35 protein-coding genes and 4 pseudogenes (1 of these 39 cut by a window edge) are annotated in these 40,653 nt (G+C 64.1%); 14 read left to right on the forward strand and 25 right to left on the reverse strand.

The features are described from left to right. Positions 1 to 662, forward strand: partial view of a PrpF domain-containing protein gene (locus tag BN9444_RS10695; protein ID WP_068801897.1) — the 3' portion only. 451 nt of this gene lie to the left of the window's left edge; 662 of the gene's 1,113 nt are visible here — the last part of the coding sequence; its start codon lies off the left edge, out of view; its stop codon occupies positions 660 to 662. 68 nt (positions 663 to 730) lie between these two features. Here the strand turns inward: BN9444_RS10695 and pyk are convergent, their stop codons facing one another. The 14 genes and pseudogenes from pyk to hisD form a co-directional block, all read right to left on the reverse strand. Beyond that, the gene (gene pyk, locus BN9444_RS10700) at positions 731 to 2,152 is read right to left on the reverse strand and encodes a pyruvate kinase (protein ID WP_181734561.1); all 1,422 of its coding nucleotides are present in this window, start codon (positions 2,150 to 2,152) and stop codon (positions 731 to 733) included. A 160-nt stretch (positions 2,153 to 2,312) separates the two neighbouring features. Beyond that, positions 2,313 to 3,260: a prolipoprotein diacylglyceryl transferase gene (lgt, locus tag BN9444_RS10705; RefSeq protein WP_066487070.1), complete on the reverse strand. Its 948-nt coding sequence runs from the start codon at positions 3,258 to 3,260 to the stop codon at positions 2,313 to 2,315. 37 nt (positions 3,261 to 3,297) lie between these two features. Beyond that, the gene (locus tag BN9444_RS10710) at positions 3,298 to 4,143 is read right to left on the reverse strand and encodes an indole-3-glycerol phosphate synthase TrpC (RefSeq protein WP_231725015.1); all 846 of its coding nucleotides are present in this window, start codon (positions 4,141 to 4,143) and stop codon (positions 3,298 to 3,300) included. Positions 4,144 to 4,358: 215 nt separating this feature from the next. Then, positions 4,359 to 4,994 (reverse strand): TIGR02234 family membrane protein, encoded by a 636-nt coding sequence (locus BN9444_RS10715; protein WP_196131196.1) that lies wholly within the window; start codon positions 4,992 to 4,994, stop codon positions 4,359 to 4,361. A gap of 42 nt (positions 4,995 to 5,036) precedes the next feature. Beyond that, positions 5,037 to 5,423, reverse strand: a complete 387-nt coding sequence (gene hisI, locus BN9444_RS10720) for a phosphoribosyl-AMP cyclohydrolase (protein ID WP_066487079.1) — start codon at positions 5,421 to 5,423, stop codon at positions 5,037 to 5,039. Then, complete coding sequence (gene hisF, locus BN9444_RS10725) at positions 5,420 to 6,208, reverse strand: imidazole glycerol phosphate synthase subunit HisF (RefSeq protein ID WP_066487084.1); 789 nt, start codon at positions 6,206 to 6,208, stop codon at positions 5,420 to 5,422. The genes hisI and hisF overlap by 4 nt, the downstream gene beginning before the upstream one ends. A 5-nt stretch (positions 6,209 to 6,213) precedes the next feature. Beyond that, on the reverse strand, positions 6,214 to 7,116 hold the full coding sequence (locus BN9444_RS10730) for an inositol monophosphatase family protein (protein ID WP_068801899.1): 903 nt from the start codon (positions 7,114 to 7,116) through the stop codon (positions 6,214 to 6,216). A gap of 30 nt (positions 7,117 to 7,146) precedes the next feature. Further along, the gene (gene priA, locus BN9444_RS10735; protein ID WP_066487087.1) at positions 7,147 to 7,911 is read right to left on the reverse strand and encodes a bifunctional 1-(5-phosphoribosyl)-5-((5-phosphoribosylamino)methylideneamino)imidazole-4-carboxamide isomerase/phosphoribosylanthranilate isomerase PriA; all 765 of its coding nucleotides are present in this window, start codon (positions 7,909 to 7,911) and stop codon (positions 7,147 to 7,149) included. 93 nt (positions 7,912 to 8,004) lie between these two features. Next, positions 8,005 to 8,643, reverse strand: coding sequence for an imidazole glycerol phosphate synthase subunit HisH (gene hisH / locus BN9444_RS10740; RefSeq protein ID WP_066510222.1), 639 nt, complete (start codon positions 8,641 to 8,643; stop codon positions 8,005 to 8,007). A 3-nt stretch (positions 8,644 to 8,646) separates the two neighbouring features. Continuing rightward, a pseudogene (locus BN9444_RS10745) lies at positions 8,647 to 9,859 on the reverse strand (MFS transporter). A 318-nt stretch (positions 9,860 to 10,177) separates the two neighbouring features. Then, positions 10,178 to 10,336, reverse strand: a complete 159-nt coding sequence (locus BN9444_RS14840) for a hypothetical protein (protein ID WP_168162236.1) — start codon at positions 10,334 to 10,336, stop codon at positions 10,178 to 10,180. 13 nt (positions 10,337 to 10,349) lie between these two features. Next, positions 10,350 to 10,961 (reverse strand): imidazoleglycerol-phosphate dehydratase HisB, encoded by a 612-nt coding sequence (gene hisB, locus BN9444_RS10750; protein WP_066487250.1) that lies wholly within the window; start codon positions 10,959 to 10,961, stop codon positions 10,350 to 10,352. 144 nt (positions 10,962 to 11,105) lie between these two features. Continuing rightward, positions 11,106 to 12,245: a histidinol-phosphate transaminase gene (locus BN9444_RS10755; RefSeq protein ID WP_068801900.1), complete on the reverse strand. Its 1,140-nt coding sequence runs from the start codon at positions 12,243 to 12,245 to the stop codon at positions 11,106 to 11,108. A gap of 105 nt (positions 12,246 to 12,350) precedes the next feature. Beyond that, the gene (hisD, locus tag BN9444_RS10760; protein ID WP_068801901.1) at positions 12,351 to 13,670 is read right to left on the reverse strand and encodes a histidinol dehydrogenase; all 1,320 of its coding nucleotides are present in this window, start codon (positions 13,668 to 13,670) and stop codon (positions 12,351 to 12,353) included. Between the two features lie 249 nt (positions 13,671 to 13,919). Here hisD and BN9444_RS10765 point away from each other — a divergent pair, with 249 nt between their 5' ends. From BN9444_RS10765 to BN9444_RS15595, 3 genes and pseudogenes are all read left to right on the forward strand, one after another. Further along, entirely contained in the window at positions 13,920 to 14,864 is a 945-nt protein-coding gene (locus tag BN9444_RS10765) for a YbjN domain-containing protein (protein WP_066487102.1), read from the forward strand. 179 nt (positions 14,865 to 15,043) lie between these two features. Continuing rightward, positions 15,044 to 16,252: a YbjN domain-containing protein gene (locus BN9444_RS10770; protein ID WP_068801902.1), complete on the forward strand. Its 1,209-nt coding sequence runs from the start codon at positions 15,044 to 15,046 to the stop codon at positions 16,250 to 16,252. Positions 16,253 to 16,536: 284 nt separating this feature from the next. Beyond that, a pseudogene (locus BN9444_RS15595) lies at positions 16,537 to 16,710 on the forward strand (winged helix-turn-helix transcriptional regulator); the annotation flags it as partial. Here the strand turns inward: BN9444_RS15595 and BN9444_RS10775 are convergent. Together BN9444_RS10775 and BN9444_RS10780 are read right to left on the reverse strand one after the other, a co-directional pair. Continuing rightward, positions 16,634 to 17,107, reverse strand: a complete 474-nt coding sequence (locus BN9444_RS10775) for a hypothetical protein (RefSeq protein ID WP_068802199.1) — start codon at positions 17,105 to 17,107, stop codon at positions 16,634 to 16,636. The pseudogene BN9444_RS15595 and the gene BN9444_RS10775 sit on opposite strands and share 77 nt — an antisense overlap. Before the next feature lie 137 nt (positions 17,108 to 17,244). Continuing rightward, positions 17,245 to 17,970, reverse strand: coding sequence for a hypothetical protein (locus BN9444_RS10780; protein ID WP_068801903.1), 726 nt, complete (start codon positions 17,968 to 17,970; stop codon positions 17,245 to 17,247). Positions 17,971 to 18,324: 354 nt separating this feature from the next. Here BN9444_RS10780 and BN9444_RS10785 point away from each other — a divergent pair, with 354 nt between their 5' ends. The 5 genes and pseudogenes from BN9444_RS10785 to BN9444_RS10805 all read left to right on the forward strand — a co-directional run bounded on the left by BN9444_RS10785 (position 18,325) and on the right by BN9444_RS10805 (position 24,448). Further along, on the forward strand, positions 18,325 to 18,906 hold the full coding sequence (locus BN9444_RS10785; RefSeq protein WP_066487118.1) for a TetR family transcriptional regulator: 582 nt from the start codon (positions 18,325 to 18,327) through the stop codon (positions 18,904 to 18,906). A 19-nt stretch (positions 18,907 to 18,925) separates the two neighbouring features. Continuing rightward, positions 18,926 to 21,088 carry a glycogen debranching protein GlgX gene (gene glgX, locus BN9444_RS10790; RefSeq protein WP_066510177.1) on the forward strand — a complete coding sequence of 721 codons (2,163 nt, stop codon included), beginning with the start codon at positions 18,926 to 18,928 and terminating at the stop codon, positions 21,086 to 21,088. A gap of 21 nt (positions 21,089 to 21,109) precedes the next feature. Then, the gene (locus BN9444_RS10795) at positions 21,110 to 22,579 is read left to right on the forward strand and encodes an exonuclease domain-containing protein (protein WP_233423580.1); all 1,470 of its coding nucleotides are present in this window, start codon (positions 21,110 to 21,112) and stop codon (positions 22,577 to 22,579) included. Positions 22,580 to 22,714: 135 nt separating this feature from the next. Next, complete coding sequence (locus BN9444_RS10800) at positions 22,715 to 23,440, forward strand: hypothetical protein (RefSeq protein ID WP_066487124.1); 726 nt, start codon at positions 22,715 to 22,717, stop codon at positions 23,438 to 23,440. Positions 23,441 to 23,478: 38 nt separating this feature from the next. Beyond that, positions 23,479 to 24,448, forward strand: a pseudogene (locus BN9444_RS10805) (GTP pyrophosphokinase). 8 nt (positions 24,449 to 24,456) lie between these two features. On the opposite strand, the gene BN9444_RS10810 reads toward BN9444_RS10805, so the two are convergent. From BN9444_RS10810 to ilvA, 4 genes are all read right to left on the reverse strand, one after another. Continuing rightward, the gene (locus BN9444_RS10810; protein WP_066487127.1) at positions 24,457 to 24,840 is read right to left on the reverse strand and encodes an RNA-binding S4 domain-containing protein; all 384 of its coding nucleotides are present in this window, start codon (positions 24,838 to 24,840) and stop codon (positions 24,457 to 24,459) included. Positions 24,841 to 24,854: 14 nt separating this feature from the next. Then, positions 24,855 to 25,091: a hypothetical protein gene (locus BN9444_RS10815; protein WP_066487265.1), complete on the reverse strand. Its 237-nt coding sequence runs from the start codon at positions 25,089 to 25,091 to the stop codon at positions 24,855 to 24,857. Positions 25,092 to 25,152: 61 nt separating this feature from the next. After that, the gene (locus tag BN9444_RS10820; protein ID WP_068801904.1) at positions 25,153 to 25,797 is read right to left on the reverse strand and encodes a YigZ family protein; all 645 of its coding nucleotides are present in this window, start codon (positions 25,795 to 25,797) and stop codon (positions 25,153 to 25,155) included. A gap of 25 nt (positions 25,798 to 25,822) precedes the next feature. Next, the gene (gene ilvA / locus BN9444_RS10825; RefSeq protein WP_066487129.1) at positions 25,823 to 27,109 is read right to left on the reverse strand and encodes a threonine ammonia-lyase IlvA; all 1,287 of its coding nucleotides are present in this window, start codon (positions 27,107 to 27,109) and stop codon (positions 25,823 to 25,825) included. Between the two features lie 165 nt (positions 27,110 to 27,274). Between ilvA and BN9444_RS10830 the strand changes: the two genes are divergently transcribed. Next, positions 27,275 to 29,191: a choice-of-anchor I family protein gene (locus BN9444_RS10830; RefSeq protein ID WP_068801905.1), complete on the forward strand. Its 1,917-nt coding sequence runs from the start codon at positions 27,275 to 27,277 to the stop codon at positions 29,189 to 29,191. Positions 29,192 to 29,294: 103 nt separating this feature from the next. Next, on the forward strand, positions 29,295 to 29,963 hold the full coding sequence (locus tag BN9444_RS10835; protein WP_068801906.1) for a hypothetical protein: 669 nt from the start codon (positions 29,295 to 29,297) through the stop codon (positions 29,961 to 29,963). Positions 29,964 to 30,020: 57 nt separating this feature from the next. Here the strand turns inward: BN9444_RS10835 and BN9444_RS10840 are convergent, their stop codons facing one another. The 3 genes from BN9444_RS10840 to dnaE form a co-directional block, all read right to left on the reverse strand. Then, positions 30,021 to 31,232, reverse strand: coding sequence for a cobalamin-independent methionine synthase II family protein (locus tag BN9444_RS10840; protein WP_066487142.1), 1,212 nt, complete (start codon positions 31,230 to 31,232; stop codon positions 30,021 to 30,023). Positions 31,233 to 31,451: 219 nt separating this feature from the next. Further along, a complete protein-coding gene (locus BN9444_RS10845) occupies positions 31,452 to 32,654 on the reverse strand; it encodes a cobalamin-independent methionine synthase II family protein (RefSeq protein ID WP_066487145.1) in 1,203 nt (400 codons plus the stop codon). 90 nt (positions 32,655 to 32,744) lie between these two features. Beyond that, positions 32,745 to 36,311, reverse strand: a complete 3,567-nt coding sequence (gene dnaE / locus BN9444_RS10850; protein ID WP_066487147.1) for a DNA polymerase III subunit alpha — start codon at positions 36,309 to 36,311, stop codon at positions 32,745 to 32,747. A gap of 95 nt (positions 36,312 to 36,406) precedes the next feature. Here dnaE and rarD point away from each other — a divergent pair, with 95 nt between their 5' ends. Both rarD and BN9444_RS10860 read left to right on the forward strand, forming a co-directional pair. Beyond that, positions 36,407 to 37,282 (forward strand): EamA family transporter RarD, encoded by an 876-nt coding sequence (gene rarD / locus BN9444_RS10855; protein WP_066487149.1) that lies wholly within the window; start codon positions 36,407 to 36,409, stop codon positions 37,280 to 37,282. Positions 37,283 to 37,436: 154 nt separating this feature from the next. Next, positions 37,437 to 38,417, forward strand: coding sequence for an HNH endonuclease signature motif containing protein (locus BN9444_RS10860; RefSeq protein WP_068801907.1), 981 nt, complete (start codon positions 37,437 to 37,439; stop codon positions 38,415 to 38,417). 50 nt (positions 38,418 to 38,467) lie between these two features. On the opposite strand, the gene BN9444_RS10865 is transcribed toward BN9444_RS10860, so the two are convergent. Beyond that, positions 38,468 to 38,725 carry a hypothetical protein gene (locus BN9444_RS10865; protein WP_066492178.1) on the reverse strand — a complete coding sequence of 86 codons (258 nt, stop codon included), beginning with the start codon at positions 38,723 to 38,725 and terminating at the stop codon, positions 38,468 to 38,470. Positions 38,726 to 38,788: 63 nt separating this feature from the next. Here BN9444_RS10865 and BN9444_RS10870 point away from each other — a divergent pair. Continuing rightward, positions 38,789 to 39,625, forward strand: a pseudogene (locus tag BN9444_RS10870) (excinuclease ABC subunit A); the annotation flags it as partial. 82 nt (positions 39,626 to 39,707) lie between these two features. Here the strand turns inward: BN9444_RS10870 and BN9444_RS10875 are convergent. Beyond that, positions 39,708 to 40,653 (reverse strand): DNA polymerase IV (locus BN9444_RS10875; protein WP_141681589.1); only part of this gene is annotated, 946 nt, incomplete at its 5' end.

The raw sequence follows: 40,653 nt of genomic DNA on the forward strand, positions 1-40,653 counted from the left end.
GCGCCCAGGTACATGGAGACTTCGCGCTGCCGGGCGTTGCGGGCACTGGCTCTCCCATTACCTTGGAATACCCCGATCCGGCGGGCAGCCGCACCAGCGGCTTGCTACCTACGGGAAATGCCACGGATATTGTGCACGATGAGGGCGGCGACATTGAGGTCTCGCTCGTTGACGCATGCCTGCCCATGGTCTTCGTGCGTGCTTCGGACGTAAACGCAGACCCAACGCAGTTGTCCTTCGATGGCACCGAGGTTATGGCTCGACTCGAACGGATCCGTGCCGCCGGCGCGAAGCTCATGGGGATGGAGCCCGCGCAGGCCGCGCCGAAGATTGCTGTCGTGGCGCCTCCGAATGCGGCACCGCTGCTGGATGGGACGCAGCTCGAGGCAGAGGGCCACGACGTCCTCGTGCGCACTCTGAGCATGCAGAAGACGCACAAGGCAGTGCCCGGCACGGGTGCGATGTGCATCGCCGCAGCCGCCTCCATCAAGGGCGGCATCATCGCCGAAGCGATTGGCTCGTCCGAGCTGCGTTCAGTACGCATCGGCACGCCGTCTGGTGCGGTGACCGCTGGCGCGCGCTATGACGGCAACGCGCTCGCGGCGACCCAGCTGGTGCGCAGCGCCCGGATCCTCATGCGCGGCGAAGTTGCAGCGCCCTAGAGACTTACCGCACGCGAAAGCCCTCCGTGTTCAAGCCGTGAACGCGGAGGGCTTCGTTGGTGAAAGGATTACTTCATCTTCGTAGTTTCACCCAGGGTGTGAACCTGAACCATGTTGGTGTTGCCAGCGATTCCCGGAGGCGTACCAGCGATGACGACAACCATGTCGCCCTCGTTGTAGCGATCCATCGCGAGGAGGGCCTCGTCAATGGCAGCCATCATGTCATCAGTGGACTCGACGGACGGTGTGAGGAAGGTCTCCGCGCCCCAGGTCAGAGCCAGCTGTGAGCGCACCTCAGGGTAGGGCGTGAACGCGAGGAGCGGCAGGTGCGAGTGTAGGCGAGCCACACGCTTGGCGGTATCACCCGACGTGGTGAAGGCGACGATGGCCTTGGCGTTGAGACGCTCTGCGATATCGCGTGCCGAGTAAGACACAATGCCGCGCTTGGTGCGCGGGACGTGAGACAGCGGCGGCACGGTGCCGTCGGTCTCCGCGGAGGAGACGATGCGGCCCATGGTGCGCACGACGTTCTGCGGGTCGATACCCACGGAGGTCTCGCCAGAGAGCATGACAGCATCAGCGCCGTCGAGGACGGCGTTGGCGACGTCAGAGGCCTCAGCACGCGTCGGGCGCAGGTTGTTGATCATGGAGTCGAGCATCTGCGTTGCAACGATGACCGGCTTAGCGTTCTCACGCGCGATCTGGATGGCGCGCTTCTGGAACAGCGGCACCTGCTCGAGCGGAACCTCGACTCCGAGGTCGCCGCGGGCAATCATGATGGCGTCGAAGGCAAGGACGATGGACTCGAGGGCGTCCACGGCCTCCGGCTTCTCGAGCTTGGCGATGACCGGCACGCGGCGGCCTTCCTCGTCCATGATCTGGTGGACGAGGTCGACGTCAGCCGGGGAACGCACGAAGGACAGGGCGACGAGGTCGACGCCGAGGTTCAGTGCGAAGCGCAGGTCGCGAATGTCCTTCTCGGACAGGGCCGGCACGGAGATGTCCATGCCCGGCAGGGAGACGCCCTTGTTGTTGGAGACTGGGCCGCCCTCGACGACCTCACAGACAACGTCATTGCCGTCGACTTCCTTGCAGACCACGGCCACCTTGCCGTCGTCAATGAGGAGGCGGTCGCCCGGCTTGGCGTCCTGGGCGAGATTCTTGTAAGTGGTGGACACGCGGTCGTGCGTGCCTTCGACGTCGTCGACGGTGATGCGAACGATCTCACCGTTGTTCCACATTTCCTCGGTGTTCTTAAAGCGACCAAGGCGAATCTTTGGTCCCTGAAGGTCGGCGAGAATACCGACGGCGCGGCCGGTCTCATCCGTAGCTTCACGAACCCATTTGTAGTTCTTCTCGTGATCCTCAGGATCACCGTGCGACATGTTGAGACGGGCAACGTCCATGCCGTCTTGGACTAGGCGGAGGATACCGTCCTTACTCGCGACGGCAGGGCCGAGCGTACAGACAATCTTGGTTCTTCTGTCCAGCATTCTTTTCTAAACCTTCTCGGTTGGGAACTGTAACGAGTCCCAACGTACCCGCGTCTGACGTTTCCGGCCACTGAAAAATGCCACAGAAACTGTCTAATCGGACACAAAACCACGAAAGCCCAGTTCCAAACGGGCGGAACCGGGCTTAAATAAAGAACTACCTTTCGGGTTTCGAGGGGCTCGATGCGGGCGACGCGGAAGGCTCCTGGGACGTGCCCGAGGGGGCATCGGCAAGCTCTGCTTGATAGTGCGGATCGACCTCCGCCGAGGTCTCTTGACCCCGGCGCAGGCGGAAGAAGATGACCAGCGCCACGACAAAGCACACGACGGAGACAATGACGTTGATGCGCAGACCAAAGACGTGCGTGGCCTCGTCCGAGCGCATGTTCTCGACGACGAAGCGCCCCAGCGTATAGCCGGCGACGTAGAGGGCAAAGACGCGACCGTGGCCAAGTTTCCACTTCTTTTGCGCCCAGATGAGGAAGAGACACACGGCGACATTCCATAACGCCTCGTAGAGGAAAGTGGGATGGACGCTGGCAATGACCTCACCTGTGGAATGACCCGTGACCGGGGCGTACTTGCCGGCCTCGTCGACGCGGTAGTAAATGTCGAGCGCCCACGGCACGGTGGTTTCGCGGCCGTAGAGCTCTTGGTTAAACCAGTTGCCGAAGCGGCCAATAGCTTGGGCGAGGATGAGTCCGGGGGCCACGGCGTCGGCGAAGGGCGCGAAGGGCACCTTCTTCACCTTGAACATGACCCAGAGCGCGACCGCGCCCAAGGCTACCGCGCCCCAAATGCCCAGGCCACCGTTGGTCACCTTGAACACGTCCATGGGGTTGCGGCCCTCGCCAAAGTACTTATCGTGGTCCGTAATGACGTGGTACAGGCGCCCGCCAATGATGCCGGCGGGGATGATGACGATGGCCGCGTCCCACACGGTGTCCGGGTTGCCGCCGCGCGCGGTGTAGCGACGCAGCGTAAGCCACAGCGCGACGAGGATGCCGAGGATAATGCACAGCGCGTAGGCACGGACAGGAATGGGACCGAGGTGCCATACGCCCTGCGACGGGGACGGGATATTAGCCAGGATCATTTCTTGCACACCGATAGTGTGCCAAATCGTCGCCTACTGCGTGCGCTTACCCCTTGCGGGAGGGGCAGGCCGGGTGCTGGCCGGTGGCGACGAGGCGGCGCGCGAGTCCCAACGGATCGGTGGCCGCCATAATGGACTCCCCCACGAGCACCGCGTCCGCGCCATGCGACGCGTAGTCAAAAAGGTTGCGGGAGTTCTCCACGCCGCCCACGGCGACGCGGACGACGGACTCGGGAAGCCCCGGAACGATGGTGGCAAACGCCTCGCGGTAAAGCTCATCCGAGGCGAGCGTCCACGCGTTGATGCCGATGAGTGAGGCACCGGCCTCAAGCGCTCTGTCAGCTTCTTCAGGACTGCGGACCTCGGCGAGGGCACACATGCCTAGCGACTCGATGCGGTCGAGCAAGGATTCCAGGTGGGGCTGCTCGAGAAGCTCGACTTGGAGAGGCACGACGTCCGCGCCATAGCAGCGCGCCTCATGAATCTGATACGGGTCGATAATGATGTCGCGGCAGATCATGGGCACCGTCGTGGCATCGCGCACGTGGCACATATCGGCGAGCGATCCGTGGAAACGGTGGCGCTCCGTCTGCACGGCGAGGAGGCGCACCCCCACTGACTCCAGATTGTGCGCGAGATGAGCCATGGCTTCTGGGGTCTCGAGGTGCATGATTTCGCCGCGATAGGGCACGGCGCGCTTGAGCTCCGTGATGATGGAACAGCCGGGGGCGAGGAAGGCGGCCTTCGCGTCGCGCGGGGTATCCATGGCGCGGGAACGGGCCTTGATGTCGCGGAAGCTCACCTGTGCCTCGCGGGCGTCAACGTCCTTGCGCACGGCAGCGACGAGCTGATCTACGACCAGGGACCGGGGCGCGTGAAGTGGGGCACTCACCGTTACCTCCCGTCACCTGTCTAAGCAGGACATCGCTACCACCTGCCGCGGGGTCCACGGTCAGGCCTGGAACTGCAAGGAATGAGTTTCAGCGTAGCGGGCAGGAGCGCGCACAGAGAAATCACGACCCAGCGCACTGCCCCCGTTTCGGAAACTCCGGGTAAACTAGCATGCCTGTTCAGGGACTCCCCAGCGAGAGTGCAACGACAATGAATTTAACGGTGGCCCGTCGGGTCCGTGGGATCGATATCCTCGTCAAGGGCGTCCCACATGACGCGCCCGGAGTCGGGCGCGGTCTCGAGTTCTTCTTCGAGCTTCTCCGCGCGGGCTGCCTTCGTCTCATACTTGGTCGAGCGCACGCCGTCAGCACCGGGACGCATGGCGAGCAGGATGCCGCCCACGAGTCCGAACGCCGCGGCGATGAGCGCCAGCACCGGGCCGAGCGGGGTCACGGTCGCGTCGCGGACGACGGCCCAACTGGAGATAGCGACGGACTCCACCGCGTTGTCATTAGACTGCTGCGCCTGAAGCAGCGTCTGAAGGCGGGCGAGATCCACCTGTGAGGTAAGTGCCACCATGGGACGCCAGGACACGCCGATGGCCGCGAGCGCCACGACGGCACCCACGATGCGGCGGGCGGTGCGACGCAGCGCGAGTCCCGCGACCACGCCGGCGAGGAAGAGCAACGCGATGGCGGTAAGTTCCAGTGACCACGTGCTGCCCTGCACGGCGAGCTCCCCCGTGCCCGCTTTATCGTCCTCCACCGTCGCCGTAATCCACGTCGTCTGCGAAGAAAACCACAGCAAGGTCGCGGCCACAGCCATCAACAACGGTCCGAATTTTCTGCCCACAGGGCACGCCTCCTCGGTACGACGCGTAACGCGTCTTTGGTGTTAGTCGTGCTCGCCGAGCAGCAGATCCGCGTCAAAGCACGTGCGGTCGCCTGTATGGCAGGCGCCGCCGGTCTGCTCGACCACGAGCAAAATAGTGTCGCCGTCGCAGTCTAGTCGCACGGACTTCACCGCCTGCACGTGGCCGGAGGTAAGGCCCTTTACCCAGTACTCCTGGCGCGAGCGCGAGTAGTACGTACCGCGCCGCGTGGCCAGCGTATACGCCAACGCGTGGTCATCCATCCACGCCATCATGAGGACCTCGCCCGAGTCCGCCTGCACGACGGCGGGCACAAGGCCCACGTCATTGCGCTTGAGGCGCGCGGCGACCGCGGGGTCAAGCTCGAACTCGGCTGGGTCGTTAGAAACCTGTGCAGCATCAGTATTCATCGACGCACCTCGAATCCGGCATCCGCGAGAGCGTCCTTGACCTCAGAGAGGGCAACATCGCCGAAGTGGAAAATGGAGGCGGCGAGCACCGCGTCCGCACCGGCGGCAACGGCGGGCGGGAAGTGTTCCGCCTTGCCCGCGCCACCAGAAGCAATCACCGGAATGTGAACGGCCGCGCGCACGAGCTCGAGAAGCTCGATGTCAAAGCCCTCGCGCGTGCCGTCACCGTCCATGGAGTTGAGCAGGATCTCCCCTACCCCGAGCTCCTCGCCGCGGCGCGCCCACGCGATGGCGTCGAGACCCGCCGAGCGGGTGCCGCCATGCGTCGTGACCTCAAACCCCGACGGGAAGTCGCCGGACGCCAGCGCCTCCGGGTCCTTGACGCGGCGGGCATCGACAGACAAAACGATGCACTGGGAGCCAAAAACGTCTGCGAGCTCGCGCAGCAGCTCCGGGCGCGCGATGGCCGAGGAGTTGACCGACACTTTATCCGCGCCGGCGCGCAGGAGCTCACGCACGTCCTGTTCGGAACGCACGCCGCCACCCACGGTAAGCGGAATAAAAACCTGGTCCGCCGTGCGGCGCACGACGTCGAGCATGGTGCCGCGGCCATCCTTCGAGGCGGAAACGTCCAAGAAGGTCAACTCGTCCGCACCGAGTTCGTCATAGCGGGCGGCGAGTTCGACCGGATCGCCTGCGTCGCGCAGGTTTTCAAAGTTCACGCCCTTGACCACGCGTCCGTGATCGACGTCGAGACAAGGGATAACGCGCACTGCGAGTGCCATGAAAACTAGATCCTATTCTTATCGATTGCGTCCATGAGGGTGGCGTGAACCTGCGGGGTACCCACCACGAGGCCACGCGAGAGCGCCGTCCATTCGTTGCCCTCGGGGTCCGTGGCGATGCCGCCAGCGGCCTTGACGAGCAAGGCGCCCGCCGCGTTGTCCCACGGATGGATGGAGAAGTTAAGCGCGCCGTCAAAGACGCCCTGGGCCACGAAGGCGGTGTCGAGGCCCACCGAGCCGGTCATGCGCGGGCGCAGCCCGGTATGGCGCAGATGCCGGTAAATGCCGGTGCTCAGGTGCGAGGAGCAGCCAATATGGCCACGGGAGTCCTCAAAGCCGAGGGCATCCGGTCCCCCACCAAAGCCACCACGCGGGCCACCCACAGAACGCAACGGCGCGCCTTCCGCAGCCGCGACGCGGCGTCCCAGCAGCGGGAAATCAGCGACGGCGGCGACGGGCTTGCCTTCCATGAGCAGCGCGACGAGCACACCACACAGCGGGTTGCCCGCCGCGTAATTCGCCGTTCCGTCGATGGGGTCAACAACCCAGACGGGACCGGAGGTGAGCGCCTTGATTCTCGCCGCGTCCGCGCCTTCCTGTTGCTCCAGGAAGTGCGGGGAGCGCGCTGCGCTTTCCGATGCCGCCGCGTACTCCGCCGCGCCCCGGTCATAGGTCGCCCCTGGTGCCGCGGCACCAGTTTCCTCGCCAAAGACGGGAATGCCGGTGAGCTGCGTGAGCGACTGGCGTAGCTCCGATTCGATGGCAAGGTCCACCTCGGTCGCGAAGTCGCCTTCGCCCTTGAAGCGAGCCGGGCGCGCGCCCAAGCCGTCGATGAAGGCGGGGCTCACGGAATCAACCGTCGCCTCCGCAATGGCCAACATGTCTACCGGTGACAGCGCGTTATCCATCGATGGATCCTTCCCAGCCGTAAGTGCGGCTTAGATTCCCGCTTCTTCGGGGTACGGCTTGACCTCGGCCACGGCGGCGAGCGCCTCGGTGAGTGTGAACTTCTTTTCGTAGAGCGCCTTGCCGATGATCGCCGAGTCGATTCCCTCATTCTCGTACAGGGCCAGCTCGCGCAGGTCGTCGAGGCTCGAGATGCCTCCCGATGCCGTCACCTTGGCGTCCGTTGCCGCCGCGACCTCGCGCAGCAACTCAACGTTGGGTCCGGTGAGCGTGCCGTCCTTGGTCACGTCCGTGACGACGAAGCGCTGGCAGCCTGCGGCGTCGAGGCGCTCGAGGACCTCCCACAGATCGCCGCCGTCGGAGACCCAGCCATTACCGCGCGTGCGCCACTCGCCATCAATCTCGCGCACGGCGAGGTCCACTGCGATCTGGTCGCCGTGGCTGGCGAGCACCTGAGCAATCCACTCCGGGTTCTCGAGCGCGGCCGTACCGATATTGACGCGGCGCGCGCCCGTGGCGAGCGCGCGCTCAAGCGAGGCGTCGTCACGGATGCCACCGGTGAGCTCGACCTCGATGTCGAGCTTCGCCGTAATCTCCGCCATGAGCTCGTGGTTCGAGCCGCGGTTGAACGCGGCGTCGAGGTCCACGAAGTGCAGCCACTGGGCACCCTGCGCCTGCCACTCAAGGGCCGCCTCGAGCGGCGCACCGTAGGACTTCTCGGTACCGGCCTCGCCCTGGTCGAGACGAACAGCCTGGCCATCGACAACGTCGACCGCGGGCAACAACGTAAAGCTCATGGATGATTTTTCCTTCTAGGACGATACGAAAGTGGCAATGACTTTGGATTTTACAACGCGTCCGAATGGCGCGCGGCGGAAAGCGACGCAGCGCTAAAGCGTCTCGAGCCAGTTCTTCAGCAGCTGGCTTCCGGCGTCCCCGGACTTCTCCGGGTGGAACTGGGTGGCCCACAGCGCGCCGTTTTCGACGGCAGCGACGAAGCGGTCTCCGCCGTACTCAGACCACGCCACCTTGGGCGGTTCCGTAATTTCGGTCTCGAGCGTCCATTCGCGCACGCCGTAGGAGTGCACGAAGTAGAAACGCTCGTCCGCGTCAAGCTCCGCAAACATCTGGGAGCCCTGCGGAACCTCGACGGTATTCCAGCCCATGTGTGGCAGCACATCCGCATGAAGACGCTCCACGAGCCCCGGCCACTCCCCGCAGCCTTCCGCATGGATGCCATGCTCATTGCCGGCGTCGAAGAGAATCTGCATGCCAACACAGATGCCCATGACGGGGCGTCCGCCGGCCAGACGCTGTCCAATAACACGAGGGCCCTGGACGGCGCGCAGTCCGTCCATGCATGCCGCAAACGCACCCACGCCGGGCACGAGCAGGCCGTCGGCTTCGACCGCAATCTTGGGGTCTGCCGTGACGGTTACATCGGCTCCCACGCGTTCGAGGGCGCGCTGTGCCGAGCGCAGATTACCCGCGCCGTAGTCGAGAAGGACTACCTTCTTGGTTCCAGTCATGGATTACACCTTACGCAGTCGCTTAAGTCGTGTCTTGATGTTGCCGTACTCGGTCACGCGGTGCGCACCGAGGTAGAGGTCGAGACCCGTGATGGCCACGCCGCCGATGATGATGAACGCGCCCGCACCGTAAGCACCGGCGTAGCCCCACAGTGGAACGAGCGCAGCAAGAACCACGGAGCCCAGCCCGGTGCCCGAATCATAGAAGATATTCCACACCGCGGAGGCCTCCGAGACGTTCTCACGCGGCAGGCGGTTGAACATAGACAGCAGCGCCTCGTTTTGGATGACGCCAAACGCACCACCAAAAGCGACGGCGGCGAGGACGAGCCACCACACCGACCAGCCGAAGGCGACGGTCGCGGCCATGAGCCCCATGCCCGCGAAGCCGAGGATCTGCGCCGGGATGGTGAGCACGCCTGGGCGTCCCGTCCGGTCCGCGAACTCACCCGCCGCATAGCGGAAGACCATGGCGGCGCCACCCACGAGGGAAAGCATGATGCCGCCGAGCACCGCGCCCGTGACGGGATCGATCTCGCGCACGGAGGCTGGCAGGAAAGACGAGACGAGGCCGTAGCTCATAGACAACGTGGTCACGGAGAGCGCCGGCACAAGCACGAGCTTCCACATCGCCACGCGCGGCGGGCCATCGGTGTGCTCGCGCGCCGCGGCACGGTCCGCCTTGGATTCCGGTCGCACGCGTGGCAAGCGGATGCACATGATGGCGGCGAAAAGTCCCATTGCGGCCGCCAGGATGTAGGCGGTCGAGAATCCCCATGCTGACTCGATGGCAAGGCCCGCAGGCAGGAATAACATCTGGGACAGGCCGATGAAGACGCCCATCATGCCGGTCGCCTTGCCCAAGTAGCGCAGCGGAACGAGTTCCGCGATGAGCGCTGACTCGGCCACGGTGAGCGCACCGAAGCCCACGCCGCGCAGTGCGCAGAAGAGGAGCACGAGNNAGCCGGGCCTCCATGCCGGGGAGATCCCCAAGGCCGGGGCCCCCGAGCATAACCGCGGCGCCCGCCATGACGGGACGGTAGCCGAAGGAACGCAGCAGCCGCGGGGTGGCGATCTGGGTGAGCACGGTCGCCGCCATGAAGATACCCGTAGTCGCGCCGGCCAACCCGGCCGAGCCACCGTTGTCGAGCACCGCAAGCGGTAGCAGCGGCAACAGCAGTGACCACGCGCCGAAGGCCGCCGCGATGGCCGCCATCGTTTCCAGATAGCCAGGAACCCGCCACAAGCTAAAAGCCGTGCCCGTAGCGCCCCCCTGTTGTTCGACCTGCGGCGTCTCCTGCGACACCACCTCACCCGCCTTTCTCCGTCTGTCTGTTGTGGCAGCTGCACGCACGCATGCCGCGCCGCGCCCAGCGCAAGCGTCTCAGGCGGAAGTTTTCTCCCGCTGCGGCATGAACAGATACGTGCCGGAGCCTTAATCTGTAGGAACCTTTAGGTATAGACGTTCACCAGCGTAGACGGCAAATGCAGGCCGGGCTACCGAGCCGGCCGCTGAACTTACCGTGCAGTGAAACTATCCGTGCATCTGTGGGATCATCCACGCCACTGACGCGGCAAAGGCGATCGCCGCGAGGAAGCCTGCGATGATGGTCCAGAATTTCGAGTCATTTTGATACGCTGCCCACGCACCGCCGGCGAGCAAGCCAGCGATGAGGAACAGGATCCACACCATAAAGAACACGAGTCTAGAGTGCACCCTTTGTCGAAGGAATGCCACTCACGCGCGGATCCGGCTCGACGGCCTGGCGCAATGCACGGGCTACTGCCTTGTACTCAGCCTCCGTAATGTGGTGCGGGTCGCGGCCGTAGCGGACGTTGACGTGAAGCGTCACATCAGAATGCATGGCGAAGGTCTCGAAGAAGTGGCGGTTGATGACGGTGGCGTAGTGACCACCGATGATCTGCCATTCCATGTTCTCTGGCTCGCCATTCATCACGAAGTAGGGGCGGCCCGAAATATCGACCACGCCCTCGACGAGGGTCTCATCCATGGGCAGCAGCTGGGAGCCGAAGCGACGAATGCCCTTCTTATCCCCCAGTGCCTCGAGGAACGCGCGCCCCAGAACAATGGCGGTGTCTTCGACCGTATGATGCGCGTCGACGTCGAGGTCGCCCTGCGCGTGGACCTTGAGGTCGAAGGAGCCGTGCGTCGCGAATGCGGTGAGCATGTGCGCAAAGAACGGCAGGCCGCAGTCAATATCGGACTTGCCGGTGCCGTCGAGGTTGATCTCCACGGTGATCTGCGACTCGGAAGTGATGCGCTGGGCGGTACCAATGCGCTGCGGACGCGCCTCCATGGTGCCACCGTGGGCGGCGACGCCAGGAGCCTTCTCAATCCGGGAGTCCGTCACGGTGTCTTCCGCGCGCTGCGGTTCGAGGGTGTTGTCGTTCATGGTTGCAAGGATAGCTTTCGTCGAAGTGGAGTGGAGCCGAACAGCGGGCTAGCTGCGCGGCGTGATGTAGCCGGTGAGCTGCTGCGCGGCGGAGAGAAACGCGTCGTTTTCTTCCGGGAGGCCGATGGTTGTGCGCAGGAAGCCGTCCACCCCCACGTCGCGGATGAGCACGTCGCGATTCAAGAACTCCTCCCACACCTCGTGCTGGTCCGCGAAGCGACCGAAGAAGACGAAATTAGACTCGCTGGGCACGACCTCATAGCCGAGCTCCTCAAGACGGGAAACAACGCGGTCACGCTGCACGGCAAGCTTGGCCACCGTGCCCAGCGTGTCCTTGCTGTGGCGCAGCGCCACGCGCGCGGCCGCCTGGGACAGGACGGAGAGGTGGTACGGCAGACGCACCAACATGACGGCCTCGACGAACGCAGGATGCGCAACGAAATAGCCCAGGCGTCCGCCAGCGAAGTCGAAAGCCTTCGACATCGTGCGGGAAACCACGAGCTTCGTCGGGTACTTCGCCAGCAGCGTCGTGGACGACGGCGAGTCCGAGAATTCCATGTAGGCCTCGTCGACGATGACGATGCCCGGCGCAGCATCAATGAGCTTCTCGATGTCCTCGAGCGGAGTGACGTCACCCGTCGGGTTATTCGGCGTCGTAATGAAGACGATATTAGGCTGCTGCTTCGCGATGGCGGCGAGTGCCGCATCCAGATCAATTCGGAAGTTCTCGTCACGCGGGCAGTTGAGGAACTGCGTCTGCGTGCCCGCCGCGAGGATGGGATGCATGGAGTAAGACGGCTGGAAGCCGAGCACCGTGCGGCCCGGGCCACCGAAAGCCTGGAGGAGCTGCTGGAGCACCTCGTTAGAACCGTTAGCGGCCCACACCTGCTCGTAGCTCACCTCGACACCGGTCTGCTCGGAGACGTACGCAGCCAAGTCACGACGCAGCTCGACGGCGTCGCGCTCCGGGTAGCGGTTGAGCGTCGTGGCCAAGCGAGCAACCTCGGCGACGAGATCGTCGACGAGTGCCTGGGACGGCGGGTAGGGGTTCTCGTTCGTGTTGAGCTGGTTGGCGACGGTAAGCTGCGGGGCGCCGTAGGCGAACTTGCCGCGCAGCTCCTCGCGCAGGGGCAGGTCCTCGAGCGTGATACCCGAAGCGGAGGTTTCGTTCGTTGCGTTCGCGGTCATGGTGATGGGGTCCTTCTCTGGGAGTCGGGGTGTGCGACTAAGACGTAACGCGGGGTGCTCGTTGCCGAGTACCCCGCGTCGGTAGATGGTGCGATGCGGGGCGGGTTAATGCGCGAAGCGGGCGCGGATGGCCTCGCCGTGGGCCGGCAGGGCCTCGGCGTTGGCGAAGTGGACGATCTTGTCTGCGATCTCGCCCAGCGCATCCTTGTCGTATTCGATGAGGTTGACCGGGCGCAGGAAAGTGTGCGTGGACAGGCCTGCGCTAAAGCGTGCGGAACCAGAGGTGGGCAGCACGTGGTTAGAGCCTGCCATGTAGTCGCCCAGCGGCACCGGCGAGTAGGAACCCACGAAGATGGCGCCTGCGTGCTTGATGCGCTCGGCGACCGCACGCGAGTCGGCAGTGTGGATTTCAAGGTGCTCCGCGGCATACGCGTCAGCGACCTTGATGCCGGCCTCGAGGTCGTCGACGAGGACGATGCCGGACTGCTGGCCGCGCAGGGCTTCTGCGGCGCGCTCGGAGTTCGCGGTGACCTGATAGCGGGAAGACACCTCGGCCTCGACGGCATCGGCAAGCTCCTGCGAGTCCGTGATGAGGACGCTCGCCGCCATGGGATCATGCTCGGCCTGCGAGATGAGGTCGTAGGCCACGAAGACCGGGTCAGCCGTCTTATCGGCAAGGATAGCGATCTCGGTCGGGCCAGCTTCCGCGTCGGTGCCGACGACGCCGCGCACGAGACGCTTGGCAGCAGTGACAAAGATATTGCCGGGACCCGTAATAATGTCGACGGGCTCAAGGGGTTCCTCCTCCGCCGGGTTATCGTCGCCGTAGGCAAGAAGGGCGACGGCCTGGCCGCCACCGACGGCCCAGACCTCATCGACGCCGAGGATGTAGCAGGTGGCCAGCACCGTGGGGTGCGGCAGACCACCAAAGTCCTTCTGCGGCGGGGAGGCCACGACGAGCGTCGAGGCGCCAGCTTCCTGGGCCGGAATCGTATTCATGATGACGGAAGACGGGTAGACCGCCTTGCCGCCCGGGACGTAGAGACCCACGCGCTCGATGGGCGCGAAGACCTCCGTGACGGTGGCGCCCGGCGCGAGCTCCGTGGTGTGGTTTTCCGGCTTCTGCTCCGCGTGGACCTTGCGCACGCGGGCAATGGATTCCTCAATGGCGGCGCGGACCTCAGGATCCAGCTCTGTGGCAGCCTTGGCGAGTTCTTCCGCAGGCACGCGCACCGTAGCGGGGCGTACGCCGTCGAATTTCTCGCCAAAGTCGAGCGCCGCGGCAGCGCCGCCGTCGCGCACTGCGTCGACCAAAGGCTGGACCTTGTCGAGGACGGCGGCAACATCCGTGCCGCCGCGGGGCAGGGCGCGGCGCACAGCCGCTGTGGTCATGGTGGTTCCGCGCATGTCGGTGACCTGAAGCACGAGACGTCCTCTCATATCCTTCGGCCGCGGGAAGCTCCCGCGACCAGCGAATGTGAATTTATGTAATGTACCTATTTTTATACCCCTACAGATAATCGTCCATTCCACCGGGTAGCCCCATATCGAATGACCGAAACTGCGGACAGCACCCTAGCCTACGGGTTAGACTCGTGGGCAGCTGGGGATTTGCCCGTTTTCTCCTTTCGGCTCCCCTGATTTTGAGCCCCATCACCTCGGGAGGTGACCGCAGTGAATAACTCGAAGGCCGCACGCCCTGTGACCCTCGCACGACTTGCTCGCGCGGCACGGCTCGCCGGACATAGCGCCATTACCCAGAAGCCCACGCTCCTCGTCTTCGACCATGGCTCGATTGCAACCACCACCATTGAGCCGGATGAGGGCGATCCGGAATCCCCGGAATACATCGTGACGACCACGCACCACACTCCGCTGAGCTTCGACGCGTTGCGCGACGCCGCGGAGCTCGTCAACGACTGGAACCACGACTGTCTCACGCCCACGCTCGTGCTCAACTTCGACAGCACGGACGAGGTCGGAATAACGGGAACCACGGTCATCGATGGGCGCCAGGGCATGACGGACGAACAGCTCGTCGCCGCCGCGGATCAGGCCATCGATAACGCCTCGGCCTTTGTGCACAAGCTCGTGGAGCGCTTCCCTACCGTCACGCTCACCCCGCCGGTAACGCTGCGCGATGAGGGACTCGCGTCTGAACCGGACGATGCCTTCGATAACCAGGCCTACGCCGTGGACACTGACCGTATCGCCGCGTCGCTCGCGTCCATCGGCATTGACAAACTCCAACGAACCGACGCTACCGAAGGCAAGGCCATTTACGCCTGGATTAACGAGGTCCTCTTCGCCTTCGTCCTCGACAATGGTCCGTCCCTCGTGGTTAAGGGGCACTGGGACCCGGATCTCCCCGGCTCGGAGTTCCTCCGCGCCTTCCTCGTGTGCAATGACTTCAACCGCATGTCTGACTCACCAGTGGCCTATTGCCACAGCAATGTGGACGGCCTGCAGATTCGTCTCGACCTCGCCGTGACCGTCGCCGCCGGCATGACAGACCGCCAGCTGCGTTCCACGCTGGGCACCGCGCTCAAGACCATGCTCCACGGCGTAGACCACATCTCCAAAGAAGTCTCCGGGCAATCGCCCGTCTCCTGGCCCTAACGCGCATTAGCCCGGCCTGTGCGAGAGTGTTCGACGGTGTTCGAGAACGTTCGACAGTGTTCGAATACTTTCGATATAACCGGGGCTCGTGTCGAGGGGGTCGCTTAGTGTAGCTGCCGTGGGAGAAACCCCTAATTCTCCCCTCCACTACCCCTACGACATTCAAGGAGGCGGTCTCAATGACCCCCGATTCTTCTTCAGTAGCTTTCCCCGCGACCACGGATACGGCTCGCCCGTTAACCTTCGACCGCGTCGTAGACGTCGTCGACGCGCTCATTGACCACTTCAAGAGCGACGCGGACAAGGCGGAGATTACCTTCCGCCTGTCTAAGTTCAACGTCCTCATCGCCCTGGCCGGAAAATGGGGCGAGGTACTCCTCGTCAAAGGCACCCTCAACGCGAGCGTTGATCCGCGTCTGGCTGGATACTTGGCACAAACCATCAACGACATGAACACGCGCCGCATGGTGCCCGTGGCCTACACATCCGTCACGGAGCGCGGCTATCTCCTGACCCATCTGCGTGCGTCGCTCGACGCGGAAGCGTGGGTCACGGACGCGCAGCTGCGCGACTTCCTCGACACCGCCATCAGCACGATGGTGGATGCGGTGCGCGAACTGAGCGAAGCCGTCCCCGAGGTCGTCGGTCCGCCTGACGGCTACGCGGAGGCCATGGGCGAGGCCCCCACCACAACTCCCCTACCCGTCACGGCGGACCGCATTCGCGCGGCGCTCAGCGCGGAAGGCATCGTGCACACGGAGGTCTCCGAGGACGAGATGACCGTACGCTGCCGGATCGAAGGTAGGTGGACCTTCTTCCGCATCATCAACGATGGCCGCTGGCTCACCATCCGCACGTTCTCCCAGGACAAAGGGGAGCTCTCCCAGCTCTTCGCCATCTCGGCGGTGCTCGATGACTATAACGCGGGTGATGCCTGGCTGCTTGCCAGCGCCACCGTCCACGAGGACGAGGTGCAGGTCTCGCTCGCCCGCAACTGGCTCATTGGCAACGGCATGACTGCAGCCCAGCTGCGCTATGCCGTGCACACCGCGGTCCACGGTGCCTACATCTCTTTCGAGTCCCTGGAGCCGCAGCTCGCGCCGTTGCTCGCGCCGCAGCTGCCGGAAATCACCCGCACGGAGGAGGCGGAAGACGCCATCCAGCTCTTCGCTGCGGACTCGGACACTGCAGACGACCCCGCCGAGGATGAGGACTGGGTCGACGAGGACTGGGAGGAGTGGGAAGACGAGGACTACGTCGAGCGTCCCGTCGATCCCAATCAGATGGGTCTCGACTTGGGTCTCACGGATGATAAAGCGGAAAAGGCCGAGGACGCGGCAGAGGAAGACGAACGCGGCGAGGACGGCACAACCCCGCAGGCCGAATAAGCCTCGCAGAGTGGCCTCACTGAGAGCGCGTGCTGTGTAGCGTAAGTCACATGCGAAGCCTCACAGTGCGCGCGATGGAAGGCTGCCCGTTCAAAACGGCGATGATGCTCATCTGCGGCTGTTGGAAGGTCACGCTCATTCAGGCTCTGCTCGACGCGAACAGGCCACTGCGCTACAGCGAGCTGCGGGACGCCGCGGGGGCGAGGTCTCGGACCGTACACACACCCGGCAGCTGCGCGAGCTCACGGACGATGGGCTCGTGATCTGCGAGGTCTACCCCGAGTTCCCCGCCGCGCGTGGAGTACGCGCTTACGCCCACCGCGCGGCGGCTCGAGCCGATTATCGCCGAGCATCAGGCCTGGGGCGGCTTCGGCTCTGAGTTCAGGGCTCGGACGGCTCGGCGCTCACTTCCCCTGGGGTGTCTGGGGCGTCGTCTTCCCAGTCGACGTCCGCGCTGATAAACGCCGCAGACCAGTAGGCAAACATCGCCATAAACGGCGCCGCGGCCCACCCGATGTCGGGCTGCATAGGCGGGGTCCACTGGACCGTCTCCCCGGGCTCGGAGGGCAGGTGCGTTGCTGTGAGGGAGCCAGCGTAATAGAACGCCACCGCGCTCGCGAGGGCAGCGACGCCGACCCACAGCAACATGCCTAACCCGCGCTGGCGTGCGCCGCGCAGATAGGCCCCGAGGGCAAGGAGCACTCCCCCAAGTCCAGTGAGGAGAACGAACCAGACGAAGGAACCGAACTCGATATCGGCGAGGGTCTCGACCGCGTAGCCGCCACCATCCACCTCATGTCCGGTGAGCACCGGCCGGAAGTGCCCCCACACGGCGCCAGCAGCCGAGAATGCCACGAGTGCACATGCAAGCAACCCCGCACCGAAACCGACGGTGCGGGGTATGGACGGGCGTCGAACCCGAGTACCGCGAGTAATCATAGGCCTTGTAGCCTACTCTGCCCGCGCGAAGATAGCGTAAGCCACGTGTGCGATTAGGACGCCGGGTTGCAGAATTTCCAGGCGCCGCCCTCGTTTTCAAAGATCATGGTGTTGGTCTCGGAACCCGCCGGGCTGTTGACGGTCACGTTGGCCGAGGCCGTGTTGCCGTTGACGCGCACGTCCTGGATGTCCGTGGTCGTCTTGGAGAAGTTGTCGCGAATCTGCTGGTTGTACGGCTCCAGGATGGCCTTCTGGTCTGCCGGCAGGTTATCAAACTGAGACAGGTCCAGGTTGGCGAGCGAAAGCTGCTCGCCGTTGGGGCCCACCTGCTGATTCTCGTTGATCACGCGGGCACATGTGTTATCGCGGGTGTACTGCGCCAGCGAGCGCACATCCTGCTGCTTGTAGGTGCCGTTGATGAGGTTGGTGATGGTTTCCTTCGTCGCGTCATCACCAGCATCGCCTTCGACCGGAGCGAAGGTGGTGGCCTTAGCAGCGGCGCCGTCCTCGAACGGGTTGACCAGGGTGGACGGTGCAGCCTCAGCGTTATCTCCCTCCGCCGGCTTGTTGTCCTCCTCCGGCGCAGCGGACTCTTCCTTCGGCTTCTCCGCGGAGGGAGCCTCAGACGACGGGGCGGCGCTCTCAGACGGAGCTTCCTTCGAAGTCACGGTCGTCTTAGCCGTCGTCGAGCCGGTAGCGGCGTTGTCCGCCTCCTCGTCGTTACCGCACGCTGCCAATGTCAGGGGCAGAACAAGGGCGAGGGCAGCAATGGACTTCATGGCGGGGGTTCGAAGGGACAAAATGACTCCAGACGTGTAAAAGAATTGTATTCACTCACAGCGCACTGACACGGGCGCAGGGCCGTAGGGTATCAGTTTCCCTTCCCTAGCTGGGAAGGAGAAACCTGGCTCCACACGCTCGTGAGGGTGACAGTGTTACTGCATGAGAGCGCGCCGCACTCGCGGCGTGACGTGAGTAGTCTATCAATCGGTTCATTGATTAATAGTGGAGACAACCTCAAAGTTCCCTGTGAAACCTGAGGGAAGAGCTTATGGATCGCTGGCTCACCGCACGCACCTGTCCACACTCGGGTTCTCCCCTCGCCGTCGAGCTGCTGTCTAGAATGGGCAAGCGTGCACTTAAACCGCGAAACGATCATCGACACCGCTCTCCAGCTTTTGGATGATTATGGTCTGGCCGACATGACCATGCGCCGTGTCGCCACGACGCTTGGCGTCGCCCCCGGCGCGTTGTATTGGCACATCGCGAACAAGCAGGCGCTCATCGCCGCCATCGCCGAGGCCATCGTCGCACCGATCGACGGAGAGACCCCCACGGCCCTCGCGCTCGACCTACGCCGGTGTCTGCTTGCCCACCGCGATGGCGCCGAGGTCACCTCCGCCGGCTTGTCCCAGCCTGGCAATGCCACGTGGGAACGGCTCGTAGACCGGTTCGTCGCCGCGGTCCGCGCGACGTCGTCCGCACCGGAGGAAGAGTTGCTTACTGGCGCCCACGCCATTATTTACCTGGTGCTCGGCTCAGCCACCATGGAACAGGCACGCACGCAGCTCGCGGAAGCCACGGGGGCATCGGAAGCCGCAGACACTGAGCCCGCGGATGGTATGACTGAGTCGCAGGACGCACGCGTTCCTGAAGGTGCAAACGATCTCTTGCGGGGCGTGGGAATCGTTATCAGTGGGCTAGGCGCGCGCTAGTCCATTATTCTGGTGCATTATGACTGAGACTTTTACTGTGAGACCGGGCCAGCCCTATCCGCTGGGCTCCACGTTTGATGGCACGGGCACCAACTTCGCAATCTTCTCCGAAGCCGCAACGAAAGTCGAGTTGTGCCTCATTGATCCACGCGGCAAAGAAACCCGCGTCGAGCTCAAGGAAGTCCACGCCCACGTGTGGCACGCCTACCTCCCCGAGGTTGGCCCCGGCCAGGCTTATGGTTACCGCGTCCATGGAGAATACGCACCGGAACGCGGCCTGCGCTGCGATCCCTCCAAGCTCCTCGTCGACCCCTACGCCCGCGCGTTCCAGGGCGAGTTCGACGGCGACGCCTCGCTGTATTCTTACGACATCCACGCCGAGCCTGCCGGGACCGGGCGCAATGAGGATGACTCGCTCGGCCACACCATGCTCTCCGTTGTCATCAACCCCTTCTTCGACTGGCAGGGCGACCACCGCCCCAATGTTCCGGATGAGGAAGCGGTCATTTATGAAACGCACGTCAAGGGCATGACTATGACTCATCCGGACATCCCGGAGGCCATGCGCGGCACCTACGCGGGTATGGGCCACCCCGCGATGATCGACTACCTCAAGGACCTAGGCATCACCACGGTCGAGCTCATGCCGGTCCACCAGTTCCTCCAAGATGATCGTCTGCGCGCTATCGGCCTGCGTAACTACTGGGGCTACAACACCTTTGGCTTCTTCGCCCCCCAGGCGGACTACGCCATGGCGAATAAGCCGGGCGAAATCGTCGCCGAGTTTAAGTCCATGGTGCGCAGCCTTCACGCCGCGGGCCTCGAGGTCATCCTCGATGTGGTCTACAACCACACGGCCGAGGGCAACCACCTGGGCCCCACCATCGCTTTCCGCGGTATCGACAACAAGGCGTATTACCGCGTCGTCGAGGGCGACGAGGCGCACTACATGGACTACACCGGCACCGGTAACTCCCTCAACGTCCGTCACCCGCACTCGCTGCAGCTCATCATGGATTCGCTGCGCTATTGGGTCACGGAGATGCACGTCGACGGCTTCCGCTTCGACCTCGCCTCCACGCTCGCGCGCGAATTGGATGACGTTTCCAAGCTCGCGACCTTCTTCGACTTGGTCCAGCAGGACCCGGTGGTCAGCCAGGTCAAGCTCATCGCCGAGCCCTGGGATATCGGCCACAACGGCTACCAGGTGGGCAACTTCCCGCCCATCTGGTGTGAGTGGAACGGCAAGTACCGCGACACGGTCCGCGACTTCTGGCGCGGCGAGCCCGCCACCCTGGGCGAATTCGCCTCGCGTCTTACCGGTTCGTCCGATCTCTACGCCAACAACGGCCGCCGCCCCACGGCGTCCATCAACTTCATCACGGCGCATGACGGCTTCACGCTCAAGGATTTAGTGAGCTACAACGAGAAGCACAACATGGCCAACGGCGAGGACAACCGTGACGGCGAGTCCCATAACCGTTCTTGGAATTGCGGCGTGGAAGGCCCCACGGAGGACCACGATATTCGCAAGCTGCGCCGCCGCCAGCAGCGTAACTTCATTACGACGCTGCTGCTTAGCCAGGGCACGCCGATGATCTGCCATGGCGACGAGTTCGGCCGCACCCAAAACGGCAATAACAACGCGTACTGCCAGGACAATGAGCTCGCATGGATGGACTGGTCCATGCTCAATCTGGATAAGAACTCAGAGTTCTTCGGCTTCGTCAAGCGCGTGCTGGGGATCCGCAGCAAGCACCCAGTCTTCCGCCGCCAGCGCTTCCTCACCGGCGGCCCGCTGGGCTCCGACGTCCGCGACCGCGATATCGCGTGGATGGTGCCGTCCGGCAAGCTCATGACGCAGGACGACTGGGACCATGACTTCGGCCGCGCCATCATGGTCTACTTCAATGGCTCCGCCATTTCGGAGACGGATGAGTTCGGCCAGCCCATCAAGGATGATTCTTTCATTCTCATCTTCAACGCGCACGACGGCGACATCGAGTTCACCCTGCCGGGCCGCGAGTTGGGCGGCAAGTGGAAGCTCATGGTCGATACGGCCGATTCTGGTGGCTACCCCGCTGAGGACACCTTCATTGAGGCGGGCGGTACGCTGACGTGTCAGGACCGCACCACGATGGTGCTCAAACAGGTCGAGCCCCCGCAGTTCGACGAGGATTAGAAAGGCCAAGACCGAAGTTCCGTGACGTCGCCTAGCACTCCCACCATTTATGCCCACGGCGCAACCGTAGAGCTCACGCCCACCTCCGCGGTCATCCTGCGCTCCCAGCTGGCCGCCTCCCTTGGTGCGCCCGCGCGCGAGGTTGTCGCCTTCGAGGACCTCCAGTCAGTGGAGTCCACCGAGCCTGGCCCCGCCGCCTTCGGCGCCCTGCGCCTTGTCACCCCGCAGGAAACCTTCACCGTGCGCTTTGCCCCGCGCACCGGCACCACGACCCCGGCTGCCGATGCCGCCTCGCTCATCGATGCAGTCCGCCACGGCGAGGTGCCTACCGCCGGCGTCGCCGTCGAGGGCCTGGACTTCACCGTCATCGACGTGGAAACCGCCAACGACAACTGGGGTTCCGTGTGCGCCATCGGTGCTGTCCGCTTCCGCGATGGCCTCGAGGTCGAATCCCGCTCGTGGCTGTGCACGCCCCCGCCCGGCATGGAGGACTTTTCCGAGTTCAACATTGGCATCCACGGCATCACGCCGGAGGATGTCAAGGACGCCCCGTCCTTCGCCACGGCGCTGGGTGAGATGCTCGAGTTCCTCGGCGACGACGTCTTCGTGGCGCACAACGTGCAATTCGACTCGACTGCACTGCGCGTCGGCGCGGCCGCTGCGGGCGTAGAGCTGCCCGCCATCACGCTTGCCTGCTCGCTGGCGCTCTCGCGCGACGCTTCGAAGGCGGGTCGCATCGACGTGCCCAACCACAAGCTCCCCACCATGGCCGCCGCCGTGGGCGCACCGCGCTTTCGCCACCACGACGCGACCGAGGACGCCCGCGCCGCTGGCCTCATCATCACCGGTCTGGCCCAAGCCTTCGGCTACGCTGGCGATATCCAGGGCCTCTTCCGCACACGCGAATTCGCCCTGGGCACGCTCACCAACGACGCCGTCATGCCGGTGCTGCGTGCCCGCACCGCGCCCACCTCCCCGGCCGATCTCGGCGCCGGTACCGACTTCCGTGACCAGACGCGCCACCGTGGCGCAACCACGCCCTCCGCTGCCAACGAGGCTGCGCTCTTCGATCTCGATGGCGCGCTCTCCTCTGCTGCTTCCGCTGACTCCCACGCCGCGCGTGAGAAGGCGGAGAAGCGCTCCCGCAACCGCCCGGCTCCGTGGGATGCCGTCGCGACGCCGAATACCGTGCCCGAGCCCAACGAGGACGCGGACCCGAACGGTCCGCTCTTTGGCCAGCATGTCACGCTCACCGGCGACTTTGATCCCTTCGACAAGGGAACACTATGGAATGGCATCGCCGAGCGCGGCGGCCAGGCTGCAAAGTCCGTGACGAAGAAGACGACCATCCTCGTTCTCGGCACGTGGGCCACGAAGACCTCCAAGGAGAAGAAGGCTGAGGAGCTCATCGCCAAGGGCCAGGACATCCAGCTCTGGCCTAAGGACAAGCTGCTCGCCGAGTTGGGGCTCGACGAAGAGCCGCCCTTCTAAGCCGAGGCAGCAGCCTCCGGTAGGCGCAGGATATTTACTGGACTCAGGGAACCTTTCTGGGATGCGGACAGTCCAATATGAGTGACTCTCGTATCTCTCGCAGTCTCTTTCGGCTGCGCACTGAAAGGCTCTCTCATGTCCGTCTCTTTGCTCGAAAGGCACACCTCCGCCCCGCTCCTCGCTCCGGAACTCCTCTTTCCTGCGCTGCGCCCGCACAACGTCTCGACGCGGCCGCGGCTGAGCGAAGACGGTTTCTTCGATTCCGTTGCCACCGTCGGCCTCTGCGCTGGCCATGACATGCAGCTGCGCTGCGGCACGGGGCTCACCGAACTCGGCGAATCCCCCTCCGTGGGAGTGAGCCTGCGCGCCCTCTCCGAATGGGACATGACGGTCAACCACGCCTGGACAACCGCGGCGCACAACGTGCTGCGCGCGGCGCACACCTCGCGAGGCTACCGCTTCCAATCCCGCCCGGCGCGCGACGTCCTCGATACCCGGGCGCACGGAGTCCAAGTACGTTCGCCGGGCGTGCCCATCACGGCGTGGCTCACGCATCCACTCACCTTCAATATCCTGCACGAGCACTTCGCTGCGGAATTGGGTGTCGCTCCCTCTGCCCGGCGCGCCCAGCCGAAACTGGGCTCGGGCTACGCCGGCCGCCACATCCACGGCGGACTGGTCTATCTCGCGCCGGCACCCGACGTACTCTTTATCTTCCGCGGGCTCGCCGCCCACCACGCGGACGGTCTCCATGGTCGCGCCACGGCATTCGCTGGACTCCGGTTGCCGTCCACGGCGCTGGCCCCACTACTATGGTGTCACGGATTCCCTCGCGTGCTTCCCGGCACCTCGCTGGGGTAAAACGGCACGCCAACCAGACCCCGAGAAAGGACAGTACTGTGCCTGAGCATGCTATCTCCCAACTCGGAAACCGCTATCACGAGTGGGTGCGCACCCACCCGAATGCTGCGACGGAATTTTCCGAAGCCATCGAGGACGTCCTCGATGACGCCGGCGTGGTCTACGACCGCGTCGCCACGCGTGTCAAGGGCTGGCCGTCGCTGAAGAAGAAGGCAAAGAAGCGCGACGCGGACGGCGCCCTGGCTTATCCCGATCCGTGGAATGACATTCATGACCTCGTCGGTGCGCGCGTCACCGTGTTCAACTCCACCGTTATCCCGCAAGCCATCGACATCCTGGGGCGTTCTTTCACGGTGCTGCGCAGTGTGGACAAGGCAGCAGAAACCCGCATTTCCGGCGGCTTCGGCTACGGTTCGCACCACCTCGTCCTGCAGGTCAACGACTCCCTGGAAGAGCTCGCCGAGTACGAAGGCTTTACCTTCGAGGTGCAAATCCGCACCGTCCTGCAGCACGCCTGGGCCGAGTTCGAGCATGATATCCGCTACAAGCAGGGCCCCAAGCCGCCCACGGCCCAAGTCGACCGTCTCTTCACACTTGCTGCGGGCCTGATCGAGCTCGCGGATCAACAGTTCGATGACATCGCGGCACTCATGGAGGTCGGCCCCGCCCCGCAAGATTCCGTGGAGATCAACGCCGAAACGCTTCCTGGCGTGCTCGCTGTCCTCCTCGGCGACGCGTTCCCCCGCCCGCGTTCTGAGCACATCCGGTTCCTCGCCGAGCTGCTCGAGGCCAACAATATCGACACCCTCGCTAAGCTCGAGGCCCTCCTTAATGAGCGCGACATCATCCGCGTACGCGAGGCCATGCGCTACCGCTACNGTCCGCCTCACCGACGACCTGCTGCTCCTGCCCTTGGGCAAGGAGCACATCGAGGCCACCGCGGAGCTCGGCGACCGTGGCGACCGCCGCAAGCGCCTCCACCGGCGCCTCAAGCAGCTGCGCGCTTAGCCGTCACGCTAGCGGAACCCGCCGCGGAACTTCTCCATCTGGCGCCGCTCGCGCTTGGTAGGGCGTCCGGCGCCGCGATCGCGTACGGGCAGCGCCGGCATGAACTCCTTGGGCGGGGGCGGCGGTGCATGGTCGATGTAACACGTGCGCGCCACCGGCGCACCCACGCGCTTGCGTACCGTCGCGAGGACTTCCAAGTCGTGTTCGTGGTGGTTGCGCCACACGCGCACGCGGTCGCCTGGCACGACGTGCTGCGCAGGCTTCGTCGCGTTGCCGTTGAGCTTGACGTGTCCCGCCTTCACCGCATTCGCGGCCTCCGAGCGCGTCTTAAACATGCGCACGGCCCATACCCACGCGTCGATGCGGACGGGCTTTCCATCGGGTTGAGTCATAGAGACACCCCGGCTTAGTACTGGTCCTTGTGGTTGACGATCGAGCGCACCTTGGACCAGTTGTACACGCCGCCCACAACGGCGACGATGAGGCCAATCATGAAGAAGAACGTGCCATGTGTAAAGACCCACGCCGCAAGGACGCCGCCGCCCAGGCCCGCCGCGACGGAAATCACGGCGTTGCGGGAGTATTTGCGCACGTCTTGCTTGCGCTTCTCAATCGGATTGTTGGGGCGTCGCTGCATAGTCATGCCGGTCATTCTACCTTCGATAAGCGGCTGCGCCGGGTAGTTCCAGCCATGCCGTGAGCGATCAAGCTCGGTCCAGCTCGACCCAGCGCTCCCCTGCTGCTTTCGATGCCACCGCGCCCTGCGTAAGCGCCGCAAGCTCGGCGTCGAGTGTCTCCTGGCCGCCAGGCTCCAGCGCCAGAGTGAACGTCACTTGCGCGCCATAGGAGGTGTCCACCACCGCATAGCCACGCCCGCGTAGCTCGGCCTCAAGTCGCCCGGCCACACCATGATCAGCGTCGACGGAATAGAGCTCACGCAGCGCCCTAGTCACACGCGGGACCTTCTCGAGCGTCTCACTCACCGCGCCGCCGTAAGCGTGGACGAGCCCGCCCGCGCCAAGTTTCACCCCACCGAAGTAGCGCACGACGACGGCCACAATGTCGAGCATGCCCGAGCCGCGCAGCACGTCGAGCATGGGACGGCCCGCCGTGCCCGAGGGCTCCCCGTCGTCGGAGGAACGCTCCACCGGGTTGGCTGCGTCGACGTGGTAAAGGTACGCCGAGCAATGGTGGCGGGCATCAGGAAAGCGCGCGCGGGCGGCATCGATAAACTCGCGCGCCTCCGCCTCGTCCCGAGCGCGGCCAATCAACGTGATGAACCGCGAACGCTTGATCTCAATCTCGTGCTCGACGGGCGCGCCTTCGACCGGGCGCTCATAAGAATCCATAAGCCCCTACCCTAGCGGGCGCAACTTAGTGCGACGCCACCAAGTAGTCGTACTCCGAGGTGCCCGGCTTCAGGTGCTGGCACGAAATCTTGGAATTCGACATGCGCTCAAGCAAGCCATCCAAGTCAGCCGCGCGGCCCAGCTCCACGCCGACGAGCGCTGCGCCCGTCTCGCGGTTATTGCGCTTCAAGTACTCAAAGAGCGTGATGTCATCGTCCGGGCCCAGGATTTCCGTAAGGAAGTGGCGCAGCTGCCCCGGCTCTTGCGGGAAGTTCACCAGGAAGTAGTGCTTGAGCCCGCGGTGCACGAGCGAGCGTTCCATGACCTCGTTGTAGCGCAGCACGTCATTGTTGCCGCCCGAGATGACGCACACGACCACGGAATCCGGCGTGAGCTTGAGGTCGCGCAGGCCCGTGACGGACAGGGCGCCAGCGGGCTCGGCGATGATGCCCTCGTTCTGGTACAGGCCAAGCATCTCCGTACACACGGCCCCCTCGGAGACGGTGGACCAGTGCAGGCGCCCTTGGTTGGCCTCGAGGACCTGGAAGGGCAGGTCGCCAATGCGCTTGACGGCCGCGCCATCCACGAAGGGATCGACGGACTCCAAGGTCACCGGCTCGTTCGCCGCGAACGCTGCGGTGAGCGAGGCAGCGCCGGCCGGCTCGATGCCGATAATCGCCGTGCGCGGCGCCATGTCCGCAAGGTACGACGTGATGCCGGAGAGCAGCCCGCCGCCACCCACGGGGACGACGATGGCGTCGAGCGACTTGCCCAAGGAGGCCAGCTGGCTCACGACCTCCGCGGCGATGGTGCCCTGGCCGGTGATCGTGTCGCGCGCGTCGAAGGGTTCGATGAAGATGGAGCCGCGCTCGGCGGCATCGGCATGCGCGGCCGCCGCGGCCTCGTCAAAGTTCGCGCCGGTGACGACGAGCTCGACCATGTCGCCGCCGTGGACCACGATGCGGTCGCGCTTCTGCTTGGGCGTCGGCTCCGGCACGTAGATCTTGCCTTGGATGCCCATGGTCCGGCAGGCATACGCCACGCCCTGCGCGTGGTTGCCGGCCGAGGCCGTCACGATACCGTGCGCGCGCTGTTCCGGCGTGAGATTCGTGATGGAAAACAGAGCGCCGCGGATCTTATAGGAACGCACGTCCTGGAGATCCTCGCGCTTCAGGTAAACCTCGCAGCCCGTTTCCTGGGACAGTCGCGGGCAGTACTGCAACGGCGTCGGCGCAATCTCCGAGGAAATTCGTGCCTGGGCCTGGCTGATATCGGAGGCGTGAATGGGCTCGAATACTGCGGAGTTAGTCATGCTGAGTCATTTTAGACCCCATGGTCGCCGCCCGCGCGATTACCTAGCGATCGACCGATTAGTCCGGCATTTCATCTCACTTTTACCTCTGTGTTAACCCTGTGTTACCTGCATGCACTTGGATGTTGCCTCGTCATATTTCTCGTACTCTCAAGGAGCTCATGTATGGCCATCCGCCGCACTCTCGCCCTGTGCACGCTCGCCGCGACCACGCTCACCGTCCCCGCCATTCCGGCCCAAGCCACCATCGTCGCCTCTCCCATCGTCGATTCCGTTGCCGACGCCTCGCTCAAGGTCGAGCCGCTCGGCGCCTACGACTCTGGCGTGCTTGGCGAGTCCGCCGCGGAGATCGTCGCTTTCCACGCCGCGTCGAAGCGCATCCTCGCCGTCAACGCGCACTCCGGCGAAATCGACATCCTCGACGCCTCGGATCCGGCCGCGCCGCACAAGGTCGGCGTCGTCTCCGCCGGCGGCGACCAGGAGATCAACTCCGTCGCCGTGCGCCCCGACGGCCTGGCTGTCGCCGCAGTCCAGCAGGCCGATAAGACGCAGGACGGCGAGGCCCTCTTCTTCAACGCTGCCACCGGCAAGGAGCTCGGCCGCGTCACCATCGGTGCCTTGCCCGATAACGTCCACCTCACCGCGGATGGGAAGTTCGCCCTGCTCGCCAACGAGGGCGAGCCGTCCAACGAGCTCACCGCCGAGGGCACGGACTACGTCGCAGACCCCACCGGCTCCGTGTCCGTCATCGCCTTGCCTTCCGATGCCGCCGCCCCCACCCAGGCAGACGTCCGCACCGCTGGCTTCGAGGCGTACGACGCGAAGTACGCTGCCGGCGAGCTCGACCCCGCCATCCGCGTCTTCGGTCCTTCCGACGCCGACTCGAAGCCGTCGACCGACTTCGAGCCGGAGTACATCTCCTCTGTTGGCGATACCGCCTACGCGTCGCTGCAAGAGGCGGGCGCCATCGCCATCATCGACATCCCGTCGGCGACCGTCACCGACGTCGTCCCGGCTTTTATCGCGGACCACTCAAAGACCCCGATCGACCCGTCCAACAAGGATGACAAGATCGAGCTGCGCACCCTACCGGTCAAGGGTCTGTCCATGCCGGACTCCATCGGCGCGTTTACTGCCGGCGACGAGACCTACTTCGCGACGGCCAACGAGGGCGACGCCCGCGAATGGGGCGACGAGGACGGTTCCGGCGTGTACACCGACGAGGCCGAGATCAAGGACCTCATCGAGGTTGGCAAGGTCTGCGAGGGCGTCGAACTTCCCGAGGGCTTCGACGACACGTCCTTCGCCGGCAATCTCAAGGTCTCCACCGCGTCCGGCTGGAACGAGGAGAAGAGCTGCTTCGACGAGTTCTACGCCTACGGCTCCCGCTCCTTCTCCATCTACGACGCCGCCGGCAACGTCGTCTTCGACTCCGGCTCCGACTTCGAGGAGATCACCGCCCGCCTCCACGAGCAGGGCGTCCTCAACTTCAACGCGGATAACGAGGATCCGGAGGCCGACGACCGCTCCGATAACAAGGGGCCCGAGCCCGAGGCTCTCACCATCGGCAAGGTCGGCGAGCGCACCTACGCCTTCATCGGTGCTGAGCGCGTGGGCGGCATCTTCGTCTACGACGTCACCGACCCGCGCAACGCCCAGTACGTCACCTACGTCAACAACCGCGACTTCTCCGTGGGCTACGACGACAAGAACTACGAGGCCACGAAGGCCGCCGGCGACCTCGGGCCCGAGGGACTTACCTTCGTTGACAAGAAGGACTCCCCCAACGGCGAGTACCTTCTCATCTCCGGCAACGAGGTCTCCGGCACTACGACCGTCTTTAAGGTCACCGACCTCGTGCCCGCCGACGCCGATAACGATGACGACGACCAGGGCGATTCCGGCAGCTCCGCCGCCTCGTCCGACGCCGGTTCCTCGGTCGGCACCGTGTTCGGCGTCGTTGCCGCGGCTCTGGCCGCCGTCCTGGGCATAGTGAGCATAGTTCCGGGCGCACCAGCCACGCTGCTGCGTCTCCTGCCAGCACCGCTGCGCCACGCCCTGAACTCCGCCCTGGGCCACTAAGCCCCTTGGCGGGGGCATTCCCTCCCGCCAGGCACCCCAACCTGCTAGATTCAGGTGCGTTCCATTTCCGTTCGCACTGTCGTCACCCCAAGGAATAATTCTTATGCGCGCACGTCGTCTCTCAGTCGCGCTGGTCGCCGCAACCAGCACCGCCCTCGCCCTCGTCACGCCGGTCGCTGGCGCCGAAAGCTCCGAGTCTCAGGGCGCCTCCAGCGCTCAGTCCCAGGACTCCGGTTCCTCTGAGGACACAGCAAGTGACGGAGTGAAGCCCGGCGGCGAGGGCAAGGAGGGCATCACCGACGGCACCGCTACCGACGGCGAGAAGACCGACGGCACGGAGACCACGAAGACCGCACTGTCCAAGGAGTGCCAGGCCGAGGTCGACGCCGCCAAGGAAGCCCACAAGAAGGCCGTCAAGGATGGCACCGCAGGTTCTTCGTTCATGGGTCCGCAGGAACTCGCTCTGGGCATCGTCAACGGCTACGGTTCCTCCGGCATGCCCGACAAGCCGGACTGCGTCGAGAAAGAAAAGGATGACAAGCCCGTCGAGCTGCCGGACTGGCTCAAGTGGGCTGAGCTCTCCCCCGAAGGCAAGGAAGCCTTCGCCTGGATCAACCTGATCCTGTCCGTCATCGGTGGCCTCATCGGCCTCGCAAGCACCCTCGTCAAGGTCAATCCGGAGTTCGGCAAGGACATCAACGGCGCGCTCACTGGCATGCTCAAGCAGGTCAACGGCGCGATGAGCAACGCCCAGAAGCAGTTCCGCCTCTAGGGCTACGCAATAAAAAAGGGCGGGTGCGCACATGCGCACCCGCCCTTTCATTCGTGTTTAGCCGAAGATCTCCTGCGAGGCGATCTCCGCACCCTTCACCAGGGACTCGAGCTTCGCCCAGGCGATCTGCTCATGAATGCGTCCGCCCAGGCCACAGTCCGTCGAAGCGATGACATTCTCTGGGCCGACGAGCTCCGCGAACGTGTGGATGCGGTCGGCCACCAGACGCGGGTCCTCGATGAGGTTCGTCGAGTGCGAGACGACGCCCGGGATAATGACGGTGCCTTCCGGCAGCTCGCGCTTCTGCCACACGCGCCACTCCGCGCCGTGGCGGACGTTCGCCGCCTCGAAGGTGAGGCCGCCGACCTCGGCGCGCAGGATTTCGTCGACGATCTCCTCGAACGGGATGTCCGTGGAGTGCGGGCCGTGCCAGGAACCCCAGCAGATATGCAGGCGCACCTTCGACTTGTCGATGCCCTTAATCGCCGCGTTGATGGCGTCAATATTCTTCCGCACGTAGCCACGGAAGTCCTCGTAGGACGGCTCCGGGTTGACCTGGTCGAAGGCCTCCGCGAGGTCCGGGGCATCGATCTGGACCGTGTAGCCGGCGTCCGCGATGGCGCGGTATTCGTGCGCCATGACCTCCGCCGTCGCCGCGAGCAACTCGTCGTAGGACGGGTAGTACAGGTTGCGAATGCGCGCCGCCGAGCCCGGCGAGACCGCCGCGATGAATCCCTCAACGTCCTTTCCCGTCGACGCAATGGCCGCGCCCAGGTGCTTAACGTCCGCAGCGAGCGCCTCCTGCCCCACGTAGCTCAGCGGCCCGTCAATCGTGGGCAGCAGGAACTTCTTGCCGCCTCCCTCGATGCCCGACTTCGGGTCCTCGTACGCTTCCGCGAACACCGCGCGGTCGCGACGGTCCGGGAACGTCGTGAGCTCGATACTGCCCGGCTCGTGGCGCACGATCTTGCCGAACGCATCCGGCTCCTCCTCGCGCGTCGGCCGCAAGCCGCCCAAGCGGCTGAAGGAGTAGGTCCACCATGCACCGTAATCGATGGTGTCGTGCGCGAGGTGGCCATACTCGCCCTCGTTGACGATGTCGATGCCCAGATCAACCTGGCGCTGCACGACCTCGTTGTCGGCCTGTTGCAGAATCTGGTCGAACTCCTCGTTGGAGATATCGCCGGCGAGACGGCGCTGGTTCGCCCCGTGGAGTGCTGCAGTGCGCGGCAGCGAGCCAACGTGCGTGGTACGGATCTTCTGGGTCATAAGCAATTCCTTTCTAGACTGTGCTGTCTATAGTAAACAGAACAAGCGTCCTTGTCGCGCATTCTGTTTACTTTTATTCACGATGGCGTTTCCCCAGTTCAACGCCAACTTTTCAAACAAAGATATCCCCTTTATGACGGTTTAAGATTTAATTGTCATATCTTTCGGCGCGCACGCAAAAAGCCGCGGCCCGGAGACCGCGGCATCGGCAAGCGTGGCTTAGAAGAGTTCCTCCGTGGCAATCTGTGCACCCTCGACGAGGGACTCAAGTTTCGCCCAGGCAATCTGGTGGTGCAGGCGCCCACCCAGACCGCAGTCGGTCGACGCCACGACGTTCTCCGGACCCACGACCTCCGCGAACTGGATAATCCGGTCTGCAACGAGGCGCGGGTGCTCCACCGCATTCGTCGAGTGCGAAATCACGCCCGGGTAGATGAGCGTGCCCTCCGGTAGCTGATGATCCTGCCACACGCGCCACTCGTGCGCATGGCGCGGCGAGGCACCCTCAAAGGAGAAGCCGCCGACCTTGGCCTCGAGAATCTCGTCAATGATATCCGCGAACGGGATGTCCGTAACGTGCGGGCCATGCCAGGAACCCCAGCAAATGTGCAGGCGGGTCTGCTCGCGCGGCAGGTCCTTAATCGCGTCATTGAGCACCGCAATGCGGTCGCGCACGAAGCCCTGGAAGTCCTTCACGGACGGCTCCGGATTGATCTGGTCCCAGGCCTCCGCGAGGTCCGGCGCGTCGAACTGGACGGTGAGGCCCGCGTCCGTAATCGCCCTGTACTCGTGCGAGAGCGCCTCACCACAGGCTTGCACGACCTCCAGGTCGGTCTTGTAATACTTGTTGCCCAAGCGCGCGGCCGATCCCGGGGACAGGGCCGCCACAAAGCCTGCCGATGCCCCCGCCTTGCCCATCGCATCCTTCAGCAGCTTGACGTCGGCGTCAACTTCCTTCTGCCCGATGTAGGTAATCGGGCCCGTGAACTCCGGGTTGGCAACCTTTTTGCGGCCGGTGAAGATGCCGGACTCCGGGTCATTGTAGGCTTCGTTGAAGATGGCGCGGTCGCGGCGGTCAACGAAGGAAGTGAGCTTGATATTGCCAGGCTCGGAACGCTGAATGGCGTTGGCTTCCCAGCGGTCCTTGTCCGTCATGGTGAGGCCGCCCAGGCGGCTAAAGGAGTAGTTCCACCACGCGCCATAGTCCACGGCGCCGGAGGTGATGTGGCCGTACTCGCCTTCATTGATGATGTCGATGCCCAGATCGACCTGGCGCTGCACGACCTCCTCGACGGCGCGCTCGAGGATGGCGAAGAACTCGTCGTCCGTGATCTCGTCGGCGGAGCGCTTGAGATTCGCCTCCAGTAATTCCGGGGTACGCGGCAGCGAGCCGACGTGCGTGGTGCGAATCTTCTGGGACATGGAAGGTGCTCCTTATGTGAGGTGAACTAGACTGTGCTGTCTACCCTAACCCAAACCTCTTTGTCCGCCCGTTTTATATTCACACCGGGGCTATCCCAGAATGCCCGCGCCCATCGTCGCCTTGAGATCGCCCATGAGGTTGCCGGAACGCTCCACGCGCAGGTGCTCGCCGAGGACCATCATCGTAGACTCGTCGCCGTTGACGAGCGTCAAGTAGACGTCGGACTCGCCCTTGTTCTTGAGCAGGACGTTCTTCAGTCGCGCGATAGTGTCGAGCGTGCACTGCTCGGTGCGCATGGTCAGCCGCAGCGGCAGGCCAACGCCGCCGCCGGGGCCTAGGTCCGGCACACGGATATCGGAGCAGAACAGCGAGCGGCGGTCGTCGCGGATCTTCACGTTGACCTTGGCCAGAATGATGTTGTCTTCCACAATCTGCGGCGCGACGAGCGAGTAGACCTGGTTGAACACGAGGATGTCGACCTGCGCGCCGTTGTGGTCTTCGACCGTGACGATAGCCCACGGCGAGCCGTCCTTCTTCGAGTAGCGGCGGTCGACCGCTGAGATGATGCCGCCGATGACAAGCTCCTGGCCGTTGTGAACCTCATCCGCCAGGATCTTGGGCAGCGGCGTATCGGTTTGCTCCGCGAGCGCCTCTTCGAAGCCGTCGAGCGGGTGGCCCGAGACATACAGACCCAGCATTTCGCGCTCGAGCGCCAGCTCGTGCTTGCGGTCCCAGTGCTCGTCCGGAATGTCAATGGCAAACGCGCTCATCGTCTCTTCGCTTTCCGCGCCGAGTCCCGCAAAGAGATCGAACTGGCCCTTGTCCGCGGCTTTCTTCGTGGTCTGCACCGCGTCCACCGCGTCTTCGTGGATGAGCATGAGACCTTTGCGCGGATGCTCCATGTCATCGAAGGCCCCGGCCTTAATGAGCGACTCCGTCACACGCTTGGTACACGCCACGAGGTCGATCTTGTCCAGATAGTCCGAGAAGTTCTTGAAGTGTCCCTTCTCCTCGCGGGCCTTGACGATGGCCTCGACGACTTCAGCACCGACGTTGCGGATAGCGCCCATACCGAAGCGAATATCCTCGCCGACAGCCTGGAAGTCCGTGTGCGACTCGTTCACCGACGGCGGCAGCACCCGGATGCCCAGGTGGCGGCAGTCCGAGAGATAAATGGCCGACTTATCCTTCTTATCCGAGACCGACGTGAGCAGCGCCGCCATGTACTCCGGCGCAAAATAGGCCTTGAGGTACGCGGTCCAGAACGAGACCAGGCCGTAGCCTGCCGCGTGCGACTTGTTAAACGCGTAGGACGCGAACGGCTCGATGGTGCCCCACAGCGCGTCCATCGCGTCCTTGGAGTAGCCGTTAGCCTGCATGCCGGACCAGAACTTGTCGTACTGCTTGGCCAGCACCTCCGGCTTCTTCTTACCCATGGCTTTACGGAAGCCATCTGCCTCGCCGGCCGTGTAGTTCGCGACCTTCTGCGAGATACGCATGATCTGCTCCTGGTAGACGATCAGACCGTAGGTCTCGTCCAGGATCTCCTTGAGCGGCTCTTCCAGCTCCGGGTGAATCGGCGTAATGGGCTTGCGTCCGTTCTTGCGGTCCGCGTAGTCCCAGTGCGCGTTCACGCCCATCGGGCCCGGACGGTAAAGCGCCAGCGACGCCACGATGTCTTTAAAGCCCGTCGGCTTCATGCGCTTGAGCAGCTCCTGCATACCACCCGAGTCGAGCTGGAAGATGCCCAGCGTCTCACCGTGCGACAGCAGGTCGTAGACCTTTGAGACGTTCGGATCGTCCGCATGCAGCTCCTCGAGTTTCAAGTCAATGCCGCGGTTCTTCTTGATATTCGCCAGCGCGTCACCAATGACCGTGAGGTTGCGCAGGCCCAGGAAGTCCATCTTCAGCAGGCCAATGGCCTCACATGCCGGGTAATCCCAGCCCGTGATGTACGCGCCGTCCGAACGCTGCCACATGGGGATATGGTCCATGAGCGACACGGACGCCATAATGACGGCACACGCGTGGACGCCTGCCTGGCGCACCACGCCCTCGAGGCCGCGCGCGGTTTCGTAAATGCGCTTGACGTCCGGGTCCGTCTCGATCATCTGTCGGACCTCGGTCGCCTCCGAGTAGCGCGGGTGCTCCGGGTCCATGATGCCCGAGAGCGGAATATCCTTCGCCATGATCGCCGGCGGCAGCGCGCCGTTGATGCGGTCCGCCATCTGGAAGCCCGGCTGACCGTAGTTCACCTTCGCCGAGTCCTTGATGGCCTGCTTCGTCTTCACCGTACCGAAGGTGATGACCTGCGCGACCTTGTCCTCGCCCCAACGCTCCGCGGCGTATTGAATCATCTCGCCACGGCGGCGGTCATCGAAGTCGATATCGATATCCGGTGCGGATGGACGCTCCGGGTTGAGGAATCGCTCGAACAGGAGACCATGCTCGATGGGGTCGATATTGGTAATTGTCAGTGCGTACGCCACGAGCGCGCCTGCCGCAGAACCACGGCCCGGGCCCACCCAAATGCCGACGGAGCGCGCGTGCTTGATGAGCTCGGCGACGATGAGGAAGTAGGACGGGTAGCCCTTCATGTCGATGACGCTGATTTCGTACTGCGCGCGCTCGATGTATTCCTGCGGCACCTCTTCGCCGGGGAAGCGCGCCTGGAGGCCCTCCATGACCTGGTTGGTCAGCCACGACGTCGGGGTCTCGCCCTCCGGCACGTCGGCGATCGGCATGCGGTCGAGCGGATGCTCCTCCCACAGCTCGCTGTAGTCCTGTACACGCTCGGCAATCCACAGCGTGTTATCGCAGCCATCCGGGACCATGTCGTCCCAAATCTCACGCATCTGCGCAGCCGACTTGATGTAGTAGCCCGTGCCGTCGAACTTGAAACGGTCCTGGTCCATGAGCGTCTTGCCGGTCTGCACGCAGAGCATCGCCTCGTGCGAGGCCGCCTGCGACTCGAGCACGTAGTGGCAGTCATTCGTCACCAGCGGCGGCAGGTCGAGCTTGCGCCCGATTTCCAGCAGCTCGGAGCGCACGCGCGTCTCGATGTCGAGGCCGTGGTCCATGAGCTCAAGGAAGTAATTATCTTTGCCGTAGATGTCCTGCCACATCGCCGCGGCCTCGAGCGCCTCATCAAACTGTCCCAGGCGCAGGCGCGTTTGCACGTCGCCCGACGGGCACCCCGTCGTCGCGATGATGCCATCCGCATGCTCGGCGATCAGCTCCGCGTCCATGCGCGGGTACTTACCCAACTGCCCCTCGTACGACGCCAGCGAAGACAGACGGAACAAGTTCTTCAAACCCGTCGCGTTCTCAGCGAGCATGGTCTGGTGCAGGTACGAGCCGCCGCCCGCGACGTCATCGCGCTTCTGGTCCGGCGTACCCCAGTGCACACGCTTTTTATTAAAACGCGACTCCGGAGCCATGTACGTCTCAATACCAATAATCGGCTTAATCCCCGCCGAGGTCATGCGCTGGTAAAACGCATTCGATCCAAACATGTTGCCGTGGTCCGTCATGCCCACGGCTGGCATCCCCTGACGCTTGACCTCCTCCGAGAGCAGGTCCACCTTCGCCATACCATCCAGCATGGAAAACTCGGTGTGATTATGCAGGTGAACAAAGGAGGAGTTTTTCGCCATGCAGACAGTCTAGCGGCCGCGTCAAACCCCCGAAGCCGTCCCTTTTGATGAGAAACGTTTCCCGCCACACGGCTAGCGGAGTACATTAATCTCCGATGTTTTACACCATTGCCGCCTACCTCATGTGGGGCTTCTTCCCCGCATTCTTCCCGCTGCTGCTGCCCGCCTCTCCCCTCGAGATTCTCGCGCACCGCGTCATTTGGACCGCGGTACTCGTCACGGGTTTCCTCGTCGTCACCGGCGGCTGGCGCGAACTCTCGCGCCTCGACAAGAAGACCTGGGCCTGGCTCGCCGCGGCCGGCGTGTTCATCTCCGTCAACTGGGGAACCTACGTCGTGGCCATCAACTCGGGCCATGTTGCCGATGCCGCCCTCGGCTACTTCATCAATCCCCTCGTCTCCGTCGCGCTCGGCCTGGTTTTCTTAAAAGAAAGCCTGCGCAAGCTCCAGGCCGTCGCCGTCGGCATCGCCGCCATCGCGGTCATTTACCTCACCTTCTTCACCGGCCAGGCGCCCTATATCTCGCTTCTGCTCGCCTTCTCTTTCGGCATCTACGGCCTCATTAAGAAGCAGGTCCGCGTCTCCTCGACCGGCTCCGTTGCCGCCGAGACCCTCGTCGTCCTGCCCGTCGCGCTCATCTACGTCCTGTGGCTCGAATCCTCCGGCGCCGGCACGTTTACTTCCGAAGGCCCCCTGCACATCGTGCTGCTCATCGGCTCCGGTCTCGTCACCGCGCTGCCGCTGCTCTGCTTCGCCCAAGGGGCCAAGGCCCTTCCCCTGTCGACCGTGGGCATGCTCCAGTACATGACGCCGCTCATGCAGATGCTCTGGGCGCTCTTCGTCACCCACGAGCACTTCTCGACGCACCGCTGGATCGGCTTCGGCATCATCGGACTCGCCGTCGCCGTCTACTTCACAGACCTCATCCAAATGGCTGCCGCCCGCCGCAAGCGCTCGCGCTCAGCGGCATGAACGTGCCGGTGATACTGAGATTTTCGTGAGAAGCGTTAGTTTCTGTGGATAACTGGGCCGATTTTGCCCACTGCATTTGGCAACCGGCGCAGGTTGTCCACAGGAAAATATGTTCCCCTAGCTTCTTCTGGCGCGTGCCTTTAGCTTCTGGGGCATGACAGTTTCTCTCTTCGCAGCTCTCACCATCGGCGTCTCCTCGCTTCCCGACGCCGCCGGCATGTCGCTTAAAGACATCCTCGCCCTCGGTGTCGCCCGCCCCGACGCGCTTCTCGTGCGCCGCCTGCACAAGGTCTACTACGGCCACACGCAAGCCACGACCCTCCAAGCCGAAGCCCGCGCCGCGGCAATCCGCCGCAAGCACCCACTCCGCGTGCTGGAAAAGATCGAGAACCTCATCGCCTCCGCTCCCAATAAGGACACGCTGCGCGCACTGCTCGCGGACACCGCCGCCGAAGACATTCCCGCTGTTGCTGCCAAACACATTGAGAAGAAGCCCAAAGAGGAATACGCCCGGCTGACCCAATCCCCAGACGGGTGGGCACGCTTGACCATCTTCACCAAGGACCAACGACTCCTCGACTTCGCCAACGGCCTGCCCGGCGTGACCCCGAAATCCCGGAACAAGCTTTTAGACGGGTTCAAAGAATTCGTCGAAGGCGCAACCAGGCTCGCACCGCCGCGACGCATGGTCCATATCGTGCTCAAGCTCGACGAGATGGACAAGATTACCCGCGGCGAAGGCGAAGACGTCACCATCCGCGCCTCGGACGGCTCAGTGCGCACCGGCGCGCAACTGTTGCAAGAGAAAGTGGCGCCGTACTTCCAAGCGACCATCATCAACTGGCGGGGCGAACCGATCGACAACTACTACGGCCGAGAGTTCACGAAGAAAGCCATCGACATGAACACCGCGGTCTACCTCGAGTGCTTGAACCCTAACTGCCACATACCCCGCGACCGCTGCGAGAACGACCACATCTTAGCCGTCAACAAAGGCGGGCTCTCAGTCCTCGATAATTTGATGCCACTGTGCAGGTACCACAACGGAAAGAAGGCCGACGGCGATAGCTACTGGAAAGACGACCAAGGCCGCATCTGGTTCCAGCCAGCCTACGGCGACCCCGTCCTCTGTTAGGACACACCCCCGAAGCACCCGCCCCACCCCGGCGGGCACTTCGGCATGCCCTAACGCCGCCGCGCCTCTTTGGCCCGGCGGCGCGCCTCCTTTTCTTCCGCGGCGTCGAGCGCCCAGCCCGGCATGACTATCAGGAGACCAGAACCGGCAAGCGCGACCACGGCCCCCATCACGCGGTCGAGGGCCTCGCCGCCGAAGGCGAGAAGGCCGAGCCCCAGCACGAGCGCCGCCACGGCGCAGAGGAACCCAAACTTGTAGTTCGGCATCCACGCGCCGAACCCTCGCACGTTCGAAAGCCAGTTGTCCATAGCGCCCCAGCCTATCGCACCCCGCGTACCCTGGACGCCATGGAATTCACGACAGACACCGGCATGATCCGCGTTCGCGACGCCCACCTGCACAACCTCCGCAACGTCGACGTCGACCTCCCACGCGGCCAACTCGTCGCGGTCACAGGTGTCTCGGGCTCGGGCAAGTCGTCTCTGGCCTTCGGCACCATCCACGGCGAGGGCCAGCGCCGCTATTTTGAGTCCGTGGCGCCGTTCGCCCGCCGGCTCATCTCCTCGGCGGTCGACCCGCAGGTCGGCGGCATCGAGGGGCTCCCGCCCACGGTCGCCCTCCAGCAGTCCACCTCGGGCGGCGGCGCGCGCTCCACCGTGGGCACGGTCTCCGCGATGTCGAACACCATCCGCCTGCTTTACTCGCGCGTAGGCGACAACCCGGAGGGCCTCTACTCAGACTCCTTCTCCCCCAACACACCTGAAGGCATGTGTCCGGACTGCCAAGGCACCGGCATTCAGCACGTGCCCACAGAAGAATCCATGGTCCCGGACCCGACACTGTCCATCAACGAGGGCGCCATCAAGGCGTGGCCGCAAGCCTGGGCAGGGAAGAACTTCCACGACATTCTGGAGGAACTCGGCTACGACCTCGACTCCCCCTGGCAGGACCTGTCGCAGAAGGACCGCGACTGGATCCTCTTTACCGAGGAGCGCCCCGTCGTCACCGTCCATCCACACCGCGGCGCCGACCAAATTCAGCGCAACTACGAGGGCACATGGCGCTCCGTCGCGAGCTACCTCACCAAGACCTTCCGCGAGACACAGTCGGACACGCTACGCGACCGCACCCTGCGCTTCATGGAGTCCCACACCTGCCCCACCTGCGGCGGCCGCCGCCTCAACCCCAAGGCCCTCAAGGTCACGTATGNGGCATCCTTCACGCGGGCCAAGCGCGCATCGTGCTCGCTGCTGCGCTGGCGACGGGCACGGACGTGCGCGAGCTTTTCGGCTAAGACTCGCGAGCGGGGGCATCGGCGAGCTCGTCGTCGGCGGCGAGCCAGTCAGCCCAGTCGAGGCTGTCCAGCGGATCGCCGGGATGCAGCGCCGGGTCGTTGACGGCGAAGGAACAAGTCTTGCCGGGGCCCGTGGCACGGGTTTCGAAGCGCACACTCACCACGCCGTGGCCGGTGCCTTGGACCCAGCCGTGGCCGTACTCGTCGTGCACGATATCCTGCGTCGCCACCCACGTGTCCTCGGGGACGTCTTCGGTGACGACCTCGACGCGCTCGGGCACGCGGCCGTCCGAGACGCCGGGCTCGTAGTCCGTGTCGTCGCGCGTCACCGCGAGCCGGTCGAGTTCCGGGAAGAGCACGTCCTGGCGGGCTTCCTCAAGCCCCGAGTAGCTCACGCCCACAAGGCGAATGGGGCCCAGCTCGTCCGGGTAGCGCGCAACGCGGAATGCGGTGGCCTTGAGCGTGTCCAGATCGTCCGTTGCGTACGAAAGCGTGGCAGAGCGGGATTCGATGTGGAAGTCAGCCATGCGCAATTTAAGCGTCACGGTGCGGGCGCCGCGGCCGTCCTTGAGGAGGCGACGGTGGGCGCCCTCGGCGGCGCGGACGATGGCGGCATCGACAGTCTCTTTAGTGAGGAGGTCTTTGGGATACGTGTGCTCCGTGGATATCTGCTTGGAGATGGCGCGCGGGGCGACGACGCGGTTATCGATGCCCTGCGCCATGAGCCACAACGAGCGCCCCACCGTCGAGCCGATAGAGATGTCGACCTCCTTCTCCGACATCGCCGCTAGGTCGCCGATGGTCACGATGCCGATCGCGTTGAGCTTCGCGCCCGTCACTGGGCCGATGCCCCAGAGCTTCGTCACGGGCAGCGGGTGGAGCATGTCCAGCTGGCGCTCGACCGGAATGATGTACACGCCGTCGGGTTTGGCCTCGCCAGAG

It is taken from the genome of Corynebacterium phoceense (assembly GCF_900092335.1).
GTDB classification, from domain to species: Bacteria; Actinomycetota; Actinomycetes; order Mycobacteriales; family Mycobacteriaceae; genus Corynebacterium; species Corynebacterium phoceense.

Excerpts from the sequence above, each read along its gene's own strand:
- hisI (WP_066487079.1), bottom strand. The coding sequence starts at position 5,423 with ATGAATACTGATGCTGCACAGGTTTCTAACGACCCAGCCGAGTTCGAG.
- hisF (WP_066487084.1), bottom strand. The coding sequence starts at position 6,208 with ATGGCACTCGCAGTGCGCGTTATCCCTTGTCTCGACGTCGATCACGGA.
- BN9444_RS10730 (WP_068801899.1), bottom strand. The coding sequence starts at position 7,116 with ATGGATAACGCGCTGTCACCGGTAGACATGTTGGCCATTGCGGAGGCG.
- priA (WP_066487087.1), bottom strand. The coding sequence starts at position 7,911 with ATGAGCTTTACGTTGTTGCCCGCGGTCGACGTTGTCGATGGCCAGGCT.
- hisH (WP_066510222.1), bottom strand. The coding sequence starts at position 8,643 with ATGACTGGAACCAAGAAGGTAGTCCTTCTCGACTACGGCGCGGGTAAT.
- BN9444_RS14840 (WP_168162236.1), bottom strand. The coding sequence starts at position 10,336 with ATGGTGTGGATCCTGTTCCTCATCGCTGGCTTGCTCGCCGGCGGTGCG.
- hisB (WP_066487250.1), bottom strand. The coding sequence starts at position 10,961 with ATGGAGGCGCGTCCGCAGCGCATTGGTACCGCCCAGCGCATCACTTCC.
- BN9444_RS10755 (WP_068801900.1), bottom strand. The coding sequence starts at position 12,245 with ATGACCGCGAACGCAACGAACGAAACCTCCGCTTCGGGTATCACGCTC.
- BN9444_RS10770 (WP_068801902.1), top strand. The coding sequence starts at position 15,044 with ATGACCCCCGATTCTTCTTCAGTAGCTTTCCCCGCGACCACGGATACG.
- BN9444_RS10780 (WP_068801903.1), bottom strand. The coding sequence starts at position 17,970 with ATGAAGTCCATTGCTGCCCTCGCCCTTGTTCTGCCCCTGACATTGGCA.
- glgX (WP_066510177.1), top strand. The coding sequence starts at position 18,926 with ATGACTGAGACTTTTACTGTGAGACCGGGCCAGCCCTATCCGCTGGGC.
- BN9444_RS10800 (WP_066487124.1), top strand. The coding sequence starts at position 22,715 with ATGTCCGTCTCTTTGCTCGAAAGGCACACCTCCGCCCCGCTCCTCGCT.
- BN9444_RS10810 (WP_066487127.1), bottom strand. The coding sequence starts at position 24,840 with ATGACTCAACCCGATGGAAAGCCCGTCCGCATCGACGCGTGGGTATGG.
- BN9444_RS10815 (WP_066487265.1), bottom strand. The coding sequence starts at position 25,091 with ATGACTATGCAGCGACGCCCCAACAATCCGATTGAGAAGCGCAAGCAA.
- BN9444_RS10820 (WP_068801904.1), bottom strand. The coding sequence starts at position 25,797 with ATGGATTCTTATGAGCGCCCGGTCGAAGGCGCGCCCGTCGAGCACGAG.
- ilvA (WP_066487129.1), bottom strand. The coding sequence starts at position 27,109 with ATGACTAACTCCGCAGTATTCGAGCCCATTCACGCCTCCGATATCAGC.
- BN9444_RS10830 (WP_068801905.1), top strand. The coding sequence starts at position 27,275 with ATGGCCATCCGCCGCACTCTCGCCCTGTGCACGCTCGCCGCGACCACG.
- BN9444_RS10835 (WP_068801906.1), top strand. The coding sequence starts at position 29,295 with ATGCGCGCACGTCGTCTCTCAGTCGCGCTGGTCGCCGCAACCAGCACC.
- BN9444_RS10840 (WP_066487142.1), bottom strand. The coding sequence starts at position 31,232 with ATGACCCAGAAGATCCGTACCACGCACGTTGGCTCGCTGCCGCGCACT.
- BN9444_RS10845 (WP_066487145.1), bottom strand. The coding sequence starts at position 32,654 with ATGTCCCAGAAGATTCGCACCACGCACGTCGGCTCGCTGCCGCGTACC.
- dnaE (WP_066487147.1), bottom strand. The coding sequence starts at position 36,311 with ATGGCGAAAAACTCCTCCTTTGTTCACCTGCATAATCACACCGAGTTT.
- rarD (WP_066487149.1), top strand. The coding sequence starts at position 36,407 with ATGTTTTACACCATTGCCGCCTACCTCATGTGGGGCTTCTTCCCCGCA.
- BN9444_RS10860 (WP_068801907.1), top strand. The coding sequence starts at position 37,437 with ATGACAGTTTCTCTCTTCGCAGCTCTCACCATCGGCGTCTCCTCGCTT.
- BN9444_RS10865 (WP_066492178.1), bottom strand. The coding sequence starts at position 38,725 with ATGGACAACTGGCTTTCGAACGTGCGAGGGTTCGGCGCGTGGATGCCG.